The sequence below is a fragment of the Aeromicrobium sp. genome, assembly GCF_047607065.1.
Lineage (GTDB): Bacteria > Actinomycetota > Actinomycetes > Propionibacteriales > Nocardioidaceae > Aeromicrobium.
Genome location: NZ_JASGDU010000008.1, coordinates 1 through 52363 on the forward strand (window position 1 = coordinate 1; position 52363 = coordinate 52363).

Below are 52363 nucleotides of genomic sequence, written 5' to 3' on the forward strand. Positions count from 1 at the left end.
CTACCGCGCTGGCATCTGCCTCGCCGCGACCCCGATCTCGATCAAGACCAACTTGATCAACACGACCTAGGGCCGCGTGTCCGTAGGGTCCCTTCGAGGCTCGGCCGCAGGCGGCCTCGCACCTCAGGGACCGGGTTCGGCCTAGGGCATCGCTGATTTGCAGGTCGATACCGGTCATTGAGGTGCGAGCTTGCGAGCCTCGAAATGACCCACCCACGGCAGGCTTCACCCTTCGAGGCTCGGCCGCAGGCGGCCTCGCACCTCAGGGACCGAGAAGAAGTGAGCCTCGGAGGGGTCAGCTCAGGTGGCGGACGCGGATCGTCTCGGGCAGCGCCGCGAGGGCCGCGAGCACGTCCGGGCCGACCTCGGTGTCGACATCGGTGACCGCGTACCCCAGTTCACCGCGCGTCGCGAGCTGCTGGCCCACGATGTTGACGCCGTGCTCGCCGAGCAGCGTGTTGATCCGCGCGAGTACACCCGGCGCGTTCTGGTGAACGTAGGCGACCCGGTGCTTGTCGGGATCGGCCGGCAGGTTCATCTCCGGGAAGTTGACGCTCAGCGACGTCGATCCGAAGGCCGCATACGAGCGCAGCTTGGAGGCCACGAAACGCCCGATGTCCTGCTGGGCCTCCTGCGTCGATCCGCCCACGTGCGGGGTCAAGATGACGTTCGGCAGGCCCTGCAACTCCGACGTGAACGAGTCGCCCTGGCGCTTCGGCTCGACCGGGAACACGTCGAGCGCCGCCCCGGCCAGGTGCCCGGACTCCAGGTGCGCCCGCAGCGCCGCAGTGTCGACGGCGATGCCGCGCGACAGGTTGAGGAACATCGCGCGATCCTTCATCGCGGCGAACTGCTCCTCGCCGAAGAAGCCGGCGTTGTTCGGCCGCCCGTCCACATGCAGCGACACCACATCGGACTCGGCCAGCAGCTCCTCCAGCGTCGAGCAGCGCTTGGCGTTGCCGAGGGCGAGCTTGTCGTCGATGTCGTAGAACACGACCCGCAGGCCCAGCGCCTCGGCGATCACCGACAACTGGCTGCCGATGTTGCCGTAGCCGACGATGCCGAGCGTGCGCCCGCGCACCTCGTGGCTGCCCTGGGCGGACTTGTTCCACAGGCCCCGGTGCATGTCGGTCGACTTCTCGTGTAGCCGGCGCGCCAGCGAGATGATCTCGGCGATGGCCAGCTCGACCACCGAGCGCGTATTCGAGTAGGGGGCGTTGAATACGGCGATGCCCGCGCGCGAGGTCGCCGGCAGGTCGATCTGGTTCGTGCCGATGCAGAACGCGCCGATGGCCACCAGGTCGGGGGCGTGGGCGAGGACCTTCTCGGTGATGTAGGTCGTGGACCGGATGCCGAGCAGGTGAACGCCGTCGATGGCCTCGATCAGCTCGTCCTCGCTGAGCGCTCCGGTGCGCGTCTCGACCTGGTAGCCCTTGCCCTTCAGGAAGTCGCGGCCGTCGGCGTGGATGTTCTCCAGCAGGAGCACCCGCACGTCGGCGTCGTCCAGGCGGCGGGCGGGCAGCGTGGTGTCGTGGGTCATCGTCATCATCGTCATCTCGGGGACCTCTCTCGTGTCAGCGGTCGGGGGCTGACTCGTAGGCCCAGGCGAACGGTCCCGATGTCGGTGTCATGGCCGGCTCCCTGGTGGTCTCCCACCTCAACGCCAGTCGCCGGGCACGCCTGAGTCTACTCCTGCACAGCGCTGCGGAACTTCGCCGCCAGCTCCGGCGAGACGGGGACGTCGAGATTGGCGAGCCGCACCTGCCCCTGGGCGACGAGCTTGCCGTCGGGGCCGACGGAGTCCAGGTGCCACAACTGCTGGGTACGGCCCCGGTGGATCGGCGTGGCCGTGACGGTGATCGTGTCGCCGACCGTGGCCTGGCGCAGGAAGTCGGTGGAGTTGTTGGTGCCGACGACGACGCCCTTGTCGCCGAGCCAGATCTGTCCGGCGATGCTCGCGGTCGACTCGTGGACGGCGCAGTAGACGCCGCCGTGCGGGATGCCGAAGGGCTGCAGGTGCCGCTCGCCGAGGGTGAACTCCACGACCACCGTGTCGGCGGTCAGTTCCAGGTGCCGTACGCCGAGGAGGCCGTCGAGGCCGGGAAGATCGCTGTCGCTCATGGAGCCACGGTAGCGAGACCGGCTGCCCTTCGTCACGGTCGGCAATCTGCCATATACCTATAGGGGGTATATTCAGGATATGAGCATACGCCGCCTTGCCCAGTTTTTCCTGATCGCCGCCGTCACAGCACTGACCACAGCCTGCGGGTCGGCCACCCACAACGACGCCGACATCGCCTTCGCGCAGAGCATGGTCTCCCATCACGCGCAGGCCGTCGAGATGTCGGACCTGGCGCTGGAGGAGGACCGCGGCACCTCACCGGAGGTCCGCACCCTCGCCGAGAAGATCGCCGGTGCCCAGCACGGCGAGATCGAGCAGATGAACGCCTGGCTGGACGACTGGAATGCCAGCGAATCGGCGAGCGGACATGAGCACGGCCACGAGGGCCACGGGGACGGCCACGGCGACATGGAGGGCATGCTGACCGACGAGCAGTTGACCGAACTGGCCGATGCCACCGGCACCGATTTCGATCAACTGTGGCTCGCCGGGATGATCGAGCACCACCGTGGCGCGATCACGATGGCCCAGACCGTCATCGACGAAGGCCAGGACCCCGACGTGCGCGAACTGGCCGAGGCGATCATCGCCGAGCAGGAGTCCGAGATCGCCGAGATGACGATCTTGCTTGAAACCCTTACCCCCTAGGGGTATGGTTCCCGCATGGCACACGAGCATCCGGGGTACTCCGAGGACAAGATCGCCGTCCTGAAGCGGCTCAAGCGCATCGAGGGGCAAGTCCGCGGCCTGACTCGCCTGGTCGAGGAGGACACCTACTGCATCGACGTCCTCACCCAGGTCAGCGCGACGACCAAGGCACTCGAGGCCGTCGCGCTCAAACTGCTCGACGAGCACCTGGCGCACTGCGTCGTCGACGCGGCGCGCGCCGGCGGCCCGGAGGCCGAACACAAGGTCAAAGAAGCGTGTGACGCGATCGCACGCCTCGTACGGTCCTGAATCGAGGAGACAGATGAGCACCACCACCTACCATGTCGACGGCATGACGTGCGGGCACTGCACTGCGGCACTCACCGAGGAGTTGAGCGCCCTCGACGGCGTCAGCGCGGTCGAGATCGACCTCGTCCAGGGCGGCACGTCGACCGTCCGCGTGAGCGCCGAGCGCGAGCTGACCCGCGACGAGGTGGCGGCTGCGGTCGAGGAGGCGGGCTACGCGCTAGCCCGCCCCGGATCGCTGCCGCTGGCATGAGCAGCCAGCTCCCAGCCGATGTCGAGACCGCCACCGTCCGCCTCGACATCGGCGGCATGAGTTGCACCGCCTGCGCCGCCCGCATCGAGAAGAAGCTCAACCGGATCGACGGCGTCGAAGCGAGCGTCAACTTCGCTACCGAGCGCGCCGCCGTCCGCGCCCCCCAGGGCCTCGACCCGCAGCAACTGATCGAGGTCGTCGAGAAGACCGGCTACACCGCCGCCGTCCGGCAGCCGCACGGCACGCACCCCGAGCACGGCGGCCCCGGTCACGGCGGAGGCCTGCACAGCGTCGCCTCGATGCGCCGACGGCTGATCGGCTCGGCCGTCCTCACCGGGCCGGTCGTGCTGGCCTCGATGATCCCGGCCGTGCAGTTCGACTACTGGCAGTGGATCTGCCTCGCTCTCGCCGTGCCCGTCGTCGCCTGGGGTGCCTGGCCCTTCCACCACTCGGCGTGGCTCAACGCCCGCCAGGGTGCGGCGACGATGGACACCCTCGTCAGCGTCGGCGTCCTGGCCGCCTTCGCCTGGTCGGTGTGGGCGCTGGTCTTCGGCGAAGCCGGGCACATCGGCATGACGATGCACTGGACCTGGCTCGCCCACGGTTCCGGTTCGCACGAGATCTACCTGGAGGTCGCCACGGCAGTCACCGTGTTCGTGCTCACCGGGCACTTCCTGGAGGCCGGGGCGAAGCAGCGCTCCAGCGCCGCCCTGCGCGCGCTCATGGAGCTGCAACCCGCCGTCGATGTCGCGGTCGGCGAGACCTTCACGGTGCGCCCCGGCGAGCGGATCGCCACCGACGGCCTCGTCGTCGAGGGGTCGTCCAGCGTCGACGAGCACATGCTCACCGGCGAGTCCGTCCCGGTCGCCAAGAGCGTCGGCGACGAGGTCACCGGGGCCACGGTCAACGTCGACGGCCTCCTGGTCGTGCGCGCGACCGCGGTCGGCGACGACACGCGGCTCGCACACATGGCGCGGCTCGTGGAGGAGGCCCAGGAGGGCAAGGCCGAGGTGCAGCGGCTCGCCGACCGCGTTTCGGCGTGGTTCGTCCCCGGAGTCATGGCGCTGTCGGTGCTGACCTTCGCCGCGTGGCTGCTGGGCGGCGGGTCGACCCTGCAAGCCTTCACCTCCGCCGTGGCGGTGCTCATCATCGCCTGCCCCTGCGCGCTCGGCCTGGCGACGCCCACCGCGCTCATGGTCGGCACCGGGCGCGGCGCGCACCTGGGCCTGCTCATCAAGGGTCCGCAGGTGCTGGAGTCGACCCGGCGCATCGACACCGTGGTCCTCGACAAGACCGGCACCGTCACCACCGGGGTCATGGGCGTCGTGGAGGTCGCGCCCGCCGAGGGCATCGGCGAGGACGAGCTGCGGCATGTGGCCGCCACGCTGGAGCGCGGCTCGGAGCATCCGGTCGCCCGTGCCATCGCGTCACTGGCGGCAGGCGGACGACTGGAGGACTTCGCCAATCACGCCGGCCAGGGCGTCAGCGGACTCGTCGACGGCGAGCCGGCCCGCGCGGGACGGCTGTCCTGGATCGGCGGCGAACTGCGGCCCGGTGTCGCCGGGACGGTGGTGGCAATCGAGCGCTGCGGGCGCTTCCTGGGCACGGTCACGGTGGCCGACACGGTCAAGGACACCTCCGCCGACGCGGTTGCCCGGCTGCGCGCCCTCGGTCTGGAGCCGATGCTGCTGACCGGCGACAACGCCGAGGTCGCCCGCAGTGTCGCGGCCCACGTCGGGATCGACCGGATCGAGGCAGAGGTCACGCCGGACGACAAGCTGCGCACGATCCAGCGGCTCCAGAGCGAGGGGCGCGTCGTGGCGGTGATCGGCGACGGCATCAACGACGCCGCCGCGCTGGCCGCCAGCGACCTCGGTATCGCCGTGGGCACCGGCACCGACGTCGCTATGGCGGCCTCGGACCTGACCATCGTCGAAGGCGACCTGCGCAAGGCCGCCGACGCCGTGCGGCTCGCACGGGCCACGCTGCGCACGATCCGACGCAACCTGTTCTGGGCCTTCGCCTACAACATCGCGGCGATCCCCCTGGCCATGTCGGGCTACCTCAACCCGATGGTCGCGGGCCTGGCGATGGCGTTCAGTTCGGTGTTCGTGGTCGGGAACTCCCTGCGGCTGCGCCGCTTCACCCCGGCCCCCTGAGAATGGATCGACAGACGGACCTCGGTCATCGAGGTGCGCCCTTCGAGGCCGCTCGTCTCGTGTCCTGATATGCCCCGGTCACAGCAGCGGACCGACCGGGCGGACTCCGTTGAGCACCCAGTCACCGATGTGCCGCAACTTGTAGCGGTCCGGGTCGTGCAGCGTGTGGACGCGCGCGTCGCGCCACCACCGGTCCAGCCCGTGACGCTCGTCGGTCGCCGACGTGCCGGCCAGCGCGAACAGCTCGTTCGCCACCGACACCGCCGCCCGCGAGGCCGCCACCTTGGCTGCGGCGACCGCCACGGAGGCCTCGGCCGCCTGCGGCTCATCGGGCCGGTCACCGGCCTCGTCGACGCGAGCCGCAGCCTCGGCCAGCAACGCCCGCGCACCGCGCACCGCAACCTCGCACTGCCCCACCTCGGCCATCACCAGCGGATCCTCGCTGGCCCGCTCGGCCGGGCTGTCGGCGTAGACCCGCGCCCGGTCGCGGACGAACCCGACGGCGGCCGCGAGCGCCCCCTCGGCCAGTCCCACATCGATGGCGGCGTGGATCAGCTGGCCGAACGCGCCGTCGGCCGTGGGCGGCCCGGACAAGTCCGGCAGCGCAACGACATCGCCAGGAGCGACCCGCACGCCGTTCAGGACGGTCGTGCCCGAGTGCGTGCCCCGCTGGCCGAAGCCCGCCCAGTCGTCGATCACCTCCAGGCCCGGTGCCGCCCGGTCGAGATAGACGATGACCGGTTCACCGTCGACGCCGCTCGCGCGGACCGGCACGATCTGCGCGGTGAGCGCCCCGGTCGTGTAGTACTTACGCCCCGACAGTTCCCAGACCTCCGCCTCCCCGGCCACCGGGGTCAGCGCCGTGGCGATCCCGCCCGTACGCGGGCCGCCCCGCTCCGACAGCGCATTACCGAGCCGCGCACCGGCCACGACTGCGGCTGCCAGCCGCCGGCGCTGCTGCTCGTCGCCGTGCAGCACGAAGGTCCGCACGAAGACGAAGTGGTTCTGCAGCACCTGGGCGAGGGAGGCGTCGGCCGCCGCGAGGATGCGCACCACCTCGGCCAGCGTCGCGGCCCCGAGTCCCGCGCCGCCAAGGCCGGCCGGCACGGTCAGGGCCAGCAGCCCGGAGGTACCGATGGCCTCCAACTCCTCGCGCGGCACCACGCGCTCCCGATCACGCTGCGCCGCCCCCGGAGCGAAGGCGTCGGCCAGTTCGCGGGCCACAGCCACGGCCTGCGCGGCCGATTCGATCCGCGCTGCCGTCACGCCGCGCTCCCGGCAGCAACGAAATCGCGCACCCGCGGGATCACCTGCTCGGCGAACCGGCGCATCTCGGCATCGAACGGCTGGAACTGCAGCATGAAGGTCTCGATGCCGATACCGTGGAAGTCCGCGATCCGACGAGCCACCTCGTCATAGCTGCCGACCAGCCCGGCCGCAGTGCCGCCGTTGGTCCCCACCGCCGGATTGCGGGCGAACGTCGAGAACATGACCGAACGGCTGTCGGTGCCCCCGCGCACGGCCTCCAACTCGGCGGCATCGCGCCGCTGCAGCTCCCACGCCTCGTCGAAGGCCTCCTGCGCCCGGCTCGCGCTCTCGCGGGCGATAACGAAGGCCGACAGCGCGTACCGCACGGCCGGCCCTCGGCGCGGCCGGGCGGCGACGGTCTCGATCAAGGCCCGGACGTCGCCGAGGGGCTGGCCATTGATGAACCACACGTCGCCGAGACCGGCCACCAGATCACGCGCCGGATCGGACTCCCCGCCGACGTAGATCGTCGGCCGCGACGTCACCGGCTCGCCCTGCGCGAGGACGAGATCGCTGATGCGGAAATGTTTCCCGTCGTGATCGACCCTCTCGCCGGCGGTGAGATCGCGGACGATACGCAGCCATTCGGCACCGTAGGCGTAGCGCTCGTCGTGGTCCAGGCCCGCCAGGCCGGTCTTGGTCAGTTCGGGCGTGAACCAGCCGTTGACCACGTTGAGGGAGAACCGGCCGCCACTGATCTCGGCAATCTGCAACGCCTGCTTGGCCAGCACCGCCGGATGGTACAGGAACGGCTTGATCGCGGTGATGATCTCGATCCGTTCGGTCAGCGCCGCCAGGGCCGCCGACGCCGTCCACGCCTCCAGATGCCCCCGGTCGTCGCCGGCCGGATTGATCGTGTGCTGGGCGAGCAGGGTGCTGTCGTAGCCCAGCTCCTCGGCCAGGAGCACCTGATCACGATTGCGCGCCCAGGACGGGTCGAAGGGATCGTCGGGATGCCGCTTGGCACCCCAGGCCCCGTTGACCAGCGCCCACACCCCGAACCGCAGCGGTCCGGCGGCCGTCACGATCCGCTCCCGGCGACCGCGTCGTTGAAGCCGGTCAGGAACACTTCGCGCACGTCGACCTTCTTGGTGAGGATGCCGAGTTCGGTGTAGGTGTCGGCCCAGTCCTGCTCGCCGTCCAGGAAGTCGTCGTCGATCACCTGCAGCCCCTCGGCACCGCGCCCGTAGGCGGTGATGATCGCCGACTCACTGAAGCCGAGTTTCGGCGCCAGCAGGCGGGCCTGCTCCTCCCGGTTCTGCGGGATCCAGGCCATCGTGTCGGCCACCGCCGCGAGCACGGCCTCGACGGCCTCGGCCTTGTCCTCGATGGCCTGCGTCGTGGCGACGTACGGGTAGAGGTTCTCGACGTAGCCTTCTGCGGTGGTGAGCAGCCGCGACCCGGTGCGCTCCTGCGCGTCGGCCATCTGCGGGTCGATGGTGGAAAACGCGTCAAGGTCACCGTTCTCGTAGGCCGCGAGAGCATCCGGACCAGTGATCTCCACGATCTCGATGTCGTCCTCGGTCAGACCCGCCTCGGCGATGTAGTTGAGCACGAAGGGATAGGCGTTGGTCGAGCGCAGCAGGTTGATCCGCTTGCCCTTGAGGTCGCCCGGACCCTGGATGTCGCTGTCGGCCGGCACGAGGATGCCCTCCTGCTGCGGGTTCGGCTGCGAGACCCCGACCGCCTGCACCTGACCGCCGTTGACCCACGACGAGATCGCGCCGATATCGCCGACCTCGGTCATGTCGATCTTCCCTGCGTTGAGCGCCTGCAGCATGTCGGAGAAGTTGGGGAAGTAGGAGTATTCGATCTTGACGCCTTCGGGCTGCACGTCGCGGACCCACATCGTGCTGAAGATGCCGAAGTTGCGCGGCACGCCGACCTTGATGACGACATCGCCGTCGGCGGTGACGTCGGAGTCCTGGCCGCAGGCGGAGGTCAGGGCCGTGGCCGACAGGAGGGTGGCGAACAGGAGGACGAGGGTTTTTCTCATGAGGATGCTCCGATCAGGGTGAGGGTTCAAAGGCCGGCGAGCAGGTCGGCGGCCTCGCGCAGGGGGCGCGGGTCGATCCAGGCGTCGAGGTCGACATCGGCGGCGATGAAGCCGTGGCGCAGCAGGAAGTCCTTCTGGACGGCAATGGCCTCGACCAGGTCGTCGTCGAGGCTCACGTGGAGCCGGCGATGCAGGTCGGCACCGTAGGCGTGGTCGACGAACTCCTCGGCGTAGCCGACCTCTTGAGCCACGATCCGGCGCACCTCGTCGGGGTGCGTCTCGGCCCAGGTGGCGGCTTGCTGGCTGGCGACCAGATAGCGGGCGACCAGGTCGGGACGTTCCTCGATCAGGTCGGTGCTGGCGGTGAAGGCGACCGGGGCGATGTTGCTGACCCGGTCCCGAGCGTCCGGGAAGGCGGTGATGTCGACCACGACGCGCAGATCCAGCAGTGCCTCCAGGTCGATGCCGCGCAGGCCGTTGACGTAGATCGCGTCGACCTCGCCGCGCACGAGGGCGACGACCTCGGCGCTCTGCAGGCGCTTGTTGGTGAACGCGCCGAACAGCGAGCCGGTCGGGGCGCCCGGGCCGGCCGGGATGTACGGCTTGGCCTCGTCCAGGTCGACGATGTCCACGTCGTCGATCCTCAGGCCGCCCGAGCGCAGCGCGGCCTCGATCCCGTGCAGCGCCGTGGCCCGCCAGAAGTCGATCTGGTCGTTGACCCGGCGCGAGACGCCGATGCGGCGACCGGCGAGGTCGGCGACCGAGGACACGCCGGAGTCCGCGAGCGCGACGACATGCTGCACCGACTCGATCCACGACAGGCCGATGAGCCGCTGGCTGCCGCCGCGCGAGGCCGACCAGATGGGCGGGATGTTGCCGCCCTGGCGGAAGGAACGAGGCTGGGTGTGGTCGAAGTGCGACTGGCGGACTCGCTCGTCGTCGCTGGTGCTGAGCGAGCGCACGGCGATGCCGTCGCCGGCGAAGAGGGCATCGAGTTCGCCGGTGGCGATGGCCAGGCTGGACGCGGTGGGCACCGGGCAACGGGTGTACCAGAGGTCGCTGGCAACGGTACGGGTGTCGGTGACGGTCATGGTGCTTCCTTCGGGATGGGTGGGCAAGGTCAGAAGTAGCCGTTGGCGGGGACGTCGGTGCCGTTGAGCGCGCGGTCGCCGACGACCTTGGCCTTGTAGGCGAGCGGGTTGTGGCTGGCGACCGTCCGGGCGTTGCGCCAGTGCCGGTCGAGGTTGAGCGACGTCGACAGCGCCGAGGCACCGCCGGTGTCGTAAAGCAGGCGGCCGGCGGCGAGGGCGGCTTCACCGGCGACGATCTGGGCGGCTGCGACGGTCGCGGCGGCGTCCTGGAGGACCGTCTGCCGTCCCTCGGCGAGGGCATTGTCGAGGGCGTCGGCGGCGGCCCGCACGACCGATTCGGCCGCCAACACGTGTGCGCTGATCCGGCCGACCGCCTGCTGCACGAACGGATCGTCGCTCGCGCGGTCGGCGAGGCTGTGCGGCCCCGGACGGGCCTTGGTGCGCGCGAAGTCGACCGCGTCCCGGCCGGCGTTGCGGGCGATGCCGGCGTGGACGGCCGCCAAGTGCAGCTGCCGGTAGGGACCGGCCGGGTCGAGATCGGTGACGGGCACCGCGGGCAGGAACTCGTCGGCGCGCACCTCGACGTCCTCGAAATGAGTGGTCCCGCTGGCGGTGAGCCGCTGGCCCATCGCGGTGAAGTCGTCCAGGACCCGGACCCCGTCGCGGCCGGTGGGCACCACGACGCTGACCAGCGCATCGTCATCCCCGACGGCCAGGACCGATACGTAGTCGGCGTAGATCGTGCCGGTGCAGTAGTACTTCGTGCCGTCCAGCCGCCAGCCGCCGCCCACGCGACGCAGCCGGGTGCGGAAGTCCATGGGCGTCGCGGTGCCGATCTCGGTCGTGGCGTTGCCCGCGACGGCACCTGCGGCGATCACCGGGAACCAGCGGTCGCGGGCCGCCGAGGCGGTGGGCACGAGGAGCCGTTCGACGAAGGAGAAGTGCGAGCGCAGGGCCTGGGCGACGTTCGAGTCGGCCGCGGCCAGCGCCAGCACCACCTCGATAACATCGCGCACCGATCCGCCGCGGCCACCGTGCTCGACCGGGACCCGCACGGCCCCGAGGCCGCTGGCCCGGAACGCCGCCACGGCCGCGTGCGGCAGCTCGCGCTCGGCCTCCCGCCGGGCGGCACCATCGCCGACCCGCCCGGCCAGATCGTCAAGTTCGGCCGCCGACACCACGCTCATGCCACCGCCTCCTCGAAGAGCGCGAGGATAGGAGGCGACGCCATGAGGTCTCGCCCATTGATCGCTCGCTGACGCTCGCTCATGCCACCGCCTCCTCGAAGAGCGCGAGGATAGGAGGCGACGCCATGAGGTCTCGCCCATTGATCGCTCGCTGACGCTCGCTCATGCCGCCGCCTCCTCGTCGGTGACACCGAGCTGGCGCAGGATGCGCGCGCGGTACTCGCCGAAGCGTGCATCGCGGTGCGGACGCGGGCGGGGCAGGTCGATGGTGAACAGGTCCTTGACTCCCCCGTCGGCCAGCACGACCACCCGGTCGGCCAACACGATGGCCTCCTCGACGTCATGGGTGACGAGCAGCGCCGTGAATCCGTGGGACCGCCACAGCCGCTGGACCAGCGCCTGCGCCCGCAGCCGGGTGAGCGCGTCGAGCGCCCCGAACGGCTCGTCGAGCAGCAGCAGCGACGGACGCCGGAACAGCGCCCGGGCCAGCGCCACTCGCTGCTGTTCGCCACCGGAGAGGGTCGACGGCCAGGCGTCGGCATGGCCGACCAGCCCGACCTCGTCCAGCACCCGCACCGCGCGCTCGCGCAGCTGCGCCGGCCGGCCGCGCTCGCCGAGGACGACGTTGGACCACACGCGCGCCCACGGGAGCAGCCGCGCGTCCTGGAAGCCGAACGAGGCGACGCCGTCGGCGCGCACCGTGCCCGTGTGGTCGGTGTCGAGGCCGGCCACGGCACGCAGCAGGGTGCTCTTGCCGCAGCCGCTCTGGCCGACGACGACCACGAACTCCCCCGGTTCCACGGTCAGGTCGATGCCGCTGAGCACCGTCCGGTCGCCGTAGGACTTCGTATACGACTCGATGACGACCCGCGTCCCCGTCGCGGCGCTCATCGGACGAACTCCGTCCGCCAGCGCAGCACGAAGCGCTCCAGCAGCCGCACGGCCAGCTCCATCAGCAGGCCCAGGACCGCGTAGATCACCAGGCCGAGCACGATCATGTCGGTGCGGACGTACTCACGACCGCGCATGAGCAGGTAGCCGATACCGGCCTCGGCGTTGACCGTCTCGGCCACGACCAGGCTGAGCCAGGCGATACCGAGGGCAAAGCGCACGCCGATCAGGTACGACGGCAGCGCGCCGGGGACGATGACCCGGCGGATCAACTGCCCGCGGCTCAGGCCGTGGATGCGGGCAAGTTCGGCGAAACGCGGGTCGACGCTGCGGATACCCTTGTGCAAGTTGAGGTAGATCGGGAAGATCACACCGATGGCGACCAGCCCGATCTTGAGGGCTTCGTCGATGCCGAGCCAGACGATGAGCAGCGGCATCAGGCCCAGGAAAGGCAGCGCGCGCAGCATCTGCAGCGGCGTGTCGATGAGCTGTTCCCCCACACGGGACAGGCCCGCGACGATCCCGGCCACCGTGCCGAGACTCCCACCGATGGCGAAGCCGATCAGCACCCGGCGCAGCGAGACCCACGTGTTGTCGATCAGCGAGCCGTCGCGCAGGTACTCCCGGAAGAGGCCGGCGACCTCGGCGGGCGAGGCCAGCGTCGACCGGTCGATCCAGCCCCAGGCCGAGGCCAGTTGCCACAGGATCAGCACGGCGACGGCCACCGCAGCCCGCCGACCGACCTCCGCAGCCCGTGCCGTCAGGGTTCGCAGGAGCGCCTGGGTCTGCCCGGCGCGCCTGCCGCGCGGCACCGCGACCAGGGACCCGACGGTCCGCACCGATGATGTGACGCTCATGCTTCCTCGCCTCACGCACTAGGGGTTATATGTATGACCCCAGACGCTAGGGTGCCGCGCGGTGACCTTCCAGCACGCTCACGATGCAAGACCCGCCCCCGGCAGCACAGCGGTTCTGCTAGTTCGCGCGTGCGAGGATGCGCCCGTGCCGAAGATCAACGTCTACCTGCCCGACGACCTCGCCGCGCGCGTCAAAGAGGCCGGCCTGCCCGTCTCCCGGATCTGCCAGGCGGCCCTCGACGAGGCTTTGGCGGAGCTGCCCGATCCCGCAGCAGCCGATCCCGCCGAAACCCTGGCCGATCCGCGTTTGGAGCGGTTCTCGCTCAACGGGCACGTGACCGGCTTCCTGCGCCACGCCACCGAGGCCGCCCGGCAACGCGGCCGGTCGGCGGTCGGCACCGCAGACATCCTGCGCGGCCTGTTAGACGAGGAAGAGAGCCTCATCCTGCACGCCCTCGAGAACGCCGGGTTCACCCGTGAACGGATCACCGCGACGCTGGACCGGCACGACGGCAAGGACACCGTTCGGGAGGCCGGCCCCGAGTCCGGCCCGGCCCCGCGCTTCGATCCCCAGGTGTACGCCCTCCTGGAGCGGGCCGACCAGGAGGCGACGCGGCGGCGCAACCATCCGATCAACGGCAGCCACCTGCTCATCGCCCTGCTCGACGACGACGGCCCGGCAGGTCAGACTCTGCGCCACCTCGGCGTGCCCGAGGTCATCACACCGGTCGCCCTCAGCATCCTCAGCCAGGGCATCGCCTACGGACGTGCGACCAGCGGCCGGGCCGGCGGCGGCTCACCCCTGCTGCTGGTGGCCCTCGCCGACATCACCGCCCGCCTCGACCGTGTCGAACGACTCCTCGACTCCGGCGGCGATCATGTCGAGGCTCGGCCAGTTCCCGGCCCCTGAGGCGTGAGCGGAGCGAGCCTCGGAGGGCGAAGCGTGCGGTAGGTCGTTTCGAGGCTCCTCGTTCCTCGTCGCACCTCAACGACCAGTTCCCTGCCTCGAAGGGACGCAGGAGGAACACCCGGCTAGGTTCATTCCATGACCCAACCGCCTCCGGCACCGCAGCCCACGGGCACCGTCTACCTGACCGTGCAGGGGTCGGTGATGACGTCGAGCATGCTCACCCCGAACGCCTGGATCAACGGCTATCCGGTCACGGTCCGGTACGGAGCGAACCCCATCCCCGTGCCCGCCGGGCCGGTGCGCGTCGACCTGTCGGCCCAGTGGATGCGCACCTACGGCCAGGCGAGCATCGCCTTCATGCTCGCGCCGGGGCAGACCGTGCCGGTGTACTACGCCGCGCCGATGCACCAGTTCACCACCGGCTCCATCGGCTTCGAGCCGGTCAAACGCAAGGGCGTGACCGGCTTCGTCGCGATCATGGCGGTGGTCGCGCTGGTCATGCTCGGGTCGTTGGCGCTTCTCATCTTCGGCTCCTGACGTGCCTCGCGGAACCGGCGTCAGCCACATCGACCCCGCCGAGGCCCGCAGCGTCGAGGCCGGACCGATCCTCGAGCGCGTCGCCGGACTGCTCGCGCCCTACCGCCGCCAGCTCCTGCTGGTACTCGTGGCGGTCGTCGCGTCGGCGGCGCTCACCTCGGTCCTGCCGTTCCTCACCAAGGCGGTCTTCGACGACGCCCTGTTCCCCGCCGACGGGCAGGCCCGCCTGGACCTGCTCGGCTGGCTCGTCGCCGCGCTGTGCGTCATCCCGCTGGCGACCGCGCTCATCTCCATCGCGCAGAACTGGCTGACCTCGACCGTCGGCAACTCCGCCATGGCCGACCTGCGCGGCCAGCTGTTCGCGCACCTGCAGAAGATGGAGCTGGCGTTCTTCACCGCCACCAAGACCGGTGCCATCCAGTCACGGCTGGCCAACGATGTCGCGGGCGTGCGCACGGTGCTGACCGACACCGCCACGACCATCGTGCAGAACTCGGTCACCGTCATCGCCGCAGCGGTCTCGATGGTGATCCTGTCGTGGCAGCTGACCGTCTTGACCCTCATTGTCATGCCGCTGTTCGTCTGGCTGCAGATCCGCGTAGGGCGGCGGCGGCAGCGGCTCGCGCGCGAGACCCAGGAGTCGCTGTCGGAGATGACCGCGATCACCGAGGAGTCGCTGAGCGTGTCGGGCATCTTGCTCAGCAAGGTCTTCGACCGCGGCCAGACCGAGGTGACCCGCTATCGGGAGGCCAACCGCCAGCAGGTGCGGCTGCAGGTCGCCCAGGCGATGACCGGCCGGGCCTTCTTCGCCACGGTGCAGACGTTCTTCGCCATCACCCCGGCGCTGATCTACCTCGTCGCGGGCTTCATGCTGACCGGCAGCCTTCCCGTCGGCGACGACGCCCTGACGGCGGGGACGCTCGTCGCGTTCACCACGTTGCAGGCCCGGCTGCAGATGCCGCTCCTGAGTCTCATGCGGGTCGGCCTGGACGTGCAGACCTCACTAGCCCTGTTCCGCCGCATCTTCGAATACCTCGACCTCGTGCCGAGGATCGCCGAGAAGCCCGACGCCGTCGAACTGGCCTCACCGCGTGGACAGATCGAACTGCGCGACGTGTGGTTCCGGTATCCCGATCCGCGTTCGCTCGCCGGGCAACGACTCGAACCGGTGCGCCACACGACTGCGGCGACCGAGAAGCCCTGGGCGCTGCGGGGCATCTCGCTGCGCCTGGAACCGGGGCAGTTCGCGGCCATCGTGGGGCCGTCCGGCTCGGGCAAGACGACCGCGACCTACCTCGTGCCGCGGCTGTACGACGCGAGCCGGGGCGCGGTGCTCATCGACGGCCACGACGTGCGCGACCTGACGCTGTCCTCGCTCGCACGAGCCGTCGGTGTCGTCACGCAGGACGCCTACCTGTTCCACGGGACGATCCGCGAGAACCTCGCCTATGCCAAGCCGGGGGCCACCGAGGACGAGATCGTGCAGGCGGCCAAAGACGCCAACATCCACGACCGGATCGTCAGCTTCCCGGCCGGATACGACACGCTGACCGGCGAGCGCGGCTACCGGCTGTCCGGCGGCGAGAAGCAGCGCATCGCCCTGGCGCGGGTGCTGCTGAAGAACCCGCCGATCCTCATCCTCGACGAGGCCACCAGCGCGCTCGACACGCAGACCGAGCGGATCGTGCAGGAGGCGCTGGAGCGTGCGGCCGCGAATCGCACGACCATCGCCATCGCGCACCGGTTGTCGACCGTGCGGCAGGCCGATGTGATTTTCGGGATCGAGGACGGCCAGCTGGTCGAGTCCGGTACGCATGCCGAACTGCTGGCTGCCGGCGGCCTCTACGCCCGCCTGCACACCGAACTCCGCGACGGCTGAGGACGATGCCGCTCATTGAGGTGCGGAGCGCAGCACACCTCGAAATGACCCCACCACAGCATGCTTCGAGGCTCGCTCGTTCCTCGCTCGCACCTCAGCCAGCGGACCCTATGGGCGCGCGTTCTGCGGGTCCCTTCGCACCCGGTCCCTGAGGTGCGAGAAGCTTGCGACGAGCCTCGAAGGGACCTACCCGCCTCAGCAAGCACCTACAGGGCCAGGCCGACGTACTTGGTCTCGAGGTATTCCTCGATGCCCTCGGTGCCGCCCTCGCGGCCGAAACCGGACGCCTTGACCCCGCCGAACGGGGCCGCTGGATTCGACACGATGCCCTGGTTGATGCCCACCATGCCGGTCTCCAGCGCCTCGTACACACGCACCACCCGGGCGTGGTCGCGGGTGAAGGCGTAGGCCACCAGCCCGTACTCGGTGTCGTTGGCCAAGGCCAGCGCCTCGGCCTCGGTGGCGAAGGAGAAGATCGGCGCGACCGGCCCGAAGATCTCCTCGGTGCGCACCCGTGCGGAGGCGGGGACCCCGGTCAGCACCGTCGGCGGGTAGAACCAGCCCGGCCCGTCCGGCACGCGCGCTCCGCACAGCGCCGTCGCGCCCTGTGCCACGGCGTCGGCGACGAGCGCGGCCACGGTGTCACGCTGCGCGGCGTCGACGAGCGGGCCGACCTCGACGCCGTCCTCCAGTCCGGGACCGACCCGCAGCGCGCCCATGCGCCGGGCGAGCCGGCGGGCGAACTCATCGGCCACGGACTCGTGGACGATGAACCGGTTCGCCGCCGTGCAGGCCTCGCCGGTATTGCGCATCTTGGCGAGCATCGCGCCGTCGACCGCAGCGTCGAGGTCGGCGTCCTCGAACACGAGGAACGGGGCGTTACCGCCGAGTTCCATCGAGACGCGCAGCAGCCCCTGGGCGCTCTGTTCGACCAGGGAGCGGCCGACCTCGGTGGAGCCGGTGAAGGTCAGTTTGCGCAGCCGGGGGTCGGCGATGAGCGGCCCCATGACGGCACCGGTGTGCGCGGTGGTGACGACATTGAGCACGCCGTCCGGCACCCCGGCCTCGGCCATGACGCCGGCAAGCCACAGCATCGTCAGCGGGGTCAGGCCCGCCGGCTTGACGACCATCGTGCAGCCGGCCGCGAGGGCCGGGGCGATCTTGCGGGTACCCATCGCGAGCGGGAAGTTCCACGGCGTGATGGCCAGGCACGGCCCGACCGGCTGCTTGAGCGTCAGCAGCCGGGTCGCGCCATTGGGGGCGACCGAGTAGCGACCCGCGATGCGCACGGCCTCCTCGGAGAACCAGCGCAGGAACTCCGCGCCATAGGCGATCTCGGCGCGGCTCTCGGCCAGCGGCTTGCCCATCTCGGAGGTCATCACCACGGCGAGTTCGTCGGCACGAGCGGTCACCATCTCGAAGGCGCGGCGCAGGATCTCGCCGCGATCACGCGGCGCGGTGGCCGCCCAGGCGGGCTGTGCGGCCACGGCGGCATCGAGCGCGGCGGTTCCGTCGGCGACGGTCGCGTCGGCGACGCGGGCGATCTGTTCGCCGGTCGCCGGGTCCTCAACCCCGAAGGTCACACCGCCGACGGCATCGCACCATTGCCCGCCGAGGAACAGCTGCTTCGGAACCCGGTCGATGATGCCTGATGCGTCCATGCCCCCGAGAGTAGGGAACCGCTGATTCATAAGTCGATACCGCTCATTGAGGTGCGTAGCGAGGAACGAGCGAAGCCTCGAAATGAGCTGCGGTTTGAGTCCCTTCGAGGCTCGTCGCAAGCTCCTCGCACCTCAGGGACCGGCAGGCGGCACACAACCCGAATGGATTCAGCACTTCCCTAGGCCGATGCCGTCTCGCCGAGCTGGCGCAGGCCCTTTTCAAGATCGGGGCCGATGAACTTCTCGGGATTCATCAGAATGCTCAGCAGCCGCATGAACAGCGGCCTGGGTCCGGTCATCGCCCAGACGACGTGCGTGCCGCCGTCGGTCGGCGTCAGGTCGAAGCGGGTCTGATTGGTGGACGTGAAGGGCTTGAGGAAGTCGACCCGCACCTCGACCGAGGTCTCGTCGACGCCGGTCACGGTCATGTGCCCCTCACCGGCCTTCTTGTTGCCCTTCCAGTGGTACTCCGCGCCCACGCCGGACTCCGCCCCGGAGTAGGTGCGCTGCAGGTCCGGGTCGATCTCCTCCCAGGGCGACCACTGCCGCCAGGCGCGCAGATCGGCCAGCAGGGGAGCGATCCGCTCCGGCGGTGCGGCGATGGTCAACTCGCGGGAGACGGCAAAGGTGGCGGCCATGCGGTCAGGCTACGCCGTCGCCCGCGCGGCGCTCGCGCCGCTGCTCGCGCACGCGAATCACGACGAATCCGATCACCACGACGAGAACGGCCGCGATGACGACCTTCTGGAACAGGTCCGCATACGGCTCGACCTTCTCCCAGTCCGCGCCGAGCCGGTAACCGGCGATGACGAAGATCGAGTTCCAGATCAGGCTCCCGGCGGTGGTCAGGGCGAGGAACAATCCGAAGTTCATCTTCTCCACGCCCGCCGGCAGGGAGATGAGACTGCGGAAGATCGGCACCATACGGCCGAAGAACACCGCCTTGCCACCATGCTTGGCGAACCATGCCTCGGTCTTCTCCAGGTCGGAGACCTTGAGCAGCGGTGTCCTGTCGAAGACCCAGACGGCCCGCTCCCGGCCGAACGCGCGGCCGAGCCAGTACAGGATCGCCGCGCCGATCACCGATCCGGCGGTGGTGGCGAACAGCACGCCCGCCAGCGAGAACCTCTCCTGGCCGGCCGTGAAGCCCGCCAGCGGCAGCACGATCTCGCTGGGGATCGGCGGGAACAGGTTGTCCAGGCCGACCGCGATGCCGACCCCCCACAGGCCCATCCGGTCCATCAGGTCGACCATGAAACCGGCGAGTCCGCCGATGTCGTGGGCCTCGGCCAGGCTGTCGCTGCTCATCACGCCGACGAGCGTAACGGTTAGCGGCGCACAATGCGCACTCCGAAGAGCAGGAACGCTGGACAGCCACCGGCCAGGATGACAAGATCGCCGCGGGGAGGGACTAGGCCCCACCGTGTCCGCGCGGACGCGGCAACGAGAGGAACAGCAATGGCGAAGCTCGACCCGCAGATCGTCGAAGATCTGAAGTCGGTCACGGATTTCGACGACACGACGATCACGGCCCTCGCAAGCCACGGCACCGTCGTCAACGTGCCGGCTCGCTGGTCGCTCATGTGGGAGAACACCCCGGCCGACAAGGCGTACATCATCTTGGCCGGCGAGGTCGTGATCCGTAAGGACAACACCGACATCGCCGAGTTGGGTCCCGGCTCGGTCATCGGCGAGATCGCGCTGGTCAACAACAAGCTGCGCAGCGCCTCGGTGTTCGCGCTGACCCCGCTGAAGGCGCTGCACTTCACCGACGAGGCCATTGCCGGCCTGGTCGCCGAGAACCCGACCTTCGCCGACGCGCTCGAGAAGGCCGCCGCCGAGCGCCTGGCGAGTGACTGACGATCCAATCTCCCTCGACCCGGCCATCCTCGTGCAGGTGGCCGGGTCGATCTTGCTCGGCCAAGACCCGCACTTGAACCGGCGTGAGGTCGTCGACCGGGCCGGGCTGTCCCTCGACGAAGCCAAGGCGTTGTGGCGCGCCCTGGGGTTCGCCGAGGCCGACGACGACCTGGCGGCCTTCACCGACGCCGACGTCGAGGCACTGTGCGCGGTGCGCGCCCTGACCGAGCAGCATGGCCTGGACGCGGCGCTCCTGCCGGCGCTGGTGCGGAGCATGGGGTCGTCCTTCGCGCGGCTGGCCGACTGGCAGAGCGCGCTGCTGCTCGACGGGGCCACCGGCTCCGGCCTGACGTTGGAATCGCTGGCCGAGATAGCCGAGATCGTCGGTCGCCTACAGACGTACATCTGGCGTCGGCACCTGCTCGACGCGACCGGTCGGCTACTGCTGCACCGCGCGGCCGACGACGAGACACGACCGATGGCCGTGGGCTTCGTCGACATCGTCGGCTACACCACGATGAGCCGTCGGCTGAGCACCACCGAACTGGCCACGGTGATCGAGACCTTCGAGCAGGTGACGTCGGAACTGGTCGTCGAGGCCGGAGGCCGGGTCATCAAGACCATCGGCGACGAGGTGTTGTACACACTCGATGATCCGCTGGCCGCCGCCGAGGTCGCGCTCGCCCTGACCACGGCCCACGAGCCGGAGGTGCGGATCGGGTCGGCCTATGGGCCGGTGCTGCCCCGGCTGGGCGACGTGTTCGGCCCGGTGGTGAACATCGCGGCGCGGCTGACCTCCATCGCCCGGCCGGGGCGCGTGCTCGTGGACGCCGAACTGGCCGGGCTGCTGAAGGGCGACCCGCGCTTCCGGCTCAAACGTGCCCCCCGCGCCGCCGTCAAGGGCTACGACCACCTCGAACCCTGGTCCCTCCAACCCGCCACAGCCCCCCACCCGTAGGGGATGCTGATGGGCGCTGGCTGAGGTGCGTAGGCCGCAAGCGGTCGGAGCCGGGTCCTGAGGTGCGACGAGGAACGAGTCCCCCAAGAACTCCGCTGCGCTCCGTTCAGGGAGGTGCCCCCAGCCTCGAAGGGCGCACCTCAATGACCGGGTTCCGCCTATCCGCACAACCTCTTAGCTCGGCGCCGACTTCTCGACCCCTGCCGGCGCACCGGCATTACCTGCGGTAGGCGTCCCGGCGATGTCGGATAGAGACGACCTCGATCACCAGGCGTTGTTCCTGGATCCGATAGATCACGCGGTAATCTCCGCGCCGGGCCGCGTACAAGGGGTTCAACGGCTCGCGCAGTGGCTTGCCGACCCGGTGCGGGTTGTCCCGCAGTGCCCCGGTGATGAAAGTGAAGACTGCGGCGGCCACCGATTCGGGAAGCTCGGCCTCCAACGCCCGCCGAGCGCCGCGTGTGAAGACGATCTCAAAACGGTCCCTCACTCCGTCAACGCACCTCGCGCCACGAGCGCCAGCCTGACCTCGTCCTCGCTCGACATATGTCCCGTCCGCAGATCGTCCAGTCCGGCCCGGATGGCCTCGATCTCCTCGGGGCGGCTCAGGATGTCGACGGTCTCCAGCAGGGAGTCGAAATCGTCTGCCGCGAGCAGCACCGCCACGCGGTCTCCGTTGCGCGTGACATCGAAGCGCTCGTGGGTCGTGACCGCCGACTCGATGAGCCTGGACAGGTTGGCTCGCGCCTCGGCCAAGGGCAGCGTCGTCATGTACATGATTCTAGCGAACCGCTGGTTTATTCGTGCCGTCGGCCGGTCCCCGAGGTGCGAGGCCGTTCGCGGCCGAGCCTCGAAGGGTGCGCCTACTGCGGCGGATCCCTTCGAGCCTGGGGGCACCTCCCTGAACGGAGCGCAGCGGAGTTCTTGGGGACTCGTTCCTCGTCGCACCTCAGGGGCCTGCTGCGGTGGTCAGAAGAAATCGCCGGCGGCTGCGCCGCCGGGGGGCGGGGTCTCGACGTCGCGCGCCATCGGCGTGAAGCGCGAGTAGTGCCCCTGAAAGGTGACCGCAACCTTGACACCGGCCGGGCCGGAGCGGTTCTTGGCCACGATGATGTCGGCCTCGCCGGGACGGTCGGACTCGCCGCTGCCGTGCATATCGGGCCGGTGCAGCAGCATGACCATGTCGGCGTCCTGCTCGATGGAACCGGACTCGCGCAGGTCCGACAGCTGCGGGGTCTTGTCGGTGCGCTGCTCCGAACCACGGTTCAGCTGGCTGATGGCCACGATGGGCACCTCCAGCTCCTTGGCCAGCAGCTTGATCTGCCGGCTGAACTCCGAGACCTCGACCTGGCGGTTCTCGACCCGCTTGCCCGAAGTCATCAGCTGCAAGTAGTCGATGACGACGAAGCCCAGGCCGTGATCCTTCTGGATGCGGCGCGCCTTGGACCGGATCTGCGGCATCGTCATATTGGGCGAGTCGTCGATGACGATGGGGGCGCCCATAACGCTCGGCATCGTGCGGCTGATGGCGTCCCAGTCGAACTTGTTGACCGTACCGCCGCGCATGTGACCGATGGACACCTTCGCCTCGGCCGACAACAGGCGCATCGCGATCTCGGCGGCCGTCATCTCCAGCGAGAAGATCGCGCACGGGGTATTACCGCGAATGGCCGCCGCCCGCACGAAGTCCAGCCCGATGGTCGACTTGCCGACACCGGGACGCGCGGCGACGACGATCATCTGGCCGGGGCGAAAGCCCGTGGTGTAGGTGTCGAGATCGGGGAAGCCGGACTCGATGCCGGCCATCTCGCCGTCGCGCGAGGCGATGTCCTCGATCTCCTGGATGGCGTCGGGCATGAGCTGCGCCATCGACTTGTAGTCGTCGTCGGCCCGGCCGCTGTCGATGTCGTGGACGGCCGCCTGCGCCTGGTCGACCAGCTCGGCGATCTCGCCGGTCTGCTCGTAGCCGATCTGCTGGATGCGGGTGCCGACCTCGACCAAGCGGCGCAACACCGCCTTCTCGTGGACGATCTCGGCGTAGTAGTTGACGCTCGCGGCGGTGGGGACACCCGCGACGAGGGTGTGCAAATAGGGCGCGCCACCGATACGCACCAGGTCACCGCGGCGCTGCAACTCGGCGGCCACCGTGATCGCGTCGGCCGGCTCCCCGCGGCCGTGCAGGTCGACGATGACCTCGAAGATCTGCTCGTGAACCGGCCGGTAGAAGTCGCGAGCCTGAACGAGGTCGGTCGCCGGGTCGATGGCGTTCTTGCTGAGCAGCATGGCACCGAGGACGCTCTGCTCGGCGGCGATGTCCTGCGGCGGCACGCGGCCCGGCCCGCCGGCGACCTCATCGACCGAATCGGCAGGGTACATCTCGGTGATACTCACGCGGCAGGTTCCCTTCTCCTCGCACCGGGCCGGACGCCGTTCAGGCTAGAGGCCGGCACCGACACAAACGACGGCACGAGCGCCCACACTAGGCGGCGCGAGTGCCTGGGTCGAGAGGCTGCGCAACCGTTATCCCTAGGCCCTGTGTATAACCGTGCATCGCCTGTGCGAATCGCCGAGCGTTCGGTGCATAGACAAGGGAACAACATGGGGATAACCACTGTGGATTGTTGATCGAGCACCTTCTGACCTGCGCAAACTCGGTCCCCTTATGTGGAAAGAAAAAATATTCACCCCAGCCTTCACCCGTTGATAGACATGTCGATACGACACGCCGGACGGGGACTTTTCGGGGGATCCGGCTCCCGCTCCACTCGGTCATTGAGGTGCGAGGGCACTCCGCGCCCGAGTCTCGAAATGACCCCGCCAGCCCCGATCAGGCGCGGAAGCCGACAGTGGTCCAGTCGGGTGATCCGAAGCGCCGCGCAACAAGGTTGACCACATCGTCGCCCAGCATCAGCGCCCGCGGTTCGACCGCCAGCGGAACGACGACGAAGGTGTTCAACACCGCAGTGTCGAAGGCGACGGCTGCGGCCGCGAACGCCGTCGGGTCGGTGCTCGCGCGAACCAGCGCCTGAGCTGCCGCAGCGACCGCCGGGTCGGCTAAGCCGGTGAAGTTGAGCGGGCTGTCGACCGGCTGCACGCGCGCCACGGCCCCGGTCGTGTCGAACGGGTCGGCCGACCACAAGAAGGTCACCAGGTCGAAGTCCAGCGGCACGACGACCTCGGTGAAGAACGCCGCCGCCGGACGCGGCTCGACCGTCACCTGAATGCCGATCTCGGCCAGGTCCCCGGCGATGGAGTCGGCCCGCGTCTTCGCCGAGGCGTTGCCCTCGGGAACCGGCAGCCGCAGCGTCAGGGGGGCACCGTCGGCACCCGTCCACCCGTCGCCGGACTCGACGTAGCCGGCCGAGACCAGCAGGCTACGCGCCTGCTCGGTGTCGCGGTGCAGCACCTCGCCTGCGGTGTCGGTGTAGCCGTCCTGGCCGGGCACCCTGACCAGGCTCCCGGCGGTCTCGGCCTTGGAGCCGGCCGCCTTCACCACCGATCCCCGGTCGACGGCCAGGGCGACCGCCTGCCGCACCACCGAGGAGGCCAGCGGCCCGCGGGCGGCGTTCATGGTGAGCTGGCTCCACTCGTTGCCGGGGGCCACCGACACCTTCGCGCCGTTGTCGGTGGCATCGTCGATGCCAGCGGGGGCGATCTCCAGGGCGTCCAGGTCGCCGTCGGCGAACGCCTCGGCCTGCGCGGCCGGGTCGATCACCCGGTACTCGATGGCGCTGAGGGCGGGCTGGGGACCCCACCACTGCGGGTTGCGGGCCAGCCGCACCCGGCCGGCGGCCCGGTCGATCTCGGCGACGACGAACGGCCCGTTGGCCGGCGGCGCGGCGTCGGTGAATCCGTTGTAGGCATCGGCCGTCGTCGCCTCGGCGGGCAGGCCGGGATAGATCAGCGCGGGCCAGTCGGGCGTCGGCACGGTGAACCGGACGGTGTAGGACCACTCGTCGGCACCTGGATCGACCCCGGCGACGGACGACCACCGTGCGTCGTGCGCCGGTACCTGCCCGGCGGCACCGACCTGCGCGGCGGCGAACGCCTGCATATCGGCGGCGTCGATGGAACTGCCGTCGGACCACACGGCCTCGGGATTGAGCGTGACGGCCACGACGAGCGGGTCGGCTGACTGCACCTCGACCGCCGAGGCATACCGTTCGTCGACCGTCCACGAGCCGTCGTCGGCCAGCGCCACCGCGCTGCCGTGGGTCGGCTCCAGCACCGTGTCAATGGTGTCGCCGACTGGTGCCGCCCACGGATTGAACGTCGACGGCATCGCCTCCAGCGCCAGGTGCAGGGTGCCTCCGTCGCGTACATCCGCCCGCTCGGCGGTGAACACGTCGTCGTCACCGCCGACGCACGCAGGCAGCATCACCAGCACGGCGAGCGCCGCAGCCAAGGATGCATGGGGCCTGCCGTAGTTCATTCGGCCGATCTTTCCGCACCGGCCTCCGCCTGCGGTCGCGGGGTCACACGGATCACTCGTCGAGCGCGGCGCGGAGGATGCCGAGGCGGTAGCGCGTCAGCAGCGCGTATCCGCAGGCTGCGCCGGTGGCGACAGCACCCAGGAGGATCAGCGCCCATGCGGGCATGTAGACGCCCTGCACGGCATTCTGCTGCGCCGTCTGCTGCGCAGCGGCCTGCTCGTCGGCACTCAGCACGTCATCGCCCTCGGTCAACGCAGCAGCGAACGGGTCCGCCAGCGGATCGCTCGCGCTGCCCGACGCGGCCGCCGAACCAGAACCGGTGCTGCCCGATCCTCCCGAACTACTCTTACCCGAGTTACCCGTCGCCGCCGATCCGGCCGACGCCACCGGGATCTCGGCAATGACACCAGCGGTGGGCGTCGGCTGGTAGCAGGCGACGTCGTAGTTGTACGTGCCCATGGACCCCGAAGCGGTCGCCCGAGCGGTGAAGGCGACCGTCTTGACATCGGAGTACTCCGGGTACAGCGGGGTGTCGACCACGTTGTTCTGCGGCAGGGCGATCTTGATGCTGCCGACAGCGTTCGCCGGGACGGTGAAGGTCGGGAAGGTCACCCCGCCCTTGACGACGAACGGCGACTTGAGCGCCGTCTTGCCGGTCTGCCAGCGGTTCGCCCGGTGCGTGAAGGTCTTGCCGTTGACCGTGACGGCGACCGAGAGCGTGTCGGAGTACCCCTCCACGGTGGACAGGTACCCCTCGGCCATGTCCATCTCCTCGGAGAGTTGCAGGGCAGCCGTACCGCGCAGCGAGACGACCTGGCCCGGCGAGACCACGGTCGGCACCTGGAGTTGCATGGTCATAGCCGACTCGTCGGCGTATTTCTGGCCAGCCGCAGCTGTGTCGTCCTGGCCGTCGAACTTCAGGGCGCAGTCGTAGCGTGCGGTGGCCGCAGCGGTGCGTTCGGCGGCCGTCGCCGGTGCAAAGGCCGATGCCGCAAGCAAGAGACCAGCCGCACCGACAGCCAGGCCACGAGTCGGGACGGTTCGTTTCACGATGCACTCCTTGCCAAAGCCTGCGCGAGCGCGATCCGCTGGCGCAACATGAGGGAATAAGCGACGATCCCCAGCGGGATCATCGCGACGGCCAGCACGATGAGCCAGCCGGGGATGAGGATGCCTGCCAGGCGTGTCTGCGCGGGAACACCCGGGAAGAGTTTCGACACCGAACTGCCCGATGCCTCGACGGCCTCAGTGACCGGAGCAGCCGCGAGGGAGGGGCCGAGCAGCGACCCGGACGTCGACGAAGCACCGGAGAGGGCGGCGTCGGCCGAGGCGAGCGCCGAGTCCACCTCGGCAACGTCCTCACTCGTCGAACTGCTAGCGATGGCCAACGCCGGGACGGGCACGATCGGGATCGCCGCCACGCTGACCTGCGTGGTGTCATCCGCAGCACAGGTCAGCGTGGACTCCTGCACCACCCCGTTGGTGCGCAAGGTGACGTCGAAGGACACCTCTGGATCGGACGGCAACGTCAACTCGATCACGCCGCTTGCGGTGCTCGCAACGGTGAACGCCGGTAGATCGAGCGGCGCTTCGACAACGACCGGTGCCTGACCCGTCACGGGGTCGGGCCGAGTGACTGCTGCCACGTCACCGACGATCTCGGAAGGCTTCAACGCTTCCGTCGACGACCCTAGGTGCGACTCGACGAAGAACGTCGAGGAGACGATCTGGACGGTCGACGCGGTCAGGCCCGTGAGCGCGTCGGGAACGAAGGTGACCCGCATGGTGCCGTCGAGGTCGACGGTCTCGCCCGGCGAGACCGACGTCGGCACCGCCGGAAGCGCCACGGCCACGTCGATGGTCGAGTTCCCACAGGTGAAACCGCCGGAAATGAAGTCTTCCTCGGCGGCCGAGGCCGAGGCGATGCCCGGTCCGAGGCTCAGGGCCGTCAGGGCGACGGCGGCGACAGCGGCTGGTTTGTTCATCAGATCCTCCTCATGCCCGCGCCAGAGCACGGGCGGGCCGAACATACGAGGCGCGTTCCATCGGCAACAGCGCCGCAGAACGCACGAGAAGCACGGTGATCGCACCGATCACCAAGACAGGGAGCAGCGCCGGGTCGGTCTTCGGGTCCAACCCGAGTCCGACCGCGATGATGCGGCTGGCCGCGATGCCCGCGAGCGCGCCGGCCACCAGGCCGACCAGCGCCGAGGTCGCGGCAATGAACAGCACGCGGCTGGCCAGCAGGCGGCCGAGCGCGGTGCGCGGCAGGCCGATGGCGCGCAGCATCGCGTGTTCGCGCGCCCGGTCGGCGACCGACAGCGAGGCGGTGACGGCCGCGCCGATGGCGGCCACGAGCGCCGCGACCGCGAGGATCGCCACAGCCGCCGAGCGGGCGGTGCTCAGCGCCTCGGTGATCTTGATGTCGGTGATGACGGGGCCGGAGACCGGCAGCTGGCCGGCGAGGATGGCGACGCCGGTGATCTCGTCGGCGACGAGCACCCGGTCCACTCCGGAATCGAGCGCCAGCCAGATGACCCGCGTCTCGCGCTCGCCGGTGACCTTCGACAGGGTCGCCGAGCTGACGACGGCGGGCAGTTCGAGGCCCTTGACGTACTGGACCGCGAGGTCGCCGACCTGTCCGTCCGGACCGCTCAGCGTGACCCGCGTACCGTCCGGGAACGGCGGGAAGGCCACGGTCGGCAGGTACACGGTGTCGTCGCGGAGTTCGCTGACCGGGAAGCCGTCCGGCAGCACTGCGTCGAGCTCGTGCGGGTCGACGGCCACAGTGCCGGTGGCCAGCGATACGTGGCTGCGCTCGCCTTCGCCCTCGACCGTCACGTCGACGCCGAACTCCAGGCCGACGGCCTCGGCGACGCCGTCGATCTTGCGCAGGTCTTTGAGGGTGGACTTCTCGATGACGCCGGAGCCTTCGGGGGCGCCGATGGTCAGATCGGGCAGCGGCGATTTCGACAGACGGGCCGAGGTGGTCTCCTGCACCGACGCGAGCGCCACCCACGACATCGCGATCATGCCGACCGCCAGGGCCACGGCAACGCCCTCGATGGCTGCGGCGCGCGGTCGCTGCACGACATCGCGCAGGCCGAGCTTGACCGGCGCGGACTTCAGGACGGAAGCCAGCGCGCCGGCACCGACCTTGAGCAGAGGCGAGAGCAACGCGCCGGCCGCGAGGACGATGACGGCGACGCCCGCGAGGACGACCGGCACCGAGGCATCCTCGGCACCGACGAAGGCGGCGACAGCACCGAGGGCAGTCAGCACCACGGCCGCCACGAGCGCCAGCGCGCCCGAGCGGCGCCGGCCCGGCGGCATCGAGCGCAGGGCCATCGACGGGGCGATGCGGGCCGCGAGCACCGCCGGCACCACCGCGCCGGCCAGCGCCAGGCCGACCGCGACGAGCACCGGGACGATCAGCGACGACGGGTTCACCGTGAACGAGGAACTCTGCAGTTCGGGCAGGCCGGGGATCAGCCCGACGACCGGCAGCGCCAGGCGGGAGGCGAGCAGGCCGCCGAACACGCCGACCAGCGCGCCGACGGCGGCCAGGACGAACGCCTCGGCGGCCACCAGCCCCGCCACATGGCCGCGGCCGGCACCGATGCAGCGGGCCAGCGCCCAGGTGCGGCGGCGTGTGGCCAGGCCTGCGGCCGTGGTGGTGGCCGAGGTGATCGCCGCGACCAGGCAGGAGACGGCCGCGAGTACGGCGACGACGGTACCGAGCGCCTTGACCCGGCCGCCCTGGAAACTCATGGCGTTGTCGACGAGATCGGCGGTGCTCTGCGCCCAACCGACCGGGGCGACTGCGTATATGCCGTCGATGGCCTTGCCGACGTCGCCGCCGTCGCGCACATCGACCAGCAGCGTGTTGACACCCTCGATACCGGCCAGCGACCGCGCGACCGTCTCGGTAACGATGCCGTAGGCGGAACTCTGGCGGCTGAGCGAACCGCGGGTATCGATAATGCCGACCACGGTGAAGTTGGCGTAGCCGACGCCGGGGTGGCCGATCTGGACCTGATCGCCCATACCGATGCGCATCTCGTCGAGGGTGTGCTGCGTCAGGGCGATCTCGGTGCTCTTGGCCGGCGGGCGGCCCGCAGCCCAGCGCTGCCACTGGAATGTGGGCACGCTGGCCAGCGACTCGATGCTGATACCCCGGTTGATGTCGCCGGTGCGGGCGACGGCCGAGGCACGGACGAGGGTGCCGACGCTCTGCACCTGCGGGACCTGGCCGACGGCGTTCACCTGGTCGGGGGTGATGTCGGTCGAGGCCGCGCCGAGCAGGGTCTGCGCGCTCTCGCGGGCCGCAGCGATCTCCGAACGCATCACGATATCGACGTTCTGCATCTCGACGGCGGCACCGTCGTTGATCGCCGACTCGGCGCTGTCGCCGAGGATGAGGGCGGTCGTCAGGGTGCCCGCACCGAGGGCGACCGTGAGGACGGTGACGACGATGCGGCCTGGGCGACGGCGTCCCTCGGCGACGGCGAGGCGGCGCAGGCCGCTCATCGTGCGCAGTGCGTTGCGTGCGGCCATGACGTCAGAGGGCTGCCGCGACGGCAACTCGGTCGAGCCGGCCGGCGGCGAGCCGGTACACGGCGTCACCTCGGGCGGCCAGGTTCGGATCGTGGCTGACCGCGACGACGGCATGGCCGTGGTCGTGCGCGACCTGGAGCAGAATCTCGGTGAGATGTTGCGCGGATTCCTCGTCGAGGGCACCAGTCGGCTCGTCGGCGAAGACGACGTCCGGATCGGCGAACAGCGCCCGCGCCACGGCGACGCGCTGCTGCTGGCCGCCGGACAGCTGGCCGGGCAGGTGGTCGAGACGGTCGACGATGCCGAGGGAGTCGGCCAGGGCCTCCAGCCGGTCGGTATCGACGTGATCGCCGTCGATCTCGACCGGCAGCGCGATGTTCTCGCGCGCGGTGAGGCTGTCGACGAGGTTGAAGGACTGGAAGACGAAGCCGAGGCGGCGGCGGCGCAACTGGGCCAGGCGGCGGTCGCCCCAGCGGGTGATGTCGTCGCCGCCGATGCGGACCGTGCCCGAATCAGGGCGATCCAGGCCCGCGAGCACCTGCAGCAGGGTCGACTTGCCGGCACCGGACGGACCCATGACGACGGCCATCTCGCCCCCCCCTACCTGCAGGGAGACGTCGTCGAGCGCCACGACCGGCTCACCCGCAGGACCGGTGAAGGTCTTGTGCAGGTGCTCGGCGACGACAATGGGGTCACCGGCAACGGCGCTCTGCTCTGACACGACGGACTCCTCGGACGCACACGGTGCGGACATGATGTAGGTAAGGCAATGCTCAGCCCCCGTTTCATACAAACGCACAGAACGCCGGTTGGCTACGGCCTGTGACCGTCATCTCAACCTGTGGCCCGGCCAGACACGGCAAAGGCCCGGATCGCCGCAGCGATCCGGGCCTTCGAGTGGCCGGTCATTGTCCCCCGCAAGCGGGAGGTGCCCCACTCCGGCCGCAAGCGGCCTACGCACCTCAGCCAGCGAGTCCTACCCGCACAACCTCTTATTTCGAGGCGACCACGTTCAGCTTGACCGAGGCCGTGACCTCGGGGTGAACGCGCACGCTCACGGTGTGAGCACCGAGGGACTTGATCGGGTTGCCGACCTCGATACGGCGCTTGTCGACCGCACCGGCGGCCTCCTCCAGCGCGGCGGCGATGTCGGCGACCGTGACGGCACCGAAGAGGCGGCCGCCCTCACCGGCGCGCACCGGCACGTTGATCGGCGCGGCCTCGAGCTTGCCGGCCAGGGCCTTGGCGTCGTCGAGGTCGTGGATCGCGCGGGCGGCGCGGGCGGCCTTGATCGACTCGACCTGCTTGGCCGCGCCCTTGCTCCAGCGGATCGCGAAGTTACGCGGCAGCAGGAAGTTGCGGCCGTAGCCGTCCTTGACCTCGACGATGTCGCCGGGGGCACCGAGGTTGCTGACCTCGTGAGTGAGGATGAGCTTCATCAGATTCTCCTTCTCAGCGACCGCTGGAGGTGTAGGGCAGCAGCGCCATCTCGCGCGCGTTCTTGATCGCCTTGGCGATCTGGCGCTGCTCCTGGACGGAGACGCCGGTGACGCGGCGAGCGCGGATCTTGCCGCGGTCGGAGATGAACTTGCGCAGCAGCGCAGTGTCCTTGTAGTCGATCGTGGTGACGCCGGCGGCCGAGAGCGGGTTGCTCTTCTTCTTCGGCTTCCGGACAACGGGCTTAGCCATGATGCTCCTGTTTCGTACGAGAAAGGGTGTAAAGGGGGATCAGAACGGCGGCTCGGCAGAGCCGCCGCCTCCCCAGGGGTCGCTGGCCTGCGCGGCACCGCCGCCTGCGGGAGCCGACGACTGGCCGCCGCCCCACGGGTCGTTACCGCCGGCGGGGGCCGCCGGAGCGCCACCGCCGAAACCGCCGCCACCGTTGCCGACACCTCGGGACATGCGCTGCACCTGGACGGTGGCGTTGCGCAGCGAGGGGCCGACCTCGTCGACGGTCATCTCGACGCTGGTGCCGCGTCCGCCGTCCTGACGCTCGTACTCGCGCACCTTGAGCGCGCCGGTCACGATGACCCGCGTGCCCTTCGTGAGCGAACCGGCGACGTTCTCGGCGAGCTGGCGCCAAGCCGAGCAGCGGATGAACAGCGTGTCGCCGTCCTTCCACTCACCGGTCTGCCGGTCGAAGGTGCGTGCCGTCGAGGCGACCGTGAAGTCGGCGACGGCCGCACCCGCAGGGGTGAAGCGCAGTTCCGGGTCGCGGGTCAGATTGCCGACCAGCGTGATGGTGGTTTCGCCTGCCATGAGAGTGCCTACTTCCTTCGAGGGGTCGTCATGCCCGAGTCAACAGCACCGGTCCGACATGCGAAGCATGTTTTCCACAGTGCGGTCGGCGCGGGCCGGCGATCACGCAGCGTCGGCCCGCTGGACCTTCGTGCGGACGACGGACTCGTTGAGGCCCAGCTGACGGTCGAGTTCGGCGACGGCGGCCGGGGTGGCCTGCAGGTCGAGCACGGCGTAGATGCCCTCGGAAAGCTTGCCGATCTCGTAGGCGAGGCGGCGCTTGCCCCACACGTCGACGTTCTCGACGCTGCCGCCCTCGGAGCGGATCACGTTGAGGTAGGTGTCGAGGCTCGGAGCGACCGTGCGCTCGTCGAGGCTCGGGTCGAGGATGACCATGACTTCGTAATGACGCAACGACACGTGCGTCCTCCTTCGGTCTGAACGGCCACGGACCATCCGTGGCAGGAGGTGCCGCCCGACGGGCAACCCGTCCAGCCTACGCGACGCCCCATTCCGGGCCAAATCCGCCGCAGTTGCCCGAGGAACCCGAGGCCGTCCGAAAACAAGCAAGGTTGACTGTTTGTTCTTCAGCGGGCACCATGCCAGGGTGACGATTCGGATCGGCAACTGCTCGGGCTACCTCGGCGACCGGCCCTCCGCGATGCGGGAGATGCTGGAGGGCGGCGACCTCGACTACCTGACCGGCGACTACCTCGCTGAGCTGACCATGCTCATCCTCGGCGGGCAGCAACTCAAAGACCCGAACCTCGGATACGCGCGCACCTTCGTCCGCCAGGTCGCCGACTGTCTCGCCCTGGCCAAGGACAAGGGCGTGCGGATCGTGACCAACGCCGGGGGTCTGAACCCGGCGGGCCTGGCCGGCAAACTTCGCGAGGTCGCTGCCGAACAGGGCATCGACGTCGCCGTCGCCCATGTCGAAGGCGACGACGTCCGCAGCCGCTTCACGGGCGCGTTGACCGCCAATGCCTACCTCGGCGCTTTCGGCATCGCCGCCGCCCTGGACGCCGGAGCCGACATCGTCGTGACCGGGCGCGTCACCGACGCCTCGGTCGTCGTCGGGCCGGCGATCCACGCCCACGGCTGGGGCCGCGACGACCTCGACGCACTCGCCGGGGCCGTCGTCGCCGGTCACGTCATCGAGTGCGGCACCCAGGCCACCGGCGGCAATTTCAGCGGATTCGCGGACCTGAGCGAAAGGGGCCTCCTCGACCTCGGCACTCCGCTCGGCTTCCCCATCGCAGAAATCGACGCCGACGGCTCCTGCGTCATCACCAAGCACGCAGGTCACGGCGGCGCGGTCACGGTCGACACGGTGACCGCCCAACTCGTGTACGAGATCCAGAGCACCGTGTACGCCAACCCCGATGTCGTGACGCACCTCGACACCATCGAACTGACCCAGGAAGCCGGGGACCGGGTGCGCATCAGCGGCGTGCGCGGCTCCACTCCGCCGGTCGACACGAAGGTCTGCCTCAACTTCTTCAGTGGATTCCGCAACAAGGCCTCGTTCTACCTGACCGGCCTCGACATCGAAGCGAAGGCGGCGTGGGCGCGAGCGCAGATGGAGTCCGCGCTGGCGCTCAATCCGCCGGACGAGGTCGAGTGGCAGTTCGAGGACACCGCCGTCGCCGATCCGCAGACACAGGCGCACGGCACGTCGGTCCTGCACTGCCATGTACGCAGCACCCAAGCCGAGCCGGTGGGGCGGAACTTCAGCGACGCGGCGGTTCAGATCGCGCTCGCGTCGTATCCGGGCTTCTACATGATGTCGATGCCCGAGCCGGGCAAGCCCTACGGCGTCTACCGCGCCGACTACCTGCCGCAGGCCGAGGTATCGCACACCGTGGTTCTCCCCGACGGCTCCCGCATCGACATCGCTCCCCCGCCGAACGTGGCCCCCTTCCCGCCCGATGTGCCGCCCGGTCCACCGAATGAGTCCAGCGAAACGGTGGATACGGCAGCAAATCTGGGGGAGCGGGCGGAGACCCGGGCGGTTCCGCTGGGGGAGCTGGTGCACGCGCGGTCAGGGGACAAGGGCGGCAACGCCAACATCGGGGTGTGGGTGCCGGCCGGCCATGCCCGGAGGGCCGAGGCGTTCGCGTGGCTGGCCGCCGAGTTGACGCCCGACCGGGTGCGTGAACTGCTGCCGGAGGCCACTGGCCTCGACGTCGAGGTGTATCCGCTACCCAACCTCGCCGGAATCAACATCATCATGTACGGCCTGCTCGGGGAAGGTGTCGCGTCATCGACCCGTCTCGATCCTCAGGCCAAGGCCGTCGGTGAGTGGCTGCGCGCCCGCGTCGCCCGAATCCCCGCCGAACTTCTGGAGCAGAAATGAACCCCTGGAACACCCCCGAGCGACTGGCACTGCGGCAAGCCGTCACCGCCTTCACGCAGACCGAGATCGCTCCGCACCTTCCCCAGTGGGAGGACGACGGCCTCCTGCCGCGCGAGCTGCACAAGCAGACCGCCGACGCGGGCTTCCTCGCGATCGGCTTCCCCGAGGAAGTCGGCGGGGTCGGCGGCGATACGATCGACGTCGCCATCGCGACCGAGGCGACTCTCCTCGGCGGCGGGTCGGGTGGCGTGCAGGCCAGCCTGTTCACCCACGGCATCGCCCTGCCGCACATCGTCGATTCCGGCAACGCCGACCTGATCGACCGCTACGTCCGCCCGACACTGGCCGGCGACCTGATCGGCTCGCTGGCCATCACCGAACCCGGTGGCGGCTCCGACGTGGCCGGCATCCGCACCCGCGCAGTGCGCGACGGCGATCACTACGTCGTCAACGGCTCGAAGATCTTCATCACGTCCGGGGTCCGGGCCGACTTCGTTACCACTGCGGTGCGTACCGGTGGCGAGGGTCACGGCGGCGTGAGCCTGCTCGTCATCGACAAGGACACGCCCGGATTCACCGTCAGCCGCAGCCTGCGCAAAATGGGCTGGCACTGTTCCGATACCGCCGAACTCTCCTTCGACGACGTGCGGGTCCCCGCCGAGAACCTCGTCGGGGAGGAGAACACCGGCTTTTACCAGATCGCACAGCAATTCGTCAGCGAGCGGCTCTGGCTCGCCATCTGCGGCTACGCGACCGCGCAGCGCTGCCTCGACCTGGCGACCGAGTACGCCAAGGAGCGCGACACCTTCGGCAAGCCGCTGTCGACGCGCCAGGTCATCCGGCACAAGCTCGTCGACATGCACGCCCGCACTGCGGCGGCCCGCGCCCTGACTCGCGCCGCTGTCGAGCGCTCGGTCACCGCGTCGAAGTCCGACACGTCGATGATCCTCGACGCTGTGATCGCCAAGGACCAGGCTGTCGCCTGTGCCGAATACGTCGCGACCGAGGCCGTACAGATCTTCGGCGGCATGGGCTACATGCGCGAGACCGAGGTCGAGCGGCACTACCGCGACGTGCGCATCCTCGGCATCGGCGGCGGTGCCAACGAGGTCATGCGCGACCTCGCCGCCAAGCTCATGGGCCTGTGAGGAGCCAACGATGAAGACCATGATCGACCCGTCGTCGCCGACGTTCGTCGCCAACCGCGAGGCCGCGCTCGAGAAGGTCGCCGACCTGGCCGAACAGCTCGCCACGCCACTCGGCGGTGGTGGCGAGAAGTACGTCCAACGCCACCGTGACCGCGGCAAACTGCTTGCCCGCGAGCGCATCGAGCTGTTGCTCGACCCCGACACCCCGTTCCTAGAGCTCGGCGCGCTCGCCGGATGGGGCACCGACTTCGCCGTCGGCGGCTCGATGGTCACCGGCATCGGCATCGTCGAGGGCGTCGAGTGCATGATTATCGCCTCCGACCCCACGGTCAAGGGCGGTTCGATCAACCCCGTCGGCGTCAAGAAGGCCTTCCGCGCCGCGCAGATCGCCGCCGAGAACCGGTTACCGACGATCAACCTGGTCGAGTCCGGCGGTGCGGACCTTCCCACGCAGAAGGACATCTTCATCCCCGCAGGCAAGACCTTCCGCGACATCACGCGGGCGTCGGCGGCGCGCGTGCCCACGATTGCGCTGGTCTTCGGCAACTCGACCGCCGGCGGTGCCTACATTCCGGGCATGAGCGACTACATCGTCATGGTCAAGGAACGCGCGAAGGTGTTCCTCGCGGGTCCGCCGCTGGTCAAGATGGCCACAGGCGAGGAGTCCGACGACGAGTCGCTGGGCGGCGCGGAAATGCACGCCCGTCAATCGGGTCTGGCCGATTACCTCGCTCAGGATGAACGCGATGCCATCCGTTTAGGCCGGCAGATCGTGCGGCGGCTCAACTGGCGCAAGCGCGGCGAGGAGCCGCAGGCCGACTACGCCGAGCCGGTCTTCGACGCCGAGGAACTGCTCGGCATCGTGCCGTCGGACCTCAAGGTTCCCTTCGACCCCCGCGAGGTGCTGGCGCGCATCGTCGACGCCAGCGAGTTCGACGAGTTCAAGCCGCTGTACGGCCCGTCGCTCGTGACCGGCTTCGCGCAGTTGCACGGCTATCCGATCGGCGTCGTGGCCAACGCCCAGGGTGTCCTCTTCAACGAGGAGGCACAGAAGGGCATGCAGTTCATCCAGTTGTGTAACCAGATCGACACCCCGATCCTGTTCCTGCACAACACGACGGGCTACATGGTCGGTGCGGAGTACGAGCAGAAGGGGATCATCCGGCACGGCGCGCAGATGATCAACGCGGTCTCGAACTCGAAGGTGCCGCACCTGTCGATCGTCATGGGCGGCTCGTACGGTGCCGGCAACTACGGCATGAGCGGCCGCGCCTACGACCCGCGCTTCATGTTCAGCTGGACCGGTGCCAAGTCGTCGGTCATGGGGCCGGAGCAGTTGGCGGGCGTCATGGAGATCGTCGCGCGCGAGTCGGCGCAGTCCAAGGGCGAGGTGTTCGACGCCGAGGGCTTCGCGCCGATCCGCGACATGGTCAAAGACATGATCGAGCAGCAGTCGCTGGCGTACTTCACCTCCGGCATGGGGTACGACGACGGGGTCATCGATCCGCGCGACACCCGCACGATCCTGGGCATCTGCCTGTCGGTGATCCACAACGTGCCCGTCGAGGGTGCCCGAGCGTACGGAGTGTTCCGATGAGGCGCGCGGCTCCCGATCAGGTCCCTTCGAGGCTTCGGGCGCAGAGCGCCCTCCGCACCTCAGGGACCGAAACCAGCCGGTCCCTGAGGTGCGACGAAGGTCCCCCGCAAGCGGGAGGTACCCCCACCCCGAAGGGACCCGCCACCTTTGCCGTCGAAAGGACTGCCCGATGATTCGATCTGTACTGGTGGCGAACCGGGGGGAGATCGCTCGGCGCGTCTTCCGCACCTGCCGCGACCTCGGCATCCGCACGGTCGCGGTCCACTCCGATGCCGATGCGGACGCGCCGTTCGTGCAAGAGGCCGACATCGCGGTGCCGTTGCCGGGCAACACCGCCGCCGAGACGTACCTGCGCGGTGACCTCGTCATCGCCGCCGCGAAGGCCGCGGGTGCCGACGCCATCCACCCGGGCTACGGCTTCCTGTCGGAGAACGCCGACTTCGCGCGGCAGGTGGCCGAGGCGGGCCTGACATGGATCGGTCCGACGCCAGAGTCCATCGAGGCGATGGGGAGCAAAATCCGCGCCAAGGAACTGATGGCCGCCGCCGGGGTGCCGATCCTGGAGGTCGACCCGGCGAAGGCCGAGGCACGTGACTTCCCGTTGCTGGTCAAGGCGTCCGCCGGCGGCGGCGGCCGGGGCATGCGGGTCGTGGAGACGCCTGCGGACCTGGAGCGCGAACTGGCGGCCGCCACGGCCGAGGCCGAGTCGGCCTTCGGCGACGGCACGGTGTTCGTCGAGCCGTACCTGCCGACAGCGCGCCACGTCGAGGTGCAGGTCGTGGCCGACACCCACGGCACGACCTGGATCCTCGGCGACCGCGATTGCTCGATCCAGCGGCGTCACCAGAAGGTCGTCGAGGAGGCACCCGCACCGAACCTGTCCGACGCGACCCGCGAGGTGCTGCACACTGCGGCCCGCGATGCGGCCGAGGCCGTGGATTACGTCGGCGCGGGCACGGTCGAGTTCCTGGTCGACGGCGACCGGCCGTTCTTCTTGGAGATGAACACCCGCCTACAGGTGGAGCATCCGGTGACCGAGGCGGTCTTCGGGGTCGATCTGGTCGCCGCGCAGATCGCCGTGGCCGAGGGCCGTGAGCTGGGCGAGCCGCCGGCCGGCCCGACGGGCCACTCGATCGAGGTTCGTCTCTACGCCGAGGACGCGGCCGACGACTGGTCACCGCAGACCGGTGTGCTGCGGGCCTTCGAGACGCCCGACAGCGTGCGCGTCGACTCGGCCGTCGAATCAGGCTCGGTGGTGTCGCATTTCTACGATCCGATGATCGCCAAGGTCGTCGCGTACGGAGCCGACCGGCATCAGGCGATCCGCGTCCTCGATGACGCACTGCGCCGCACCCGCCTGCACGGCCTCGTCACCAACCGCGACCTGCTGCGCGGCGTGCTGGCCGACGACGAGTTCGCCGCCGGAAACGTCCACACGGCCCTGCTCGGCGAGCGCATCGACGCCTGGACGGCCCCGCGCCTGACCGAAGCCCAGCGCGACCGCCTGGTGCTGGCGGGAGCGCTCGCCGAGGCGCGCGCCTCCTCGACTGCGGGCGTACTCGGCCGCTTCCCGACCGCCTACCGCAACGTCACGAGCCAGCCCCGGACCCGCCACTACGTCCTCGACGGGCAAGAAGTCGAAGCCGTCTACACCGGCTCCATCCGCGGACTGGCCAGCGAGGTCGCCGACGTAGTGTCGGCCGAACCCCATCGCGTCGTGCTCCGGGTCGAGGGCGTCGACGAGACGTACCGGGTCGACGTCGGCGAGGGGTGGGTCGACGTCGACGGCCCGCATGGCGCGGCCGACCTGATCCCTGTACCGGCCTTCGTCGACCCGGCCGACGTGGTCGCCGAGGGTTCGCTGCTGGCACCAATGCCGGCCACGGTCACCAGCGTGGCCGTCGAGGTCGGGCAGCGTGTCGCCAAGGGCGAGACCGTGCTCGTACTCGAGGCCATGAAGATGCAGCACACGCTGGCCGCGCCGACGGCCGGCGTCATCACCGAGATCGATGTCGCGACGGGCCAGCAGGTCGAATCCGGTGCCGTGCTCGCCGTCATCGAATCAGAACAGGACCAGAAATGACCCACTCGTTCAGCGAATCGCCCGAACGCCGCGAGTTGCGCAAGGCCGTCTTCGAGTTCACCCGTGCCTTCGGCCCGGACTACTTCCTGGCCGCCGCGCGGGAGGGCCGCAAGACCACCGAGCTGTGGGACGCCGCCGCCAAGAACGGCTACCTCGGGGTCAACCTCCCCGAGGAGTACGGCGGAGGCGGCGGTGAGCTGGGCGATCTCGCCGCCGTGCTCGAAGAGATGGCCGCCGCCGGGGCACCGCTGCTGATGATGGTCGTCTCCCCTGCCATCGTCGGCACGATCATCGCCGAGTTCGGCACCGACGAGCAGAAGCAGCGCTGGCTGCCGGGCGTCGCGGACGGCACGGCGAAGTACGCCTTCGGCATCACCGAGGCCGACGCCGGCTCGAATTCGCACAAGATCGTCACCACGGCCTACCGCACCGAGGACGGCGGCTGGCGGCTCAAGGGCAACAAGACCTTCATCTCCGGCGTCGACGAGGCCAGCCACATCCTCGTGGTCTCGCGCACCGAGGACACCAAGACCGGCAACCTCAAGCCCGCGCTGTTCATGGTGCCCACCGACGCGCCGGGCCTGGTCAAGACCGAGATCGACATGGGCCTGGTGATCCCGGAGAAGCAGTTCACGCTCTTCCTCGACGATGTCGCGCTGCCCGCCGATGCGCTGGTCGGCAGCGAGGACGCCGCCATCGCGCAGCTGTTCGCGGGCCTGATCCCCGAGCGCATCATGGGCGCGTCGATGGCGCTCGGGTCGGCGCGGCTCGCGGTGGAGCGGGCGGTGGCGTACGCCAAGGAGCGCAAGGTCTTCCGGGACACGCCGATCGGGGCGCACCAGGCCATCGCGCACCCGCTGGCCGAGATCCATATGGAGATCGAGATGGCCCGGTTGATGACGCAGAAGGCGGCGGCCCTGCATGCCGCGGGCGATCACATGGGCGCGGGCGAGGCCGCGAACTTCGCCAAGTACGCCGCGGGCGAGGTGTCGGTCAAGGCCGTCGATCAGGCCATCCAGACGCACGGCGGCAACGGCCTGGCCCGCGAATATCAACTTGTCGATATGTTGGCCGCGACGCGCCTGGGCCGTATCGCCCCGGTGAGCCGCGAGATGGTGCTCAACTTCGTCGCGCAGTTCTCCCTCGGCCTGCCCAAGTCCTACTGACCGACCCTTCGAGGCTCGTCGCTGCGCTCCTCGCACCTCAGGGACCGGGCGCCCCGGTCCCTGAGGTGCGACGAAGGAGCCTCGAAGGGACCCCACCACCCCAAGGAATCCCATGACCGAACTCGTCCACCTGGACTTCGCCGACGGCGTTGCGACGATCACGCTCGACAGCGAGCACAACCGCAATGCGCTGAGCCGCCAGCTCGTCACCGAGCTGATCGGTCACCTCGACACGGCGGTCGCCGACGACACGGCGAAGGTGATCGTGCTGCGTTCGGCGCATCGGGTGTTCTGCTCGGGCGCGGACCTGTCGGAGGCGGCCACCGCCGATCCGGCTGAGGGCGCGCGGGCCATGGTGGGCCTGCAGCGGCAGATCGTCACGGCACCGAAGCCGGTGGTCGTGGTGCTCGGCGGCCCCGTGCGCGCCGGGGGGCTGGGCATCGTGGGCGCAGCTGACATCGTGCTGGCAGCCGAGTCGGTGAACTTCGCGCTGACCGAGGTGCGCCTGGCGGTGGCCCCGGCGATCATCTCGCTGACGCTGCTGGAACGGTTCAGTTCGCGCGCCGCCGCCGACCTGTTCCTGACGGGCCGCAAGTTCACTGCGACCGAGGCGGTCGCCACCGGTCTCGTCACGCGCGCGGTGCCCGACGAGGAGGTGGACACCGCGCTCGCCGACCTTCTCGCCGACCTCACGCTGGGCTATCCGCAGGGTTTCCGTGAGACGAAACTGCTGCTCAACCACGACATCATTGCTCGCATCGACGCCCTCGGCGAACAGGTCGCCGCCCAATCGGCCCGCCTCTTCGCCAGCGACGAGGCCCGCGAGGCCATGCTCGCGTTCCTCTCCCGCCCGAAGGGCTGAGGACTCACGTTCGCTGGTGGTGATCCTCCCGGTCCAGTCGGTTCTCGTCGAGCATCGGCGGTGAGCTGCACCCCTATGCCCGTTTCGACGCCGAGGGAACCGTCCGCAACATCATGACTGGCGAGACCTCCTCTCGGCTGAGGGTTGCCTCACCTTATATGCATCGAGTTGCCTATGCGCAGCGATGCGTATTACCGTGCTCGCGTGGCATTGGAGCATGCGATCCTCGTGTCGCTGGCGGAGCGGTCCGCCAGCGGCTACGACCTGGCTCGCCGCTTCGACGCCTCCATCGGCAACTTCTGGAAGGCCAGCCACCAGCAGATCTACAAGGTGCTCGCCCGCATGGAGGCCGACGAGTTGGTGACCTCCGAGGCCGTCGCCCAGGAAGGCCGCCCCGACAAGAAGGTCTACGCGATCACCGCCGCCGGCCGGTCGGAACTGGCCGCGTTCACGGCCACGCCGACCGGCCCAGAGGTGCTGCGCAGCGACTTCGCAGTCAAACTCCGCGCCCTGCCCTTCGGAGACCGTGACGCCATCGTGGCGTCCGTCCGCCGCCGCCGGGCCGACCACGCCGCACAGCTCGCCGAATACGAGGCGAGCGCGGCACGGTTCTACCCCGACCCCGAGGCCGTTCCCGCCGACCACCTCGGTGCCTGGCTGGTGCTGCGCGGCGGCATCCGGGCCGAACGCGGGGGGCTGGAGTGGTGCGACGAGATCCTTCAGTCGCTCGGCGAGGACAGGCGGGCCGCCCGATGAGCCTTCGCCCCGACGACCACCACGATCACGCCCAGGGTCATCGCCGTGACGATCAGCACCGCATGAACCCAGAAGAAGGGCTGCGGCGCGCTCGCCCAGTGCTCCCCCGCCCAGGCGCGGTCGTCCTCGACCACCGCCTTGGCGAACCGCGGCCACACGAACACGTTGAACAGGCCCGCCACCACCAGCAACCGAGCCGCACGCTGAGAGATCACCCCCCTATCTAACACCGGAGCCGTCATGTCCCCCCACCATTCGGTGCAGTACCCCCATCTGCTGAGCCCGCTCGACCTCGGCCACACGACCCTGCGCAATCGCGTCGTCATGGGGTCGATCCACTCCAAACTGGAGGATCGCGCGAAGGACGTGCCGAAGTGGGCCGCCTATTTCGCCGAGCGCGCCAAGGGCGGCGTGGCGCTGTCGATCACCGGCGGCATCTCGCCCAACCGCACCGGCTGGCTGCTGCCCTTCGGCGGCACCATGAACTCCACAAAGATTGCCGACCGGCACCGGGTCGTCACCGATGCGGTACACGAGCACGACGGCAAGATCGCCATGCAGATCCTGCACGCCGGCCGCTACGGCTACCACCCGTTCGTCAAGAGCGCGTCGGCGAAGAAGTCGCCGATCTCGCCGTTCAAGCCGCGCGCGATGAGCACCCGCGAGGTCGACCACACCGCGACCGACTTCGCCAAGGCCGCCCGGCTCGCGCGCCGCGCCGGCTACGACGGCGTCGAGATCATGGGATCGGAGGGCTACTTCATCAACCAGATGCTCACCGCGCGGACCAACAACCGCACCGACCGCTGGGGCGGCAGCGCCCGCAAGCGCATGGAGTTCCCGCGCGAGGTCGTGCGGCGCACGCGCGAACTGGTCGGCGACGATTTCGTCATCTTGTACCGGATGAGCCTGCTCGACCTGGTCGACAACGCCCAGTCGTGGGAGGAGACCGTCGAGCTGGCGCATCTGCTGGAGGAGGCGGGCGTCAGCATCTTCAACACCGGCATCGGCTGGCACGAGGCGCGCATCCCGACCATCGTGACGTCGGTGCCGCGGGCGGCCTTCGCGCCGCTGACCGGGCGGCTGCGCGCCGAGGTCGGGGTGCCGGTGATGGCGTCGAACCGCATCAACACCCCCGAGGTCGCCGAGCAGATCCTGGCCGACGGGCAGGCCGACCTGATCTCGATGGCGCGTCCGCTGCTGGCCGACCCGGACTTCGTCACCAAGGCCGCCGAGGGCCGCGCGGACGAGATCATCACCTGCATCGCCTGCAACCAGGCGTGCCTGGACCACACCTTCAAGAACCAGCGGGCCAGCTGCATGCTCAACCCGCGGGCGGGCTTCGAGACCGAGCTGGTGCTGCTGCCGACGAAGACGGTCAAGCGGGTCGCGGTGGTCGGTGCGGGGCCGGCGGGCCTGGCGGCGGCGGTCGAGGCGGCCGGGCGCGGGCACGATGTCGAGCTGTTCGAGGCGTCGGCGCAGATCGGCGGCCAGTTCCGGCTGGCCAGCCAGGTCCCCGGCAAGGAGGAGTTCAAGGAGACGATCCGCTACTACCGGCGCATGATCGAGGTGCGGGGCGTGACGCTGCACCTGAACACGCGCGCCACGGCGGAAGCGCTGGCCGGCTTCGACGAGGTGGTCATCGCCACGGGTGTCGAGCCGCGGGTCCCGTCGATCCCGGGCGTCGAGCACCCGAAGGTCGTCACCTATGCGCAGGTGATCGGCGAGGGGGTGCCGGTCGGCGAGACGGTCGCGGTGCTCGGTGCGGGCGGCATCGGTTTCGACGTCGCTGAGTTCCTGCTGCACGAGCCGTACGAGTCGCTGGAGCATTGGATGCAGCGGTGGGGCGTGGTCGACCCGTCACTGGAGGTCGCCGGCGGTGCGCGCGGCGGCCTCGGCGTGAAGGCGAAGGCCCCGGCGAAGCGCAAGGTCTATCTGTTGCAGCGCAAGACGTCCGAGCTGGGCAAGGGTCTCGGCAAGACGACCGGTTGGGTGCATCGCCAGACGCTCAAGGACTCCGGCGTCGAGATGATCCGTGGCGCGAGCTACGAGCGCATCGATGATGAGGGACTGCATCTGACGCAGCGGGACCACGACGATGCCGAGCCGGTCGAGATGCTCATCAAGGCCGACACCATCGTCTTGTGTACCGGCCAGGAGTCGGTGCGGGGCTTGGCCGACGATCTGATCGAGGCGGGCCTGACGCCGCACGTCATCGGCGGCGCGGACGTGGCCGCCGAACTCGACGCCAAGCGCGCCATCAAGCAAGCCACCGAGCTCGCCGCCCGCCTCTGAAACGACCACCCGTAGGCGACCTCGGTCCCTGAGGTGCGCCCTTCGAGGCCCCTCCTTCGTCGGGGGACCTCAGCCAACGAACCTATGCGCGCGGGTTCGGGCGGGCGGGGTGCCTCAGGGGATGAGGGCGGGAATGGAGGAGTCGAGCAGGCCGCGCTCCCGGAGGAATCCGTAGAGCGGGACCTCGTCGGGGAAGTGACCCCAAGCGTGGTCGCCGCCCTCGACCGGATCGTTCACGCGGCCTTCGTCCAGGGCCGACAGCAACTGCCGCTGCACGGGCGTCAGGCCGGCGGCCACCTCGGCGGAGACCGCCTCGTCACGCACCGTGATCCAGCGCGGGGTGTAGCCGAAGAAGACGCCCTTGCGCACGATGTCGGAGTAGTTGTTGGACCGCGCATGCCAGATCCGTCGGTCGAAGAACACCGCGTCACCGGGGTTGGCGCAGACCTCCATCGCACCCTCGGGATCAGGCCACTCGATGTCACGGCGCGGCGGGCCGTCGATGCGGTTCGTCTCGTGGCTGCCCTTGACGACCTTGAAGTTGCCACGCCCCGGCTCGGAGACGTCCGAGAGCCAGAAAGCCAGTTTGACCGACAGTCGCGGGCGCGGATCGGTCTCGATCTCGCGGTTCTGCCGCCCGCCGTCTTGATGCCACTCGAAACGGAACGGCTTGGGTTCACGAATAGGCGGATGGATGTCGAAATGCGAATGGTAGACGTGGCAGTTCCAGCCGAGCATCGACGTGACCAGGCCGAACACCCGCGGATGGTTCACCAGGCCCGCCAGCTCCGGGCACGATGCGACGGCGCTCAGCTGGTGCAGCGACTTATCCGCACCGAGCCGGCCGGCGGCCTCGCGCTCGGCATAGACACCGTCGACAGCCGACTCATACCGCGAGACTTCCCTCGAGCTCAGCACGCCGGGGATGACAAGGAACCCGTCGCGTTCAAAGGTCTCGCGCTGATCGGCGGTCATGGGCACGATGTCGGCGAAAGACATGCAGAATCCTTACGGCGGGGAGGGACGGGCGGCTCCGGCCTCCCCCCGGCGGAGCACTGGCATAAACAGTGCACCCCCCCCCGCTTGTCAAGCCGCAATCATGTCCTCTTTCGGAGAACATCGGACCCGGCGGCCTGAGCGGTGTCGTTGCGGCGGTGAGGACCTTCGTCATATCCACGCTCCTCGCCGCTACGCTCGCGGCGTGGGTGCTATCTCGCTGATCCGGCATGGCCAGGCCTCCTGGGATTCGGACGACTACGACCAGTTGAGTGACCTCGGTCAGCGGCAGGCGGGCTGGCTGGGTCTGGCCTGGGAGGCCGGCGGCCTGCGCCCCACCTGGTCGGTGGCCGGATCGCTGAAGCGCCACGCGCAGACCGCCGTGGGAGCCATCGACGCCATCGACGGCGACCTCTATGACGTCGATCCGGGCTGGAACGAGTACGACCATCTGGCCCTGGTGAACATGAGCGCCGCCACGGAGCGACCCGCCGACCCCAAAGAGTTCCAGGCGCTGCTCGACGGGGCGCTGGAGCGTTGGGTCGCCGGGGAGGTGAGCGCCGGCGGGGAGAGTTTCGTGCAGTTCTCGGCGCGGGTCCTCGCCTCGCTGGAGACCGCCGTCGCCCGTGCCGGATCGGGCCAGCACGTCGCGGTGTTCACCTCCGGGGGTCCCATCGCGGCGGCGGCCTCGCACCTGCTGGCCGGTGACGCCTCGCTGTTCATCACACTGAATCGGATCGTCGTCAACGCCTCGATCACGACCGTCATGGTCGGCCGCAGCGGCACCCGGCTGCTCACCTTCAACGAGCACGGCCACATCCCCCGCGACGCCGTCACCTTCCGCTGACCGGCCTATGTCCCCGATTTTGGGGACACGAAACGGCTGACGATGGCCATCGAATCGCCCTACGATGAACGCGCCAGGTGATCTGCCAATGAGAGGTACGCGATGTCCGAGCTCAAGAACCTCAAGGGGTCGATCGACAGCATCGCCCGCTCTGCCAAGCAGACCGGCGGCAGTCTCGGCCAGTTCCGCTCGACCTTCAGCCAGCAGGTGAGCCAGGTGCAGAGTTCCATCGGAGGCAGCTCTCAGCGCAAGGACCAAGAGGTCATCAGCGCTCTGCAAGACGCCCAGAAGAAGGTCGAGGCCGCCGCGCAGGCCTTGGATAACGCCGCGCGCATCGCCTCGGCGTACGGCAAGTCGTTGTGAGCGACGACCCGCGAAAGCTCGAGCGTGCGGCCGACCAGTTGGAGGACATCGCCCGCCGTCTCACGCGGGTCGCGAGTTCGACCCAGGAGTACGGCAGCGCGGTGAAGCCGATCGCCCACGGAGTAGCCCAAGTGGTCGGCGGCAGCGCGACCGGACGGGACCGCCAGATCGCCGCGGCGCTGGAGGGCGTCGCTCGCAGCGTCCAGCGCAGCGCAACGTCGTCGCACCAGGCGGCCGCCACCGCCACCCGGTTGGCAGGTGCGGCGCGCACCCAGGCACGCGAACTCCGACAGCGGCAAGGGCGAGAACAGGCCGCGAGAAGGAGATAAGCGTGTCGCAGCTACAAGGCATCGCCGGACGCCTGCGCGCGCTCGCCCACGACGCCACCCCGCTATCGGCCAATGTGACGAGCGCGGCGCGCGAGTTGACCGGCCTCGCCCGCCAAGCCGAGGCGATCGGCCGCACCGGAGTCAACGTGGGTCCGCTCATCAGTGCCGTCCAGACCGCCGCAGCCCAGGCTTCCGCCGCTGCTGACGCCGCCGCTCAGGTCAAAGCCGACGGCGTCGCCTGGGCCGACCACCTCGCCCGCAGCGGAGGCGGGGGCGGTTCGAGCGCCGAAGGAAGCCGGAGCCGTCCCACGGCCGAGAAGGCCCAGAAGAAACTCTCTCTTCAGGAAAAAATTCGTGCCGCTCGTACTGTCGGGCCGATGATCGCCAAGGCTCTGGTATCTCCAGAGGTCTTTGTCAAAGGGACACTGCCCCTCGTGAGCGGTGCACTCGGTATCGGAACCGAGGTTGCCGGCATCGACGATCACGGGATCGGCGAACTGGTCGACAAAGGGGCCACCGCCATCGCCGACTCCATCGATGCTGGTGCGCCTCAAGGCGGCTCCGCCTGGTCGACCCTCAATGTCCACCGGCTATTGAACCGGATTCAGCACGGCAAGAAGTGAGGGTGATCCCCATGGATAATGCCTCGGCCGACGACGTCGCCTTACAGGCCGTCGAGGCCCTCCGCCAACGCGACGAAGCCGCCTTCGCGCGGGCCGCCGAGGCCCTGACCGCTCTCGACGACGGTGTCGCGATCGGGTCTCTGCTCGCCATCATCACCGAAGCGGCAGGTGAACGTTCTATCGCCGACCTGCCTGCTGAGGACGCCCTCGGCGAACCACGTCTGCATGAGGTGATGACAGTCCTGCAGGCCAACGATATCGCCGCTCTCCTCGCACTCCTCGGCAACGACTACGGGCGCGTGGTGGGCGGTTTGATCGCCGTCGCTGCACAGCTGCGCTGAACCTCCGTCACAACACCACGCGGCGGCCGGAGCCGGGGGCGGGGGGCGCTGCCTTGGCAGCCGACACCGCCGGCCCACCGCCGCCGTTCGCCGGGATCGCCCGCTCCAGGCCCCACTGACGAATGTAGGCGACTTCTTCAGGATTGGTCCGGCTGAACGGCACCACATTGCTGAACGCCTGAATCGCCAGGGACTCGTCGATCACACCGGTCGCGTCGCGCTCCAGCTGATCGTTGGCCAACTCGCTGATCGTCGCGGTGATATCGGACCCGGCGAAGCCATCGGAGGCTCGTACCAACTCATCGACCAGGAACGCGCTCGGCTCCTGCTCGAACTTGTAGCGGAAGGAGAGCCGGATAATCTCGGCGCGCTCACGCTCATCAGGAAGGTCAACGAAGAAGACCTCGTCGAAACGCCCCTTGCGCAACAACTCCGGCGGCAACTGCCGCACGTCATTGGCCGTCGCCACCGTGAACACCTTGCTCTTGGACTCCTGCAGCCAATACAGGAACTGGCCGACCAGGCGAGTCGTGACGCCCGTCGAATCGCTGCCGGCCCCCGCCAAGCCCTTCTCGATCTCGTCGATCCACAGCACGCACGGCGCGACCCGCTCAGCACCCTCTAGCGCCTCGCGCAACCGCGACTCCGACTGACCGACATACATGCCGAGCACGGCCGCCAGGTCAAGCCGGTACAGCGGCAGCCCCCAGTCGTGCGCGACAGCTTTGGCCGACAAGGACTTGCCACACCCCGGCACACCGACGAGGACCACACCCTTCGGCGGGGTGATCTTGGTGCCAGTGAGGTCTTCCTTCATGCGGCGCTCACGCTTGCTCAGCCACTCCCGCAGCGCCGTCAGACCACCGACTTGCGCATCATCGGCGCTCACCTTGACGCGCTCGACGCCCGCGGTGCCACCGAAGATCTGATCCTTGAATGTCGCCAACTCGCCAAGGTCATCCACCAGGAGCGTGCCATTGGCGAGCAGCGTCGTGACGATGTTGACGGCCTCGGTCTGCATGACGCCCGACAGGATCTCGGCCGCACGACGCATGTCATCCATCTGCCACTCGATCACGAACCCCGGCAGATGCCGGTGTTGCTCGACAAGTCCGGTGATGACATCCAGCAACTCATCGTGGTCGGGCAGATCGAGTTCAACGGTCATGCCAAGGCGAGCGAGACCAGGCCACACCGGTTTGGAGGTGACGATCGTGATCGAACCCATGCGCGGCTCCGCGATGCGCGCCACCTCGGCCAGATGCCGCGAAGTGCTCGACTCCGACTCCAGATCATCAATGTCGAGGAAGACGAAGTTCACGTTGTCGCGCGACTGAAAGGCGGTCGTCGCATAGTCGAGGGCACCATGCAGCGACCGGTCGTCAGTGACCGCCTGGCCACCCGACAACTCAGTGAGTCCCTTCGCCGACGAATGCAGGTAGAACGGCATGCCCTGGTGTTTGACACCCGCGCTCTGAATGGCATTGAGCGCGCGGGCGGGTTCCTGCGAACGGACGATCACCACCGGAATGCGGGCACTGTAGTAGCGGCCGAGCCAGGAGATGGTCTCTGTCAGATTGGGCATGGATCACTCCTGCGGGAGACGGACGACACGGCGGGCCGGGGGGACGCTCGAACCGTGCAGTGAGGGAGGAATAGGGGGAGGAACATTGACCGGTGCCGCGTCGGCCTGGCGGGTCACCACGTCGTCGATCTGCCCGTCGAGCGAGAATCCGGGGTCGAGCACAGCGGTCAACGCGTTGTCGCGGTAAAGCCGTAGACGCGCCTCCCGCTCAGCTCGGTTGGTAGCCGAACTCATCGAAGCAGCGTGAACGGCTGAGTCCTCCAGATGCTGCTGGATGTCACGGATCTGCTCGTCGAAACGTTTGCTCAACGCCTCCCGGATCTCCTCCGGGAAGGCCGGGTGACGCGACAGCCGCAGCAGATGGGCAAGGCCCTTGCGGGCGTCGACCAGCACCTGGGCCATCGCGTGATCGTCCCGCGCATTCTGGGCGGCGTCGAGAAAGCTCCGGTGCCAGCGATCCGTCTGGTCCTCGATCGCTTTGATGACGTGATCGACGAACCGTTCGTACGTTGACGGAGAGAAGCCCTCCGGATCGAACGCCGGCAGATGCGACAGATCGGTGGCCGGATCTTTGCTCCACGCTCGCAGCGTGCGAACCCAGGTCTCGTAGACGCTGAGCGAGGGCGAATCAGTCACGAGGACGCACTCGTCGCCCGACGCACCTTCAGTTCGCCCGGAGGCGTCGGCGACCACTCCGGCAGATCGCCGGCAACCTCGCGGTTGCGAGTCAGGCCGCTGTCCTTCTTCCTACCCGAGGCGCGCAGGCCGGTGCCCCAGTCACGCGAAACCAACGGCGTGGGACCGCTGGCTTTCTCCGGCTCCGGCGGGGTAAACGGCGACTGGCCGGGCCGCCGGACGACCACCGGCTGCGACGCCGGAACCGCCGAGACCACGGACTCCGGGGGGCCTGGAGGTGCCGAGACTGCCGTAACGGGGGCGACCTCGGACGGGGCCACGGGCACGGCCGACTGGTCGATAACCACGGTCGGGGCCTCGCTGGCTACCGTGGAGGCCGGTGGCTCGGTGACGGCCTCGAAGGTCTCGGTGGCGACTTCCTCGGGGGCATAGTCACCCCAGTTCCGGCCGTCGAACCAACGCGCCCGGCCCGTGCCGTCGTCGTACCAGCCGGGTTCAGCGGTGCTCTCGGCCTCCGTCTGCTCCTCGGGGGCGTAGTCGCCCCAGTTCTGGCCGTCGAACCAACGCGCGCGGCCCGTGCCGTCGTCGTACCAGCCGGGTTCAGCAGTGTTCGTCGAGCTCATCAGTGGGTCCACCCTTCCAGAAGTTCCAGGAGTTCGGCTTCGCGCACGTCCTCCTCCTCGTACACCAGTCGCGCATCGACCCATTCGGCCGAGATCGTGCGGTACAACTCGACCGACTTCGCCACGGCCTCGCCGCGCACCTTCTCGACACCGGCGACGTCCGCACGGGCCGCCTCCTGCCTGCGCCAGATGAGGAACGCCGCGAACGCCGGTCCGCCGAGCATCGCGAGGACACCGATCAAGATGACCGGGACCGAACCCGTGAAACACAGCAGCAGACCGACGACGAAGGCGGCGACACCGCCGGCAATCTCACCGATCACCCGCGACCACCGGAAGGTCCGTGACTCGATGAACGCGGCGAAGACCTGCTCCCAGTGCGTGGCGAGGCTCGTCTCCGCCTGGTCGGGCGGCGTGTCGGACTCCACGGTCCACGTGCCGAACTGGAAGGCCTGGGCATGACTGGAGTGGTTGCCGTCCAGAACGAACTGGACACGCTCGGGCCATTGGGCGCGATAGTCGCGGCTGAACTGACCGATCGCCGACGTGAAATCCTCCTTACACGCGCCCACCGCGACCTGCTGGGTGCTGACGCTGACCCCGAGCAGATCGGGCGTGAGCGCGGTATGCGTCTGCAGCGACAATGCGTCGATGACCTCGTCGAGCGCAGCCACGTCGAGATCGGCCTGCTGCTTGGCGCGGTCTTCGTCGCCGTCGTGCTGGATGATCGCCTCCTGGTAGAGGACCTCGCGCCGCAGCGGCAACTCCTCCCCGTCAAACTCGGTGACGAGGAGTTCCAGCAGGTCATCGAGCCGATCGGCGACCGAGGCCGACAGCGTCGCGGTCGCATCGCGCACCTCGGTGTAGGTGGCGGTGACGTAGCCGTGCGCCGATGCCGCCTCCAACACCGACTTGACCACCGGCCAGCCCGGGGAGTGATGAGCCAGATGTGAGTACATCGAGTCGTCGATCGTCCCCCGATGCGTCTCGACCTCGTGACGCCACTTCTCGACCTGCGCAGTGACCAACTCCGGCTCATCACGCAGAATGTCGCGCCACCGGGTCAAGTGCTCCAGGACGAGTTCGCGACCCTCGGGACCGAAACCGTCCTGCGCGGCGGCCTCCAACAGCACCGCGAACTCACGGGTGAGCGCCCGAGGATCGAGCGAGACGAAGTAGTGACGCAGCCAACGTGCGGCATCGGCGAGCCGTGCCTGCCGCCGCAGCACGAGCGCGAAGAACAAACTGGTCTTCTTCGAGTCACGGGCGAATGCGGCTTCGATCGACTTCTCCGCCAGCTCCTGATCGTCCTTCGACCAGGCAGCCAAGGCGACGAGCGCAGGGGCCAGCCAGTAGCGCGGCGTCTGGATCATCAGTTCCTCGCTCAGCTCGTGCACCGTCTTGTTGCGCACATTGCCGATGTCGAAGGCCTGCAGAATGCCGACCGACGTACGGCGGACCACCCCGTAGTGACCGTATTCGCGCTCCAAGTCCGCCTTGAGGGTGCCGAGGCGCGTTTCGGCCAGCTGAACGAGCCGCTGGCGCTCGTGACGTTGCAGGAACTCTGAGAACTCATGGCGCAGCGCCATGAGTTCCTGCCTGGTCGTGGCGACATCGGACTGAACCCCGCCGATGTCACGGCGGACCTGACCGACTTCACCGCCCAACTCGTTGAGCCGGTACTCCATGTCGCGGAAGCCGTCGTTGATGCCCCGAACGATCGGGCTGAAGTCGACGCTTTGTGTCATCGCTGTCTCCTAGATGATTGATGCGGGGCGGGGTCTGGTCTGTGGTTTTAGTGGTCGTAGGGGGTCAGGGAGCGTAGGACGGGTGCTCCGATGCGGTCGTTGTGCCAGATGACGGTGGTGAGCGCGAGGATCCGCGTGGCGATACGGGTGGCGAC

General features: G+C 69.1%; 52 protein-coding genes and 1 riboswitch. Of the genes, 22 read left to right on the forward strand and 30 right to left on the reverse strand.

The features are described from left to right. Window positions 1–295: 295 nt before the first annotated feature. Entirely contained in the window at window positions 296–1540 is a 1245-nt protein-coding gene (gene serA / locus QM597_RS00750) for a phosphoglycerate dehydrogenase (protein WP_415002965.1), read from the reverse strand. 52 nt (window positions 1541–1592) lie between these two features. Beyond that, window positions 1593–1681: riboswitch (ZMP/ZTP riboswitch) on the reverse strand. A gap of 5 nt (window positions 1682–1686) precedes the next feature. Further along, window positions 1687–2121 (reverse strand): PaaI family thioesterase, encoded by a 435-nt coding sequence (locus QM597_RS00755; RefSeq protein WP_415002966.1) that lies wholly within the window; start codon window positions 2119–2121, stop codon window positions 1687–1689. A gap of 79 nt (window positions 2122–2200) precedes the next feature. Here QM597_RS00755 and QM597_RS00760 point away from each other — a divergent pair, with 79 nt between their 5' ends. From QM597_RS00760 to QM597_RS00775, 4 genes are read left to right on the forward strand one after another with little or no spacing between them, the layout of a single operon-like run. Next, a complete protein-coding gene (locus tag QM597_RS00760) occupies window positions 2201–2770 on the forward strand; it encodes a DUF305 domain-containing protein (protein WP_415002967.1) in 570 nt (189 codons plus the stop codon). 15 nt (window positions 2771–2785) lie between these two features. Then, window positions 2786–3079, forward strand: a complete 294-nt coding sequence (locus QM597_RS00765) for a metal-sensitive transcriptional regulator (RefSeq protein ID WP_415002968.1) — start codon at window positions 2786–2788, stop codon at window positions 3077–3079. Between the two features lie 13 nt (window positions 3080–3092). Further along, window positions 3093–3329, forward strand: a complete 237-nt coding sequence (locus QM597_RS00770) for a heavy-metal-associated domain-containing protein (RefSeq protein WP_415002969.1) — start codon at window positions 3093–3095, stop codon at window positions 3327–3329. Then, entirely contained in the window at window positions 3326–5488 is a 2163-nt protein-coding gene (locus tag QM597_RS00775) for a heavy metal translocating P-type ATPase (RefSeq protein ID WP_415002970.1), read from the forward strand. The genes QM597_RS00770 and QM597_RS00775 overlap by 4 nt, the downstream gene beginning before the upstream one ends. A gap of 78 nt (window positions 5489–5566) precedes the next feature. Here the strand turns inward: QM597_RS00775 and QM597_RS00780 are convergent, their stop codons facing one another. The 7 genes from QM597_RS00780 to QM597_RS00810 all read right to left on the reverse strand — a co-directional run bounded on the left by QM597_RS00780 (window position 5567) and on the right by QM597_RS00810 (window position 12818). Then, window positions 5567–6754, reverse strand: coding sequence for an SfnB family sulfur acquisition oxidoreductase (locus QM597_RS00780; protein WP_415002971.1), 1188 nt, complete (start codon window positions 6752–6754; stop codon window positions 5567–5569). Next, window positions 6751–7821 carry an LLM class flavin-dependent oxidoreductase gene (locus QM597_RS00785; RefSeq protein WP_415002972.1) on the reverse strand — a complete coding sequence of 357 codons (1071 nt, stop codon included), beginning with the start codon at window positions 7819–7821 and terminating at the stop codon, window positions 6751–6753. Before QM597_RS00785 ends, QM597_RS00780 begins: the two co-directional genes overlap by 4 nt. Next, a complete protein-coding gene (locus tag QM597_RS00790) occupies window positions 7818–8792 on the reverse strand; it encodes an aliphatic sulfonate ABC transporter substrate-binding protein (protein ID WP_415002973.1) in 975 nt (324 codons plus the stop codon). Before QM597_RS00790 ends, QM597_RS00785 begins: the two co-directional genes overlap by 4 nt. 26 nt (window positions 8793–8818) lie before the next feature. Further along, window positions 8819–9883, reverse strand: a complete 1065-nt coding sequence (locus QM597_RS00795; protein WP_415002974.1) for an ABC transporter substrate-binding protein — start codon at window positions 9881–9883, stop codon at window positions 8819–8821. A gap of 29 nt (window positions 9884–9912) precedes the next feature. Further along, window positions 9913–11070, reverse strand: coding sequence for an acyl-CoA dehydrogenase family protein (locus QM597_RS00800; RefSeq protein ID WP_415002975.1), 1158 nt, complete (start codon window positions 11068–11070; stop codon window positions 9913–9915). A 162-nt stretch (window positions 11071–11232) separates the two neighbouring features. Continuing rightward, on the reverse strand, window positions 11233–11961 hold the full coding sequence (locus tag QM597_RS00805; RefSeq protein WP_415002976.1) for an ABC transporter ATP-binding protein: 729 nt from the start codon (window positions 11959–11961) through the stop codon (window positions 11233–11235). Further along, entirely contained in the window at window positions 11958–12818 is an 861-nt protein-coding gene (locus tag QM597_RS00810) for an ABC transporter permease subunit (protein ID WP_415002977.1), read from the reverse strand. The genes QM597_RS00805 and QM597_RS00810 overlap by 4 nt, the downstream gene beginning before the upstream one ends. 145 nt (window positions 12819–12963) lie before the next feature. Here QM597_RS00810 and QM597_RS00815 point away from each other — a divergent pair, with 145 nt between their 5' ends. The 3 genes from QM597_RS00815 (at window position 12964) to QM597_RS00825 (ending at window position 16144) form a co-directional block, all read left to right on the forward strand. Then, entirely contained in the window at window positions 12964–13728 is a 765-nt protein-coding gene (locus tag QM597_RS00815; protein WP_415002978.1) for a Clp protease N-terminal domain-containing protein, read from the forward strand. Window positions 13729–13863: 135 nt separating this feature from the next. After that, on the forward strand, window positions 13864–14265 hold the full coding sequence (locus QM597_RS00820) for a hypothetical protein (RefSeq protein WP_415002979.1): 402 nt from the start codon (window positions 13864–13866) through the stop codon (window positions 14263–14265). Window position 14266: 1 nt separating this feature from the next. After that, window positions 14267–16144 carry an ABC transporter ATP-binding protein gene (locus QM597_RS00825; RefSeq protein ID WP_415002980.1) on the forward strand — a complete coding sequence of 626 codons (1878 nt, stop codon included), beginning with the start codon at window positions 14267–14269 and terminating at the stop codon, window positions 16142–16144. 206 nt (window positions 16145–16350) lie between these two features. Here QM597_RS00825 and QM597_RS00830 read toward each other — a convergent pair whose 3' ends face one another. The 3 genes from QM597_RS00830 to QM597_RS00840 all read right to left on the reverse strand — a co-directional run bounded on the left by QM597_RS00830 (window position 16351) and on the right by QM597_RS00840 (window position 19113). Further along, complete coding sequence (locus QM597_RS00830; protein WP_415002981.1) at window positions 16351–17805, reverse strand: NAD-dependent succinate-semialdehyde dehydrogenase; 1455 nt, start codon at window positions 17803–17805, stop codon at window positions 16351–16353. Between the two features lie 179 nt (window positions 17806–17984). Further along, window positions 17985–18443, reverse strand: a complete 459-nt coding sequence (locus QM597_RS00835; protein ID WP_415002982.1) for an SRPBCC family protein — start codon at window positions 18441–18443, stop codon at window positions 17985–17987. Between the two features lie 4 nt (window positions 18444–18447). Beyond that, complete coding sequence (locus QM597_RS00840) at window positions 18448–19113, reverse strand: DedA family protein (protein ID WP_415003015.1); 666 nt, start codon at window positions 19111–19113, stop codon at window positions 18448–18450. Window positions 19114–19263: 150 nt separating this feature from the next. Here QM597_RS00840 and QM597_RS00845 point away from each other — a divergent pair, with 150 nt between their 5' ends. Then, window positions 19264–19665 carry a Crp/Fnr family transcriptional regulator gene (locus QM597_RS00845; RefSeq protein ID WP_415002983.1) on the forward strand — a complete coding sequence of 134 codons (402 nt, stop codon included), beginning with the start codon at window positions 19264–19266 and terminating at the stop codon, window positions 19663–19665. After that, the gene (locus QM597_RS00850) at window positions 19658–20623 is read left to right on the forward strand and encodes an adenylate/guanylate cyclase domain-containing protein (RefSeq protein ID WP_415002984.1); all 966 of its coding nucleotides are present in this window, start codon (window positions 19658–19660) and stop codon (window positions 20621–20623) included. The genes QM597_RS00845 and QM597_RS00850 overlap by 8 nt, the downstream gene beginning before the upstream one ends. 217 nt (window positions 20624–20840) lie before the next feature. Here QM597_RS00850 and QM597_RS00855 read toward each other — a convergent pair whose 3' ends face one another. From QM597_RS00855 to rpsF, 12 genes are all read right to left on the reverse strand, one after another. Next, a complete protein-coding gene (locus tag QM597_RS00855; protein ID WP_415002985.1) occupies window positions 20841–21113 on the reverse strand; it encodes a type II toxin-antitoxin system RelE family toxin in 273 nt (90 codons plus the stop codon). Next, window positions 21110–21394 carry a type II toxin-antitoxin system Phd/YefM family antitoxin gene (locus QM597_RS00860; protein ID WP_415002986.1) on the reverse strand — a complete coding sequence of 95 codons (285 nt, stop codon included), beginning with the start codon at window positions 21392–21394 and terminating at the stop codon, window positions 21110–21112. The genes QM597_RS00855 and QM597_RS00860 overlap by 4 nt, the downstream gene beginning before the upstream one ends. A gap of 198 nt (window positions 21395–21592) precedes the next feature. After that, window positions 21593–23014, reverse strand: a complete 1422-nt coding sequence (gene dnaB, locus QM597_RS00865; RefSeq protein ID WP_415002987.1) for a replicative DNA helicase — start codon at window positions 23012–23014, stop codon at window positions 21593–21595. A gap of 436 nt (window positions 23015–23450) precedes the next feature. Beyond that, on the reverse strand, window positions 23451–25055 hold the full coding sequence (locus tag QM597_RS00870) for an ABC transporter substrate-binding protein (protein WP_415002988.1): 1605 nt from the start codon (window positions 25053–25055) through the stop codon (window positions 23451–23453). Between the two features lie 52 nt (window positions 25056–25107). After that, window positions 25108–26106, reverse strand: coding sequence for a hypothetical protein (locus QM597_RS00875; RefSeq protein WP_415002989.1), 999 nt, complete (start codon window positions 26104–26106; stop codon window positions 25108–25110). Further along, a complete protein-coding gene (locus QM597_RS00880; RefSeq protein ID WP_415002990.1) occupies window positions 26103–27041 on the reverse strand; it encodes a hypothetical protein in 939 nt (312 codons plus the stop codon). The genes QM597_RS00875 and QM597_RS00880 overlap by 4 nt, the downstream gene beginning before the upstream one ends. Before the next feature lie 10 nt (window positions 27042–27051). Next, window positions 27052–29613 (reverse strand): FtsX-like permease family protein, encoded by a 2562-nt coding sequence (locus QM597_RS00885; protein ID WP_415002991.1) that lies wholly within the window; start codon window positions 29611–29613, stop codon window positions 27052–27054. Window positions 29614–29617: 4 nt separating this feature from the next. Next, the gene (locus QM597_RS00890) at window positions 29618–30334 is read right to left on the reverse strand and encodes an ABC transporter ATP-binding protein (RefSeq protein ID WP_415002992.1); all 717 of its coding nucleotides are present in this window, start codon (window positions 30332–30334) and stop codon (window positions 29618–29620) included. 271 nt (window positions 30335–30605) lie between these two features. Beyond that, window positions 30606–31052, reverse strand: a complete 447-nt coding sequence (gene rplI / locus QM597_RS00895; RefSeq protein WP_415002993.1) for a 50S ribosomal protein L9 — start codon at window positions 31050–31052, stop codon at window positions 30606–30608. A 13-nt stretch (window positions 31053–31065) separates the two neighbouring features. Continuing rightward, window positions 31066–31302 carry a 30S ribosomal protein S18 gene (rpsR, locus tag QM597_RS00900; RefSeq protein ID WP_415002994.1) on the reverse strand — a complete coding sequence of 79 codons (237 nt, stop codon included), beginning with the start codon at window positions 31300–31302 and terminating at the stop codon, window positions 31066–31068. Between the two features lie 39 nt (window positions 31303–31341). Further along, on the reverse strand, window positions 31342–31872 hold the full coding sequence (locus tag QM597_RS00905) for a single-stranded DNA-binding protein (RefSeq protein ID WP_415002995.1): 531 nt from the start codon (window positions 31870–31872) through the stop codon (window positions 31342–31344). A 102-nt stretch (window positions 31873–31974) separates the two neighbouring features. Next, window positions 31975–32265 (reverse strand): 30S ribosomal protein S6, encoded by a 291-nt coding sequence (rpsF, locus tag QM597_RS00910; RefSeq protein ID WP_415003016.1) that lies wholly within the window; start codon window positions 32263–32265, stop codon window positions 31975–31977. A 193-nt stretch (window positions 32266–32458) separates the two neighbouring features. On the opposite strand from rpsF, the gene QM597_RS00915 reads away from it, so the two are divergent. The 7 genes from QM597_RS00915 (at window position 32459) to QM597_RS00945 (ending at window position 41822) form a co-directional block, all read left to right on the forward strand. Continuing rightward, window positions 32459–34210 (forward strand): acyclic terpene utilization AtuA family protein, encoded by a 1752-nt coding sequence (locus tag QM597_RS00915; RefSeq protein WP_415002996.1) that lies wholly within the window; start codon window positions 32459–32461, stop codon window positions 34208–34210. Next, on the forward strand, window positions 34207–35358 hold the full coding sequence (locus tag QM597_RS00920) for an acyl-CoA dehydrogenase family protein (protein WP_415002997.1): 1152 nt from the start codon (window positions 34207–34209) through the stop codon (window positions 35356–35358). Before QM597_RS00915 ends, QM597_RS00920 begins: the two co-directional genes overlap by 4 nt. A gap of 10 nt (window positions 35359–35368) precedes the next feature. Beyond that, the gene (locus QM597_RS00925; protein ID WP_415002998.1) at window positions 35369–36955 is read left to right on the forward strand and encodes an acyl-CoA carboxylase subunit beta; all 1587 of its coding nucleotides are present in this window, start codon (window positions 35369–35371) and stop codon (window positions 36953–36955) included. Between the two features lie 169 nt (window positions 36956–37124). Continuing rightward, window positions 37125–39038: an acetyl/propionyl/methylcrotonyl-CoA carboxylase subunit alpha gene (locus QM597_RS00930; protein WP_415002999.1), complete on the forward strand. Its 1914-nt coding sequence runs from the start codon at window positions 37125–37127 to the stop codon at window positions 39036–39038. Next, entirely contained in the window at window positions 39035–40204 is a 1170-nt protein-coding gene (locus tag QM597_RS00935) for an acyl-CoA dehydrogenase family protein (RefSeq protein WP_415003000.1), read from the forward strand. The genes QM597_RS00930 and QM597_RS00935 overlap by 4 nt, the downstream gene beginning before the upstream one ends. A gap of 112 nt (window positions 40205–40316) precedes the next feature. Continuing rightward, a complete protein-coding gene (locus QM597_RS00940) occupies window positions 40317–41066 on the forward strand; it encodes an enoyl-CoA hydratase-related protein (RefSeq protein ID WP_415003001.1) in 750 nt (249 codons plus the stop codon). A 204-nt stretch (window positions 41067–41270) separates the two neighbouring features. Continuing rightward, window positions 41271–41822, forward strand: a complete 552-nt coding sequence (locus QM597_RS00945) for a PadR family transcriptional regulator (RefSeq protein ID WP_415003002.1) — start codon at window positions 41271–41273, stop codon at window positions 41820–41822. Here QM597_RS00945 and QM597_RS00950 read toward each other — a convergent pair. Next, window positions 41786–42037, reverse strand: coding sequence for an SCO4848 family membrane protein (locus QM597_RS00950; RefSeq protein ID WP_415003003.1), 252 nt, complete (start codon window positions 42035–42037; stop codon window positions 41786–41788). The genes QM597_RS00945 and QM597_RS00950 overlap by 37 nt on opposite strands. Window positions 42038–42062: 25 nt before the next feature. Between QM597_RS00950 and QM597_RS00955 the strand changes: the two genes are divergently transcribed. Further along, a complete protein-coding gene (locus tag QM597_RS00955; RefSeq protein WP_415003004.1) occupies window positions 42063–44117 on the forward strand; it encodes an FAD-dependent oxidoreductase in 2055 nt (684 codons plus the stop codon). A 114-nt stretch (window positions 44118–44231) separates the two neighbouring features. On the opposite strand, the gene QM597_RS00960 is transcribed toward QM597_RS00955, so the two are convergent. Then, entirely contained in the window at window positions 44232–45116 is an 885-nt protein-coding gene (locus QM597_RS00960; RefSeq protein WP_415003005.1) for a phytanoyl-CoA dioxygenase family protein, read from the reverse strand. Between the two features lie 202 nt (window positions 45117–45318). Between QM597_RS00960 and QM597_RS00965 the strand changes: the two genes are divergently transcribed. From QM597_RS00965 to QM597_RS00985, 5 genes are all read left to right on the forward strand, one after another. Further along, on the forward strand, window positions 45319–45960 hold the full coding sequence (locus QM597_RS00965; RefSeq protein ID WP_415003006.1) for a histidine phosphatase family protein: 642 nt from the start codon (window positions 45319–45321) through the stop codon (window positions 45958–45960). A 102-nt stretch (window positions 45961–46062) separates the two neighbouring features. Further along, window positions 46063–46323, forward strand: a complete 261-nt coding sequence (locus QM597_RS00970) for a hypothetical protein (RefSeq protein ID WP_415003007.1) — start codon at window positions 46063–46065, stop codon at window positions 46321–46323. Beyond that, a complete protein-coding gene (locus tag QM597_RS00975; protein WP_415003008.1) occupies window positions 46320–46652 on the forward strand; it encodes a hypothetical protein in 333 nt (110 codons plus the stop codon). The genes QM597_RS00970 and QM597_RS00975 overlap by 4 nt, the downstream gene beginning before the upstream one ends. Window positions 46653–46654: 2 nt before the next feature. Then, window positions 46655–47275 (forward strand): hypothetical protein, encoded by a 621-nt coding sequence (locus tag QM597_RS00980; protein ID WP_415003009.1) that lies wholly within the window; start codon window positions 46655–46657, stop codon window positions 47273–47275. An 11-nt stretch (window positions 47276–47286) separates the two neighbouring features. Next, the gene (locus QM597_RS00985; RefSeq protein WP_415003010.1) at window positions 47287–47616 is read left to right on the forward strand and encodes a hypothetical protein; all 330 of its coding nucleotides are present in this window, start codon (window positions 47287–47289) and stop codon (window positions 47614–47616) included. 7 nt (window positions 47617–47623) lie between these two features. On the opposite strand, the gene QM597_RS00990 is transcribed toward QM597_RS00985, so the two are convergent. The 4 genes from QM597_RS00990 to QM597_RS01005 are packed head-to-tail and all read right to left on the reverse strand — an operon-like array spanning window position 47624 to window position 52208. Continuing rightward, window positions 47624–49201 carry an AAA family ATPase gene (locus QM597_RS00990; RefSeq protein WP_415003011.1) on the reverse strand — a complete coding sequence of 526 codons (1578 nt, stop codon included), beginning with the start codon at window positions 49199–49201 and terminating at the stop codon, window positions 47624–47626. A gap of 3 nt (window positions 49202–49204) precedes the next feature. Next, window positions 49205–49837, reverse strand: coding sequence for a hypothetical protein (locus tag QM597_RS00995; RefSeq protein ID WP_415003012.1), 633 nt, complete (start codon window positions 49835–49837; stop codon window positions 49205–49207). Next, complete coding sequence (locus tag QM597_RS01000; RefSeq protein ID WP_415003013.1) at window positions 49834–50460, reverse strand: hypothetical protein; 627 nt, start codon at window positions 50458–50460, stop codon at window positions 49834–49836. The genes QM597_RS00995 and QM597_RS01000 overlap by 4 nt, the downstream gene beginning before the upstream one ends. After that, window positions 50460–52208 (reverse strand): hypothetical protein, encoded by a 1749-nt coding sequence (locus QM597_RS01005; RefSeq protein WP_415003014.1) that lies wholly within the window; start codon window positions 52206–52208, stop codon window positions 50460–50462. The genes QM597_RS01000 and QM597_RS01005 overlap by 1 nt, the downstream gene beginning before the upstream one ends. Between the last annotated feature and the right edge of the window lie 155 nt (window positions 52209–52363).

Bases quoted from the DNA above. Each gene is read 5' to 3' on its own strand.
- serA (WP_415002965.1), bottom strand. From the start codon at position 1,540: ATGACCCACGACACCACGCTGCCCGCCCGCCGCCTGGACGACGCCGAC.
- QM597_RS00755 (WP_415002966.1), bottom strand. From the start codon at position 2,121: ATGAGCGACAGCGATCTTCCCGGCCTCGACGGCCTCCTCGGCGTACGG.
- QM597_RS00760 (WP_415002967.1), top strand. From the start codon at position 2,201: ATGAGCATACGCCGCCTTGCCCAGTTTTTCCTGATCGCCGCCGTCACA.
- QM597_RS00765 (WP_415002968.1), top strand. From the start codon at position 2,786: ATGGCACACGAGCATCCGGGGTACTCCGAGGACAAGATCGCCGTCCTG.
- QM597_RS00770 (WP_415002969.1), top strand. From the start codon at position 3,093: ATGAGCACCACCACCTACCATGTCGACGGCATGACGTGCGGGCACTGC.
- QM597_RS00775 (WP_415002970.1), top strand. From the start codon at position 3,326: ATGAGCAGCCAGCTCCCAGCCGATGTCGAGACCGCCACCGTCCGCCTC.
- QM597_RS00790 (WP_415002973.1), bottom strand. From the start codon at position 8,792: ATGAGAAAAACCCTCGTCCTCCTGTTCGCCACCCTCCTGTCGGCCACG.
- QM597_RS00795 (WP_415002974.1), bottom strand. From the start codon at position 9,883: ATGACCGTCACCGACACCCGTACCGTTGCCAGCGACCTCTGGTACACC.
- QM597_RS00800 (WP_415002975.1), bottom strand. From the start codon at position 11,070: ATGAGCGTGGTGTCGGCGGCCGAACTTGACGATCTGGCCGGGCGGGTC.
- QM597_RS00805 (WP_415002976.1), bottom strand. From the start codon at position 11,961: ATGAGCGCCGCGACGGGGACGCGGGTCGTCATCGAGTCGTATACGAAG.
- QM597_RS00810 (WP_415002977.1), bottom strand. From the start codon at position 12,818: ATGAGCGTCACATCATCGGTGCGGACCGTCGGGTCCCTGGTCGCGGTG.
- QM597_RS00820 (WP_415002979.1), top strand. From the start codon at position 13,864: ATGACCCAACCGCCTCCGGCACCGCAGCCCACGGGCACCGTCTACCTG.
- QM597_RS00830 (WP_415002981.1), bottom strand. From the start codon at position 17,805: ATGGACGCATCAGGCATCATCGACCGGGTTCCGAAGCAGCTGTTCCTC.
- QM597_RS00835 (WP_415002982.1), bottom strand. From the start codon at position 18,443: ATGGCCGCCACCTTTGCCGTCTCCCGCGAGTTGACCATCGCCGCACCG.
- QM597_RS00840 (WP_415003015.1), bottom strand. From the start codon at position 19,113: ATGAGCAGCGACAGCCTGGCCGAGGCCCACGACATCGGCGGACTCGCC.
- QM597_RS00845 (WP_415002983.1), top strand. From the start codon at position 19,264: ATGGCGAAGCTCGACCCGCAGATCGTCGAAGATCTGAAGTCGGTCACG.
- QM597_RS00860 (WP_415002986.1), bottom strand. From the start codon at position 21,394: ATGACGACGCTGCCCTTGGCCGAGGCGCGAGCCAACCTGTCCAGGCTC.
- QM597_RS00870 (WP_415002988.1), bottom strand. From the start codon at position 25,055: ATGAACTACGGCAGGCCCCATGCATCCTTGGCTGCGGCGCTCGCCGTG.
- QM597_RS00880 (WP_415002990.1), bottom strand. From the start codon at position 27,041: ATGAACAAACCAGCCGCTGTCGCCGCCGTCGCCCTGACGGCCCTGAGC.
- QM597_RS00885 (WP_415002991.1), bottom strand. From the start codon at position 29,613: ATGGCCGCACGCAACGCACTGCGCACGATGAGCGGCCTGCGCCGCCTC.
- rplI (WP_415002993.1), bottom strand. From the start codon at position 31,052: ATGAAGCTCATCCTCACTCACGAGGTCAGCAACCTCGGTGCCCCCGGC.
- rpsR (WP_415002994.1), bottom strand. From the start codon at position 31,302: ATGGCTAAGCCCGTTGTCCGGAAGCCGAAGAAGAAGAGCAACCCGCTC.
- QM597_RS00905 (WP_415002995.1), bottom strand. From the start codon at position 31,872: ATGGCAGGCGAAACCACCATCACGCTGGTCGGCAATCTGACCCGCGAC.
- QM597_RS00920 (WP_415002997.1), top strand. From the start codon at position 34,207: ATGAACCCCTGGAACACCCCCGAGCGACTGGCACTGCGGCAAGCCGTC.
- QM597_RS00925 (WP_415002998.1), top strand. From the start codon at position 35,369: ATGAAGACCATGATCGACCCGTCGTCGCCGACGTTCGTCGCCAACCGC.
- QM597_RS00930 (WP_415002999.1), top strand. From the start codon at position 37,125: ATGATTCGATCTGTACTGGTGGCGAACCGGGGGGAGATCGCTCGGCGC.
- QM597_RS00935 (WP_415003000.1), top strand. From the start codon at position 39,035: ATGACCCACTCGTTCAGCGAATCGCCCGAACGCCGCGAGTTGCGCAAG.
- QM597_RS00940 (WP_415003001.1), top strand. From the start codon at position 40,317: ATGACCGAACTCGTCCACCTGGACTTCGCCGACGGCGTTGCGACGATC.
- QM597_RS00955 (WP_415003004.1), top strand. From the start codon at position 42,063: ATGTCCCCCCACCATTCGGTGCAGTACCCCCATCTGCTGAGCCCGCTC.
- QM597_RS00960 (WP_415003005.1), bottom strand. From the start codon at position 45,116: ATGTCTTTCGCCGACATCGTGCCCATGACCGCCGATCAGCGCGAGACC.
- QM597_RS00970 (WP_415003007.1), top strand. From the start codon at position 46,063: ATGTCCGAGCTCAAGAACCTCAAGGGGTCGATCGACAGCATCGCCCGC.
- QM597_RS00985 (WP_415003010.1), top strand. From the start codon at position 47,287: ATGGATAATGCCTCGGCCGACGACGTCGCCTTACAGGCCGTCGAGGCC.
- QM597_RS00990 (WP_415003011.1), bottom strand. From the start codon at position 49,201: ATGCCCAATCTGACAGAGACCATCTCCTGGCTCGGCCGCTACTACAGT.
- QM597_RS01000 (WP_415003013.1), bottom strand. From the start codon at position 50,460: ATGAGCTCGACGAACACTGCTGAACCCGGCTGGTACGACGACGGCACG.
- QM597_RS01005 (WP_415003014.1), bottom strand. From the start codon at position 52,208: ATGACACAAAGCGTCGACTTCAGCCCGATCGTTCGGGGCATCAACGAC.